Source organism: Streptomyces sp. NPDC053474 (genome assembly GCF_044544845.1).
GTDB lineage: Bacteria > Actinomycetota > Actinomycetes > Streptomycetales > Streptomycetaceae > Streptomyces.
In genome coordinates this window covers 396,446-451,443 of the sequence record NZ_JBITXV010000009.1, presented here as the reverse complement: position 1 = coordinate 451,443, position 54,998 = coordinate 396,446, and the positions used below count along the sequence as shown (strand labels likewise).

The 54,998-nt window shown below is 69.5% G+C and carries 57 protein-coding genes and 6 pseudogenes (1 of these 63 cut by a window edge); 34 read left to right on the top strand and 29 right to left on the bottom strand.

The window, feature by feature from the left end; all coding sequences use genetic code 11:
- The 3 genes in view from ACIG3E_RS23775 to ACIG3E_RS23765 are tightly spaced (each overlapping or abutting the next) and all read left to right on the top strand, a layout consistent with a single transcriptional unit that may run on beyond the window.
- A protein-coding gene (locus ACIG3E_RS23775; protein ID WP_399619765.1) for a M13-type metalloendopeptidase crosses the window boundary here: on the top strand, positions 1–844 show its final stretch. Its footprint begins 1,349 nt before the window's first position; the window shows 844 of its 2,193 coding nt (coding positions 1,350–2,193); its start codon lies beyond the left edge, outside the window; it ends in the stop codon at positions 842–844.
- Positions 841–2,133, top strand: coding sequence for a Zn-dependent hydrolase (locus ACIG3E_RS23770; protein ID WP_399619762.1), 1,293 nt, complete (start codon positions 841–843; stop codon positions 2,131–2,133). The genes ACIG3E_RS23775 and ACIG3E_RS23770 overlap by 4 nt, the downstream gene beginning before the upstream one ends.
- Positions 2,130–2,729, top strand: a complete 600-nt coding sequence (locus ACIG3E_RS23765) for a TIGR00730 family Rossman fold protein (RefSeq protein WP_399619759.1) — start codon at positions 2,130–2,132, stop codon at positions 2,727–2,729. Before ACIG3E_RS23770 ends, ACIG3E_RS23765 begins: the two co-directional genes overlap by 4 nt.
- Positions 2,730–2,774: 45 nt before the next feature.
- Here ACIG3E_RS23765 and ACIG3E_RS23760 read toward each other — a convergent pair whose 3' ends face one another.
- Positions 2,775–3,773: a helix-turn-helix domain-containing protein gene (locus ACIG3E_RS23760; RefSeq protein WP_399619756.1), complete on the bottom strand. Its 999-nt coding sequence runs from the start codon at positions 3,771–3,773 to the stop codon at positions 2,775–2,777.
- Positions 3,774–3,933: 160 nt separating this feature from the next.
- Between ACIG3E_RS23760 and ACIG3E_RS23755 the strand changes: the two genes are divergently transcribed.
- From ACIG3E_RS23755 to ACIG3E_RS23700, 12 genes and pseudogenes are all read left to right on the top strand, one after another.
- On the top strand, positions 3,934–4,308 hold the full coding sequence (locus ACIG3E_RS23755) for a hypothetical protein (RefSeq protein ID WP_399619753.1): 375 nt from the start codon (positions 3,934–3,936) through the stop codon (positions 4,306–4,308).
- Between the two features lie 191 nt (positions 4,309–4,499).
- Positions 4,500–4,631 (top strand): hypothetical protein, encoded by a 132-nt coding sequence (locus ACIG3E_RS23750; RefSeq protein ID WP_399619750.1) that lies wholly within the window; start codon positions 4,500–4,502, stop codon positions 4,629–4,631.
- Between the two features lie 91 nt (positions 4,632–4,722).
- Positions 4,723–5,922, top strand: coding sequence for a ParB N-terminal domain-containing protein (locus ACIG3E_RS23745; protein ID WP_399619747.1), 1,200 nt, complete (start codon positions 4,723–4,725; stop codon positions 5,920–5,922).
- Between the two features lie 33 nt (positions 5,923–5,955).
- Complete coding sequence (locus ACIG3E_RS23740) at positions 5,956–7,425, top strand: PLP-dependent aminotransferase family protein (RefSeq protein WP_399619745.1); 1,470 nt, start codon at positions 5,956–5,958, stop codon at positions 7,423–7,425.
- Positions 7,426–7,544: 119 nt separating this feature from the next.
- Positions 7,545–10,109, top strand: a complete 2,565-nt coding sequence (locus ACIG3E_RS23735; protein ID WP_399619743.1) for a type I polyketide synthase — start codon at positions 7,545–7,547, stop codon at positions 10,107–10,109.
- Positions 10,110–10,156: 47 nt separating this feature from the next.
- Positions 10,157–10,852, top strand: coding sequence for a thioesterase II family protein (locus ACIG3E_RS23730; protein ID WP_399619871.1), 696 nt, complete (start codon positions 10,157–10,159; stop codon positions 10,850–10,852).
- A 73-nt stretch (positions 10,853–10,925) separates the two neighbouring features.
- The gene (locus ACIG3E_RS23725) at positions 10,926–11,348 is read left to right on the top strand and encodes a 3-hydroxyacyl-CoA dehydrogenase family protein (protein ID WP_399619740.1); all 423 of its coding nucleotides are present in this window, start codon (positions 10,926–10,928) and stop codon (positions 11,346–11,348) included.
- A 26-nt stretch (positions 11,349–11,374) separates the two neighbouring features.
- The gene (locus ACIG3E_RS23720) at positions 11,375–11,704 is read left to right on the top strand and encodes a 3-hydroxyacyl-CoA dehydrogenase family protein (RefSeq protein WP_399619738.1); all 330 of its coding nucleotides are present in this window, start codon (positions 11,375–11,377) and stop codon (positions 11,702–11,704) included.
- Positions 11,701–11,982: an acyl carrier protein gene (locus ACIG3E_RS23715; RefSeq protein WP_399619735.1), complete on the top strand. Its 282-nt coding sequence runs from the start codon at positions 11,701–11,703 to the stop codon at positions 11,980–11,982. The genes ACIG3E_RS23720 and ACIG3E_RS23715 overlap by 4 nt, the downstream gene beginning before the upstream one ends.
- A pseudogene (locus ACIG3E_RS23710) lies at positions 11,967–12,149 on the top strand (acyl-CoA dehydrogenase family protein); the annotation flags it as partial. The gene ACIG3E_RS23715 and the pseudogene ACIG3E_RS23710, both read left to right, overlap by 16 nt.
- A 7-nt stretch (positions 12,150–12,156) precedes the next feature.
- The gene (locus tag ACIG3E_RS23705; protein WP_399619869.1) at positions 12,157–13,149 is read left to right on the top strand and encodes an acyl-CoA dehydrogenase family protein; all 993 of its coding nucleotides are present in this window, start codon (positions 12,157–12,159) and stop codon (positions 13,147–13,149) included.
- A complete protein-coding gene (locus tag ACIG3E_RS23700; protein WP_399619732.1) occupies positions 13,146–14,069 on the top strand; it encodes a hypothetical protein in 924 nt (307 codons plus the stop codon). Before ACIG3E_RS23705 ends, ACIG3E_RS23700 begins: the two co-directional genes overlap by 4 nt.
- Positions 14,070–14,184: 115 nt before the next feature.
- Here the strand turns inward: ACIG3E_RS23700 and ACIG3E_RS23695 are convergent, their stop codons facing one another.
- The 6 genes and pseudogenes from ACIG3E_RS23695 to ACIG3E_RS23670 all read right to left on the bottom strand — a co-directional run bounded on the left by ACIG3E_RS23695 (position 14,185) and on the right by ACIG3E_RS23670 (position 18,707).
- A complete protein-coding gene (locus ACIG3E_RS23695) occupies positions 14,185–14,760 on the bottom strand; it encodes a helix-turn-helix domain-containing protein (RefSeq protein WP_399619730.1) in 576 nt (191 codons plus the stop codon).
- A 375-nt stretch (positions 14,761–15,135) separates the two neighbouring features.
- Positions 15,136–15,985 (bottom strand): annotated as a pseudogene (locus ACIG3E_RS23690) (helix-turn-helix domain-containing protein).
- A gap of 24 nt (positions 15,986–16,009) precedes the next feature.
- Complete coding sequence (locus ACIG3E_RS23685) at positions 16,010–16,540, bottom strand: DUF6879 family protein (protein WP_399619727.1); 531 nt, start codon at positions 16,538–16,540, stop codon at positions 16,010–16,012.
- Positions 16,509–16,772 (bottom strand): annotated as a pseudogene (locus ACIG3E_RS23680) (hypothetical protein). Before ACIG3E_RS23680 ends, ACIG3E_RS23685 begins: the two are co-directional and overlap by 32 nt.
- Before the next feature lie 729 nt (positions 16,773–17,501).
- A pseudogene (locus ACIG3E_RS23675) lies at positions 17,502–18,149 on the bottom strand (transposase family protein); the annotation flags it as partial.
- 6 nt (positions 18,150–18,155) lie between these two features.
- Entirely contained in the window at positions 18,156–18,707 is a 552-nt protein-coding gene (locus ACIG3E_RS23670) for a hypothetical protein (RefSeq protein WP_399619724.1), read from the bottom strand.
- Positions 18,708–19,555: 848 nt separating this feature from the next.
- Here ACIG3E_RS23670 and ACIG3E_RS23665 point away from each other — a divergent pair.
- On the top strand, positions 19,556–20,026 hold the full coding sequence (locus tag ACIG3E_RS23665; RefSeq protein WP_399619721.1) for a hypothetical protein: 471 nt from the start codon (positions 19,556–19,558) through the stop codon (positions 20,024–20,026).
- Between the two features lie 108 nt (positions 20,027–20,134).
- Here ACIG3E_RS23665 and ACIG3E_RS23660 read toward each other — a convergent pair whose 3' ends face one another.
- From ACIG3E_RS23660 to ACIG3E_RS23640, 5 genes are all read right to left on the bottom strand, one after another.
- Positions 20,135–21,967 carry an ABC transporter ATP-binding protein gene (locus ACIG3E_RS23660; RefSeq protein WP_399619719.1) on the bottom strand — a complete coding sequence of 611 codons (1,833 nt, stop codon included), beginning with the start codon at positions 21,965–21,967 and terminating at the stop codon, positions 20,135–20,137.
- Positions 21,968–22,200: 233 nt separating this feature from the next.
- Positions 22,201–22,626: a lasso peptide biosynthesis B2 protein gene (locus tag ACIG3E_RS23655; protein ID WP_399619716.1), complete on the bottom strand. Its 426-nt coding sequence runs from the start codon at positions 22,624–22,626 to the stop codon at positions 22,201–22,203.
- Positions 22,614–22,910 (bottom strand): PqqD family protein, encoded by a 297-nt coding sequence (locus ACIG3E_RS23650; protein WP_399619714.1) that lies wholly within the window; start codon positions 22,908–22,910, stop codon positions 22,614–22,616. Before ACIG3E_RS23650 ends, ACIG3E_RS23655 begins: the two co-directional genes overlap by 13 nt.
- Positions 22,904–24,544: an asparagine synthase-related protein gene (locus tag ACIG3E_RS23645; protein WP_399619712.1), complete on the bottom strand. Its 1,641-nt coding sequence runs from the start codon at positions 24,542–24,544 to the stop codon at positions 22,904–22,906. The genes ACIG3E_RS23650 and ACIG3E_RS23645 overlap by 7 nt, the downstream gene beginning before the upstream one ends.
- A 183-nt stretch (positions 24,545–24,727) precedes the next feature.
- Positions 24,728–24,901, bottom strand: coding sequence for a hypothetical protein (locus ACIG3E_RS23640; RefSeq protein WP_399619709.1), 174 nt, complete (start codon positions 24,899–24,901; stop codon positions 24,728–24,730).
- 222 nt (positions 24,902–25,123) lie between these two features.
- Between ACIG3E_RS23640 and ACIG3E_RS23635 the strand changes: the two are divergent.
- A pseudogene (locus ACIG3E_RS23635) lies at positions 25,124–25,933 on the top strand (IS5 family transposase).
- Between the two features lie 135 nt (positions 25,934–26,068).
- Here the strand turns inward: ACIG3E_RS23635 and ACIG3E_RS23630 are convergent.
- The 4 genes from ACIG3E_RS23630 to ACIG3E_RS23615 all read right to left on the bottom strand — a co-directional run bounded on the left by ACIG3E_RS23630 (position 26,069) and on the right by ACIG3E_RS23615 (position 28,375).
- Entirely contained in the window at positions 26,069–26,374 is a 306-nt protein-coding gene (locus ACIG3E_RS23630; protein WP_399619706.1) for a hypothetical protein, read from the bottom strand.
- A 76-nt stretch (positions 26,375–26,450) separates the two neighbouring features.
- Positions 26,451–26,831 carry a DUF742 domain-containing protein gene (locus tag ACIG3E_RS23625; RefSeq protein WP_399619703.1) on the bottom strand — a complete coding sequence of 127 codons (381 nt, stop codon included), beginning with the start codon at positions 26,829–26,831 and terminating at the stop codon, positions 26,451–26,453.
- 61 nt (positions 26,832–26,892) lie between these two features.
- Positions 26,893–27,840, bottom strand: coding sequence for a helix-turn-helix domain-containing protein (locus tag ACIG3E_RS23620; protein ID WP_399619700.1), 948 nt, complete (start codon positions 27,838–27,840; stop codon positions 26,893–26,895).
- 328 nt (positions 27,841–28,168) lie between these two features.
- Positions 28,169–28,375 (bottom strand): hypothetical protein, encoded by a 207-nt coding sequence (locus ACIG3E_RS23615; RefSeq protein WP_399619697.1) that lies wholly within the window; start codon positions 28,373–28,375, stop codon positions 28,169–28,171.
- Between the two features lie 610 nt (positions 28,376–28,985).
- On the opposite strand from ACIG3E_RS23615, the gene ACIG3E_RS23610 reads away from it, so the two are divergent.
- The 4 genes from ACIG3E_RS23610 to ACIG3E_RS23595 all read left to right on the top strand — a co-directional run bounded on the left by ACIG3E_RS23610 (position 28,986) and on the right by ACIG3E_RS23595 (position 30,367).
- Positions 28,986–29,453, top strand: a complete 468-nt coding sequence (locus ACIG3E_RS23610) for a Pycsar system effector family protein (RefSeq protein WP_399619694.1) — start codon at positions 28,986–28,988, stop codon at positions 29,451–29,453.
- A gap of 193 nt (positions 29,454–29,646) precedes the next feature.
- Entirely contained in the window at positions 29,647–29,883 is a 237-nt protein-coding gene (locus ACIG3E_RS23605; protein WP_399619691.1) for a hypothetical protein, read from the top strand.
- A 25-nt stretch (positions 29,884–29,908) separates the two neighbouring features.
- Positions 29,909–30,073, top strand: a complete 165-nt coding sequence (locus ACIG3E_RS23600; protein ID WP_399619689.1) for a hypothetical protein — start codon at positions 29,909–29,911, stop codon at positions 30,071–30,073.
- Positions 30,074–30,124: 51 nt separating this feature from the next.
- Positions 30,125–30,367, top strand: a complete 243-nt coding sequence (locus ACIG3E_RS23595) for a DUF6207 family protein (protein WP_399619686.1) — start codon at positions 30,125–30,127, stop codon at positions 30,365–30,367.
- Between the two features lie 156 nt (positions 30,368–30,523).
- Here the strand turns inward: ACIG3E_RS23595 and ACIG3E_RS23590 are convergent, their stop codons facing one another.
- Entirely contained in the window at positions 30,524–31,489 is a 966-nt protein-coding gene (locus ACIG3E_RS23590; protein ID WP_399619683.1) for a quinone oxidoreductase family protein, read from the bottom strand.
- 91 nt (positions 31,490–31,580) lie between these two features.
- Between ACIG3E_RS23590 and ACIG3E_RS23585 the strand changes: the two genes are divergently transcribed.
- Both ACIG3E_RS23585 and ACIG3E_RS23580 read left to right on the top strand, forming a co-directional pair.
- On the top strand, positions 31,581–32,207 hold the full coding sequence (locus ACIG3E_RS23585) for a TetR/AcrR family transcriptional regulator (protein ID WP_399619681.1): 627 nt from the start codon (positions 31,581–31,583) through the stop codon (positions 32,205–32,207).
- A gap of 85 nt (positions 32,208–32,292) precedes the next feature.
- Positions 32,293–32,556, top strand: a complete 264-nt coding sequence (locus ACIG3E_RS23580) for a hypothetical protein (protein ID WP_399619678.1) — start codon at positions 32,293–32,295, stop codon at positions 32,554–32,556.
- Between the two features lie 547 nt (positions 32,557–33,103).
- Here ACIG3E_RS23580 and ACIG3E_RS23575 read toward each other — a convergent pair.
- The 4 genes from ACIG3E_RS23575 to ACIG3E_RS23560 form a co-directional block, all read right to left on the bottom strand.
- Entirely contained in the window at positions 33,104–33,616 is a 513-nt protein-coding gene (locus ACIG3E_RS23575) for a hypothetical protein (RefSeq protein ID WP_399619676.1), read from the bottom strand.
- Positions 33,617–34,107: 491 nt separating this feature from the next.
- A complete protein-coding gene (locus ACIG3E_RS23570; RefSeq protein WP_399619674.1) occupies positions 34,108–34,734 on the bottom strand; it encodes a hypothetical protein in 627 nt (208 codons plus the stop codon).
- A gap of 115 nt (positions 34,735–34,849) precedes the next feature.
- Positions 34,850–35,896, bottom strand: coding sequence for a NucA/NucB deoxyribonuclease domain-containing protein (locus ACIG3E_RS23565; RefSeq protein ID WP_399619671.1), 1,047 nt, complete (start codon positions 35,894–35,896; stop codon positions 34,850–34,852).
- A 276-nt stretch (positions 35,897–36,172) separates the two neighbouring features.
- The gene (locus ACIG3E_RS23560) at positions 36,173–36,862 is read right to left on the bottom strand and encodes a DUF1524 domain-containing protein (RefSeq protein ID WP_399619668.1); all 690 of its coding nucleotides are present in this window, start codon (positions 36,860–36,862) and stop codon (positions 36,173–36,175) included.
- 707 nt (positions 36,863–37,569) lie between these two features.
- Here ACIG3E_RS23560 and ACIG3E_RS23555 point away from each other — a divergent pair.
- Both ACIG3E_RS23555 and ACIG3E_RS23550 read left to right on the top strand, forming a co-directional pair.
- Entirely contained in the window at positions 37,570–38,658 is a 1,089-nt protein-coding gene (locus ACIG3E_RS23555) for a hypothetical protein (RefSeq protein WP_399619665.1), read from the top strand.
- Between the two features lie 22 nt (positions 38,659–38,680).
- Positions 38,681–38,890: a hypothetical protein gene (locus ACIG3E_RS23550; RefSeq protein ID WP_399619663.1), complete on the top strand. Its 210-nt coding sequence runs from the start codon at positions 38,681–38,683 to the stop codon at positions 38,888–38,890.
- 395 nt (positions 38,891–39,285) lie between these two features.
- Here ACIG3E_RS23550 and ACIG3E_RS23545 read toward each other — a convergent pair whose 3' ends face one another.
- The 6 genes from ACIG3E_RS23545 to ACIG3E_RS23520 all read right to left on the bottom strand — a co-directional run bounded on the left by ACIG3E_RS23545 (position 39,286) and on the right by ACIG3E_RS23520 (position 45,035).
- On the bottom strand, positions 39,286–39,594 hold the full coding sequence (locus tag ACIG3E_RS23545; protein WP_399619660.1) for a hypothetical protein: 309 nt from the start codon (positions 39,592–39,594) through the stop codon (positions 39,286–39,288).
- Between the two features lie 171 nt (positions 39,595–39,765).
- Positions 39,766–40,224 (bottom strand): hypothetical protein, encoded by a 459-nt coding sequence (locus ACIG3E_RS23540; RefSeq protein WP_399619659.1) that lies wholly within the window; start codon positions 40,222–40,224, stop codon positions 39,766–39,768.
- Positions 40,221–40,775 carry a hypothetical protein gene (locus ACIG3E_RS23535; RefSeq protein WP_399619656.1) on the bottom strand — a complete coding sequence of 185 codons (555 nt, stop codon included), beginning with the start codon at positions 40,773–40,775 and terminating at the stop codon, positions 40,221–40,223. The genes ACIG3E_RS23540 and ACIG3E_RS23535 overlap by 4 nt, the downstream gene beginning before the upstream one ends.
- A 706-nt stretch (positions 40,776–41,481) precedes the next feature.
- A complete protein-coding gene (locus ACIG3E_RS23530) occupies positions 41,482–43,368 on the bottom strand; it encodes a DNA/RNA helicase domain-containing protein (RefSeq protein ID WP_399619653.1) in 1,887 nt (628 codons plus the stop codon).
- 227 nt (positions 43,369–43,595) lie between these two features.
- On the bottom strand, positions 43,596–44,582 hold the full coding sequence (locus ACIG3E_RS23525; protein WP_399619650.1) for a protein NO VEIN domain-containing protein: 987 nt from the start codon (positions 44,580–44,582) through the stop codon (positions 43,596–43,598).
- Positions 44,583–44,627: 45 nt separating this feature from the next.
- Positions 44,628–45,035, bottom strand: a complete 408-nt coding sequence (locus ACIG3E_RS23520; RefSeq protein WP_399619647.1) for a hypothetical protein — start codon at positions 45,033–45,035, stop codon at positions 44,628–44,630.
- A 459-nt stretch (positions 45,036–45,494) separates the two neighbouring features.
- Between ACIG3E_RS23520 and ACIG3E_RS23515 the strand changes: the two genes are divergently transcribed.
- From ACIG3E_RS23515 to ACIG3E_RS23500, 4 genes are all read left to right on the top strand, one after another.
- Positions 45,495–45,662 (top strand): hypothetical protein, encoded by a 168-nt coding sequence (locus tag ACIG3E_RS23515; RefSeq protein ID WP_399619645.1) that lies wholly within the window; start codon positions 45,495–45,497, stop codon positions 45,660–45,662.
- A 975-nt stretch (positions 45,663–46,637) separates the two neighbouring features.
- A complete protein-coding gene (locus tag ACIG3E_RS23510) occupies positions 46,638–46,943 on the top strand; it encodes a hypothetical protein (RefSeq protein ID WP_399619642.1) in 306 nt (101 codons plus the stop codon).
- Positions 46,944–46,982: 39 nt separating this feature from the next.
- Entirely contained in the window at positions 46,983–47,486 is a 504-nt protein-coding gene (locus ACIG3E_RS23505; RefSeq protein WP_399619639.1) for a DUF6233 domain-containing protein, read from the top strand.
- 253 nt (positions 47,487–47,739) lie between these two features.
- The gene (locus ACIG3E_RS23500; RefSeq protein ID WP_399619636.1) at positions 47,740–48,570 is read left to right on the top strand and encodes a hypothetical protein; all 831 of its coding nucleotides are present in this window, start codon (positions 47,740–47,742) and stop codon (positions 48,568–48,570) included.
- A gap of 64 nt (positions 48,571–48,634) precedes the next feature.
- Here ACIG3E_RS23500 and ACIG3E_RS23495 read toward each other — a convergent pair.
- Positions 48,635–48,865: pseudogene (locus ACIG3E_RS23495) on the bottom strand (ATP-dependent DNA ligase); the annotation flags it as partial.
- Between the two features lie 158 nt (positions 48,866–49,023).
- On the opposite strand from ACIG3E_RS23495, the gene ACIG3E_RS23490 reads away from it, so the two are divergent.
- Complete coding sequence (locus ACIG3E_RS23490; protein ID WP_399619633.1) at positions 49,024–49,161, top strand: hypothetical protein; 138 nt, start codon at positions 49,024–49,026, stop codon at positions 49,159–49,161.
- 66 nt (positions 49,162–49,227) lie between these two features.
- Here the strand turns inward: ACIG3E_RS23490 and ACIG3E_RS23485 are convergent, their stop codons facing one another.
- Positions 49,228–50,436 (bottom strand): competence protein CoiA family protein, encoded by a 1,209-nt coding sequence (locus ACIG3E_RS23485; protein ID WP_399619630.1) that lies wholly within the window; start codon positions 50,434–50,436, stop codon positions 49,228–49,230.
- A gap of 108 nt (positions 50,437–50,544) precedes the next feature.
- Between ACIG3E_RS23485 and ACIG3E_RS23480 the strand changes: the two genes are divergently transcribed.
- From ACIG3E_RS23480 to ACIG3E_RS23465, 4 genes are all read left to right on the top strand, one after another.
- Complete coding sequence (locus tag ACIG3E_RS23480; RefSeq protein ID WP_399619627.1) at positions 50,545–51,174, top strand: hypothetical protein; 630 nt, start codon at positions 50,545–50,547, stop codon at positions 51,172–51,174.
- Between the two features lie 1,662 nt (positions 51,175–52,836).
- Entirely contained in the window at positions 52,837–53,109 is a 273-nt protein-coding gene (locus tag ACIG3E_RS23475; protein WP_399619624.1) for a hypothetical protein, read from the top strand.
- Entirely contained in the window at positions 53,106–54,212 is a 1,107-nt protein-coding gene (locus tag ACIG3E_RS23470) for an integrase (protein ID WP_399619622.1), read from the top strand. The genes ACIG3E_RS23475 and ACIG3E_RS23470 overlap by 4 nt, the downstream gene beginning before the upstream one ends.
- Positions 54,213–54,384: 172 nt before the next feature.
- Positions 54,385–54,963: an RNA polymerase sigma factor gene (locus tag ACIG3E_RS23465; protein ID WP_399619619.1), complete on the top strand. Its 579-nt coding sequence runs from the start codon at positions 54,385–54,387 to the stop codon at positions 54,961–54,963.
- The last annotated feature ends 35 nt before the right edge of the window (positions 54,964–54,998 follow it).

Below are 54,998 nucleotides of genomic sequence, written 5' to 3'. Positions count from 1 at the left end.
CACCATGCGCTTCGACATCGGCGCCCCGGCGGTCCCGGCCGACTGCGCGAGTCTGCGCACGGACCCCAAGGACCTCGTCGGCAACGTCAAACGCTCCCGGGCCTGGCACATCGCCCGCGAACTCGGCCGTCTGGGCGGCCCGGTCGACCGGTCGGACTGGAAGGTCCCGCCGCAGTCGGTCACCGCCTACTACCGGCACAGCCTGAACCAGGTGGTGATCCCCGCGGCCCTGCTGCGGTTGCCGGTGTTCGACGTGGCCGGTGACCCGGCACGCAACATGGCGCTGCTGGGCTCGATCGTCTGCCACGAGATGTCCCACGCATTCGACGACCGCGGATCCCGCTACGACGGACACGGCCGGATCCAGGTCTGGTGGGAGGCCGAGGACCGGGCCGAGTACGAGCGCCGCAGCGCCCTGCTGGTGCGGCAGTACGACGGGTGTTCCCCCTGCGGAGCCGACGGCGCCCGCGTCAGCGGGGCACGCACTCTCGGTGAGAACATCGCGGACATCACCGGCCTGACGGTCGCCCAGCAGGCCTTCGCCGCGCACTTCGACGCGCTGGGCGTCACCGGGGAGCCGTACCGGCGCCATATGCGGCGGTTCTTCATGGTATGGGCCACCATGTGGCGGGCCAAGCGCACCCGGGGCCGGATGCTGGAGCGGCTCGCCCACGACTCCCACGCACCGCCGGAGTTCCGCTGCAACGGCGTCCTCGGCCATGTCCCCGCGTTCTACGAGGCCTTCGGCGTCACCGAGACGGATCGTCTGTACATCCCGCCAGAAGCCCGGTTCTCACTGCTGGGCCCACCCGTTACCCAGTGGAAGGGAGAGGAAGACATATGAGCCACACAGTTGTCGAGCGGGCTGGTGCGCTTGCCCTCGACATCGACGCCGAGCGGCTGTTACGCCGCGTCGAGGAACTGGGGCGGATAGGGGCGGACCCCGCCACCGGCGGCATCACCCGTACGGGGTTCAGCGCGGCCGACCGCGAGGCGCGTGCCTATCTGATGGACGAGGCCCAGGCCGCCGACCTGTTCCCGGCCGTGGACGCGGCGGGGAACATCATCGTGCGGCAGCGGCACACCGGACAGCCCACGGCCGACCGGCAGGTGGTGCTGATGGGCTCGCACCTGGACACCGTGGTCGACGGCGGCAGGCTGGACGGCGCCTACGGCGTGATCGCGGCCCTGGAGGTCCTCCAGACGGCCGTCGAGTCCGGGATCGGCCTGCGGCGCGAACCGGTGGCGATCGCCTTCGCCAACGAGGAGGGTGCGCTCTTCCCGCAGCCGTTCTGGGGCTCCATGGCAGTCGCCGGACGGATAGCCGGCCTTCCCCGGGAGCCATGCGACGACCAGGGGCGGCCGCTGCGCGACGCGCTGCGCCTTGCCGGCGGCGACCTCGACGCCCTGGGCAGCGCCTCCTGGCCGAGGCAGTTGGTGGCGGCGTATCTCGAACTCCACGTGGAGCAGGGCCCGGTGCTGGAGCGCAGCGGCAGCCGTATCGGCGTCGTGGAGGCGATCACCGGACGGATCGTTCTCACGCTGGAGATCCGGGGCGCGGCCGGGCATTCGGGGACCACACCGATGGAGGCCCGCTCCGACGCGTTGGCCGCCGCGGCCCGCGTGGTGCTGGCGGCGGAGCACGTCGCCGGGCAGCGGAAGCTGTGCCGGGTGGCCACCGTAGGCCGGCTCGACCCCTATCCGAACACCCCGAACACCATCGCCGGCGCGGTGCGGATGACGGTGGACCTGCGGGACACCGACGTCTGGCGCGCGTCGGACGCCGAGCAGGCGCTGCGCACGATGCTGCGCGACATCGCCGAAGCGACCGGAACCGAGATCGAGGTGGTGACCGAGACTCGCTCCGACCCGGTCTCCACCGACCCCCGGCTGCGTGCGGCGATCGTGCACAGCGCCGACGAACTCGGCCTGCTCTACGAGGAGTTGCCAAGCGGGGCCGGGCACGACGCCCAGTTTGTGGCCGACATCGCGCCGATCGGCATGATCTTCGTACCGAGCATTGGTGGCGTCAGTCATGTACCGGAGGAGAACACCTCCCCCGAGGACCTGGTGGCCGGGGCGCGGGTACTGCTGCGCTCCGCGCTGCGCACGATCGGACTGGAGGAGCTGTGAACCCGATCAGGAAGAGCCGCAGCATCGCTGTCTTCTGCGGGGCCCGCCCGGGCACCCGGCAGGAACACCTCGACTTCGCCCGGGACTTCGGCGCCTCACTCGCCCGCCACGGCCTGGACCTCGTCTACGGCGCCGGTGGCGTCGGTGTGATGCGGGCCGTCGCCGACGGTGTGATGGAGCACGGCGGGAGCGTCACCGGAGTCATCCCGCGGACCCTGCACGACCGTGAGCGGGCCGACCGCGCGCCCGGCACCATCTTCCTGGTGCGCACCATGCACCACCGCAAGGCGCTCATGTACCGGCTGGCCTCCGGGTTCGCGGTACTGCCGGGCGGCCTGGGAACGCTGGACGAGCTCATGGAGGTCGCCACCTGGAACCAGCTGTCGCTGCTTACCAAGCCGGTGGTGGTCCTCAACCACCGCGGTTTCTACGACCCGATGCTCGCGATGCTCGACCATCTGGTCGCCGAGGGCTTCATCGCCGCGCACGAGCGCCATCTGATCCAGGTCGCCGAGACGCCCGAGGAAGCGCTCCGCCTGCTGGGGTCCGGGACAGGGATCCCACAACAGATGGCGGAGCCGGTGGCCGTGCAGTGACGCAGTCCGAGGTCCGACGGGGCACTGGGCGCTTGCCGGGACTCGTCAATCCACGGGTAAGGAAAGGAATCCTTTCTGCACAGCGAACACGCCTGCTTGGAAGCGGCTTCGGGCGTTCAGATACGTCATGAGGCCGGAGGCGATGCGACGAGCGGTGCGTGGTGACACGCCGAGCCGCTTGGCTATAGCCTCATCGGTGTGACCGAGCGCCAGGAGCCTGAGCGCCTCGGCCTGCTGGCGGGTCAGGCCTCCGAGATCCGGGTGCGCGGGTTCCTCCAGCGGCGCGGCGGACTGCCACACGCTCTCGAACAGAGCGTGCAGCGTCGTGATCATCCCCGGCGAGCTCAACTGCACCGCTCCGGCCGAGGTGTCGTCGGCGTTCGAGGCGATCACAGCGAACTCGCGGTCATAGATGATCATGCGGTTCGGCAGGGACGGCACGGTGCGCACCTGGCATCCCTGCTCGACGAGCCAGTGCGCGTGGCCCATGGTCGCGCGATCGCTTCGGATGCTATCCAGATAGATGGTGCGCATCCGGACACCACGCTCGAGCAGTTTCTGGTTGAGCGGTCGGGACGCCCTCATGTTCGCCGGCGTCTGCGGGCCGCCCGGGGCGAAGGTGAGGAGTTCCGTCGATACTTTGCTGTTGAGCATGGCCAGATGGTCACGGATGGAGTCCAGGCCGCTGAGGTATGTGACGCCGGCTTCGGCTGGTACGGACTCATTGTCTCCGTCGTAGTCCAGGATGAACCTGGCCGCCGCTGCCCGGCTCGCCTCCAGTCGCTGCTGCTGCTCGGCGAGTTCGGCCTGCTGCTGGGCGATCAGCAGCTCCATGCCCACATGAGGGCTCACCGCGTGCAATTGGTGGGGATTCTCGGTGGATGCGCGGATAAGAGCCAATGCGCTGAGCCGGTCCAGTGCGCCGCGTACCGCTTCCTCGGACAGATCCAACCACAGGCAGATATCGGCCACTCCCTGCGGTCTGTTCAGCATGACCCGGTAGACGGATTCGGCCAGTGGGTCAAGTCCGAGCGAGTTCAGCATTCCTAGACGCCCCCCTGTCAACCATGCAGCCTGAGTTCAGTACACCCGAGGACTCAAACCGCTGATCGACGCTAAGCGATGGCGATGCGGGTCAGCAAGAGGGCAGCCGATTTTGGCTGAATCGATTCGCACTTCCCTTGTTTGCCATATATTTCGCTACATGCGATGCATCACACAGGAAGTGGATTCGACCGAAGTCGTCCCTGGCCCGTCCCGACTCGAACCAGGTCTCCTCATGTATCTCGTCCACGTATCTGTCCGGCCCCGTCGGCGCGGCACGGCGCTGTCGCCCTCGGTCGCGGGGACCATCGCCCGTGCATGCGCGGACCGGGGCGGCTTCGAGCACGTCACTGTGCACGCCGACGCGCTGCCCCATCCGGTCCTGGGCCTCTATCTGCGGGCCGATTCGCTGGCCGAGGCCGAGGCTGCGGCCGACGCCCTGTGGCGCCATATGGCCCTCCTCGTACCGCAGTTGAGGGACTGGGAGCTGGTGCGCGCCGAAGTGCCGCTGCTGCGGCCGGAAGCCGAGTCGTGAGGCCGCGCCCGGCCGGCGCACCGGGGCGGCCCTGTGTCCTGAGTAGGCCACGGCCGGTTTGACCCCAGCGTTCCCCCTTTCCTCTCGCCTTCCGCACACGGCAACCTATTTCCCGTCAGCGAATTTCAGCAGAGGGAATGGGAAAAGCAATGAATCACACTGTTTCTCGCAATGCCGTACGTCGTGCAATCATGGCCACTGTTTTCTTCGCGGTGGCGAGCGGATTCGCCGCGAACGCCGACAGCCATCCGACGGAGAATCAGGTGAAGATCAGTGCGGCCATGACGTACTCGGTCGGCGAGGACGACCACGGCTGGCAGTGAGAACCGCTTCTCGTGGACCAGATCGGCTTCGTCCAGGGGGAAGTCCATGGGTCGAGAAGATGCGGAATACCTGATCCGATTGCGTGACTCCTTGTTCAGGGAGCAGTCCGTAGAAGAAATCCCCATCGACATGCTGTCGACCGGCTTCTCCCCGCGAGTCGACGGCGAGGACACTGAGCACATTCGCAACCTGGCGGAGACGTCCGCCGAACTCCCGCCCATTCTGGTCCACCGCGCGAGTATGACCGTCATAGACGGCGTCCACCGGCTGCGCGTGGCCGAGCTGCGGGGGCAGGACCGCATCGCGGTGCGGTTCTTCGACGGAGAGCAGACCGACGCCCGACTCCTCGCGGTGGCGACCAACATCGCACACGGACGCCCCTTGTCCGCGGCGGACCGTACGGCCGCGGCGATGAGCATCTTCGCCTCGCATCCGAGATGGTCCGACCGCGCCGTGGCGGCCGTCGCGGGCCTGTCCCCGAAGCGGGTCGCGCGGCTGCGCAAGGAGGATACAGCCCTCCCGCAGGCGGACCGCAGAATAGGGCGGGACGGCAGGGTCCGGCCCGTCGACTCCTCGCGCAGTCGGGAACGGGCAGGCGAACTGCTGCGCAACAACCCCAGCGCCTCCCTGCGGCAAATCGCGGCGCAGGTGGGCCTGGCCCCGGCGACCGTCGCCGACGTACGCGACCGCATCCGACGCGGCGAGAGCCCGGTGCCGAGCCGCGGCCGGCGGCCGACTGCCCCGGCACACGTGCCCACACCCGCGAGGCCCGTGCACACGGCCGAGGTGGCCGCGATCTCGGAGTCGGCGGCGCGGACGAGTGCGGTGCCGGAAGCTGTGGCCGGGGTGGGCCCAATTGCGGTGCCCGTGACCGGTGGCGCTCTGGTGGCGGCGCTGACGGGCGACGTGGCCCGGGACCAGGAGCCCGCCGCCGGGGTCGTACCCGGCAGGCGGCCCGGTTCCCTGCGGCGCGTGCCCACCGGGCCCAAGGCAGCGGTCGTGGCCGCCGACGAGGTCACGCGGATCACCAACGCCCTGCGCCGTGACCCTTCGCTCCGGTTGAGCGACTCGGGACGCTCCCTGCTGCGCTTGCTCGACGCCTGTGCGCTGGTGGCCCGGGAACGCCGGAGGATCGCCGCGACGGTGCCCGCGCACTGCAAGGAGCCCATGGCACGGCTCGCCGAGGGATACGCCGGGGTGTGGCGGCTGCTCGCCGACGACCTCGTGCAGTACGTCGAGGAGATGGACGACATGGACGAGGCCGAGGAGATCGGCTCGCTCGGCGCGTGAGCGTCCGGCGACACAGGGAAGGAGGTGTGAACCATGCAGCGACCGCAGGTGTCGCGAGCCGCGACGCGGATCGGCGCACAGCAACTGTGCGAGCTCCTCGGCGAGTGGCGCGCGGACGGCGGCAGCGCCTACCGGGCGCTCGCCGCATCCGTACGAGAGCTGGTCCGGGACGGGCGGTTGTCCAGGACAAGCCGGCTGCCCGCCGAGCGTGACCTGGCGGACGTGCTGGCGGTGAGCCGCACGACGGTGGCCTCGGCCTACGAACTGCTGCGCGCGGAGGGCGGACTGATCAGCCTGAGAGGCGTGGGCAGCTTCGTCGTCGCCGACCGGGTGGAGCCGCGCGGCGCCAAGGATCCGGGCCCGATCGACCTGAGCATCGCCGCGCTGCCGGCCCCTGAGCCATGGCTGTCCCGCACGATGGCCCGTGCCGTGGCGGAACTCCCCGGCTACACCGGCGGACACGGCGCATTCCCGGCCGGGCTGCCGGAACTGCGCGTCGCCATCGCCGCCCGCTACACGGCACGCGGTCTGCCCACCGACGCCGAGCAGATCCTGGTCACCAACGGTGCGACCGGTGCCTTCACGCTGCTGGTACGGCAGTTCGGCGCGCCGGGTGACCGGATGGTCGTGGAGACGCCGACCCATCCCGGGGTGCTGCGGTCGCTGACGCGGGCCGGGATCCGACCGGTTCCCGTGCGGCTGCTCGAGTACGGCTGGAACCTCGGGGCGTGGCGGGAGGCGCTGCACGCGGCGCAGCCCCGACTGGCCTGTGTCACTCCGGACTTCCACGCGCCGACCGGTCTGGTGATGCAGGACGAGCAGCGGCGTGACCTCGTGGCGCTCGCCCGGGCGGCCGGGGTGACGCTAGTGACCGACGAGACCATGGCCGAGCTGTCGCTGGAGCCGGCGATCCCACCGCCGCCTCCACTGGCCGCCCACGACCCCGCGGACGAATTCGGCGCGGTGATCACCGTCGGCTCGGCGAGCAAGGCGTACTGGGGCGGGCTGCGGATCGGCTGGATCCGGGCCGGCGCGCAGACCGTGCGCCTCCTGGCCGAACAGCGCCTGGGCCTGGACGTCTCCTCCCCGGTCATCGACCAGTTGGTGCTCGCCCGGCTGCTCGGCGACCCGGACGTGCTGGCCGAGGTACTCGACTTCCAGCGGGACCGGGCCCGCGCGCGGCGCGACGCGCTCGTGGCCCTGCTGCGCCGGGAGCTGCCCGCCTGGACCTTCCAAGTGCCCACCGGAGGGCTCGCGCTGTGGGCCAGAACCGAGGGTGCCTCCGCCCGGGCGGTGGCCGACGCCGCTGAACGGCACGGCGTACGGCTGGGCGCGGGGCCCCACTTCGGTGTCGCGGGCGGTTCGCCGGACGACCACGTCCGGCTGCCTTACACCCAACCGCCCGACGTCCTCGCCGAGTCGGTACGGCGCCTCGCCGAGGCGCTTCGGTCCGCGGAGTGCGCCACGGCGCTCGCAGGACGCGACCTACCCATGTCGTTCTGACGAACGGCCGGCCCCGAGAAATCAGCCAGCCCCCCGCGAGTTCCGTCGGTTCCCGAGAGTCCGGTGCGGTCCGGCCCGCCCGGCCAGTGTTCTTCATCCTTCGCAGGTGAGGTGGCAGCATGTCCGAGTTCAACGCGATGACGACCTCGACGGGTCGGGTGGCAGGGCGCCACGACGCCTCCTCCCACGTGGCCGTGATCGGCCTGGCCTGCCGCTTTCCCGGGGCGCGGGACGCAGACGAGTTCTGGCGGAACCTGATCGGTGGGGTGGACTCGATCACGCACCGTGTCACCCCGCGGGGCCGGGTGTCCCGGGGGCTGCTGGCCGACCCCGAGCGCTTCGACACGGGCTACTTCGGCCTGTCGCCCCGGGAGGCCCGGCTGATCAACCCTCAGCACCGGGTGTTCCTTGAGTGTGCCGTGGAGGCGCTGGAGAACGCGGGGTACGACCCGGCACGCCAAGGTGGCGCGATCGGCGTGTACGCGGGCGCGGGCGAGAACGGGTACGCCCAGCTCACCAGAGACCTGCGCGGTCCGAACGGAGTCGCCCAGGGACCGCTGTCGACCGTGTCCGCCTGGGAGATCCGGGTGGCCAACGGGTCCGACTTCCTGTGCAGCCGGGTCGCCCACCGGCTGGGGTTGCGCGGTCCCACCGTCGCGGTGCAGGCCGCCTGCGCCACCTCGCTGGTGGCCGTCCATCTCGCGGTGCGGGGGCTGGTGAACGGGGAGTGCGACCTCGCGCTGGCCGGCGGTGTCACCGTGCGGCTTCCGTCCCCGGCGGACCCTTCCGACGACGTGGGGATCAATGACCCGGACGGCGTCTGCCGGGCCTTCGACGCCAGCGCCCGGGGACTGGTGGGCGGTGACGGCGTCGGCATCGTGGTCCTCAAGCGGCTGGCAGATGCGGTGGCCGACGGCGACCGCGTGGACGCGGTCATCCGCGGCTCGGCGGTGAACAACGACGGAGCCGACCGCATCGGTTTCACCGCTCCGGGCGTCGACGGGCAGGCAGCCGTGATCGAGAGCGCGCAGCGTGCCGCCGGGGTGGACGCGGGGACCTGCACCTACGTGGAGGCCCACGGGACGGGCACGCCGCTCGGCGATCCGGTCGAGATCGCGGCGCTGACCCAAGCGTTCCGGCGGGACACCGATCGCCGCGGCTTCTGCTGGATCGGTTCGGTGAAGACCAACATCGGCCACACCGACGCAGCGGCGGGCGTGGCGGGGCTGATCAAGACGGTCCTCGCGCTGAAGCACGGTGTCCTGCCGCCCAGCCTGCACTTCGAGACGCCCAATCCGCAGATCGACTTCGCGGCGAGCCCGTTCCGGGTGGTCACCCGGCCACGGCGGTGGCAGCCGCCGGACAGCCTGCCGCGCCGCGCGGGCGTCAGCTCGTTCAGCGTGGGCGGCACCAACGCGCACGTCGTCCTGGAACAGGCCCCGGCGCCCCGGCGGGCCGCATCGCCGCCGGACTCCTGGAACCTGCTGCCGCTATCGGCGAAGACCCCCGAGGCGCTGGCCGCCGTCACCGGACGCCTGGCCGCACATCTGCGCGCCAACCCCGCGCTGCCTCTCGCGGATGTGGCCTGGACCCTGCAGACCGGACGCCGGGAGCACGGGCACCGGCGGTTCGCGCTCGTGCGGGGGCACGCAGACGCCGTACGCGTGCTCGACGGTGCGGAACCGGACCGGCTGGTCACCGCACCGGCCGAGGCCCGCCCCCGGCCGGTGACCCTCCGGTTCCCCGCGGTGAGCGACCAGCTCGCGGAACAGGGCACAGGACAGCGCTGGTTCGAGCGCCTGTACCACGCCGCGCGCCTGTGGCAGCAGTGCGGCATCGCACCGGACGCCGTCCAGGGCGAGGGTGCCGGGGCGTCGGCGGCGGCCGCCGTGGCCGGGGTGTTCGGGCCGGCCGATGCCGCCCGGCTGGTGACGGCGGCCGCCGACGGGGCGGGGCACGAACAGCTGGCGGACCTGGTCCTGCGAGTCGGCCCGCGCACCCCAGCGATGCCCCTGATGCTGGGCGGGGCACGGCGCATGTCGGCGGCTCAGGCGGCGGATCCCGGGTACTGGGCCGCATGCCTTCGGCAAGCGGTGGCCGACGACGACCAGATGCCCGGCTCGGCGCTGCGGGACGATCCCGGCCGCATCGTGCTGGACCTGGGGACGGTCGGCATCCCGGGTACGGACCAGGACATCCTCCGCACGCTCGGCGGCCTGTGGCTGGCGGGCGCCCGGATCGACTGGTCGGCGCTGGTCGAAGGGCGACGCCCCGGCCGGGTCGCCCTGCCGACGTACCCCTTCGAGGGGCAGCGGCACACCGTGGTCGCGGAGGAGCCAGCGTCGGGGCGGCAAGCCTCTGTCCCCGCGCCAGCGCCCGTGCCGGCACGACCCGAGGGCACATCGACCCTGGACGTGGTGACCGCTCTGTTCGCCGAGATCCTGCACCTGCCCGACGTGGAACCGGACGAGAGCTTCTTCGACCTCGGAGGCGACTCCCTGATCGCCGCCCGGTTCGTGGCCCGGGCACGTGAGGTGCTCCCGGTGGACCTCGTGCCGCGGACGCTCTTCGAGGCGCCCACCGCGTCCGGGCTCGCCGCCCTGATCGAGGACCGCATGGACCGGGCGGTCCGACAGAAGCCGGCGGACAGGGTGGCGCGCCTGGCCACAGGGGGTGCGCGATGACGCGGTGGGCCGTGCGCCGGCACCGGCGGCCGTAAGCGGTCGTCTCGCTGTACTGCTTCCCGCACGCCGGTGGCTCACCGGGTGAGTATGTGCGCTGGTCCGACGACCTGCCGGGCGTGCAGGTCTGGGGTATACACCTGCCGGGCCGCACCACCCGCCTGGCCGAGCCGCCCTTTACCCGGGTCGAACCGCTGGTGGACGCCCTGCTGGCGGAGGTGTCCTTCGACGGGCCGTTCGTGTTCCTCGGGCACAGCCTCGGCGCGCTGGTGGCGTTCGAGACGGCACGAGAGCTGCGTCGCCGAGGCCTGGCCCGACCGGACCGGCTAATCGTCTCCTCGTGCCCCGCTCCTCCACTGCGGCCGGTGCGCTCCCCCTTGAGCACCCTGCCGGACGACGAGCTGTGCGCGGAGGTCGAACGGAGCTGGGGCGAGTCCTTGGACCACGTCCGGGACGACCCCCTCCTGCGGGCACGCACCCTCGACTGCTACCGGGCCGACTTCGCGCTGCTGGAGAACCACAGCCACACCCCTGGCCGCCCCCTGGACATCCCGGTCACCGTCCTCGCGGGCGAACGGGAACCGTGGACGGACCGGGCCGGCGACTGGGCTGCGCACACCGCCGTACCGCTGCAGGAGCCCCGGCTCCTGCCCGGCGGCCACTTCTACTTCCGCGACGGGCGGCAGGAGGCCCTGCGCGCCGTATGGGAGATCACGACGAAAGGAGGCCGACCGTGGACCGCATAGGCGTCGTGGGCGCCGGCACCACGGCAGTGGTGTGGCACAGCTCTTCGCCGAGCACGGGCACGAGGTCGTGCTGGTGGACATCGCGGAGCACGCACTCGAGTCCGCGCGGGCCGGCATCGACACGAACGTGCGGCTCGCACCGCTCATCCGCCCGGGGACGAAGCCCGTCCCGCCGCAGGAGGTCACCGGACGCATCCGATTCACCACCGACCTCAAACAACTGCGCGGTGCGGACTACGTCTTCGAGATGGTCATCGAGGACTGGGCGGTCAAGCGTCCGCTCTACGGCGAACTCGACACGCTGTGCCGTTCCGAGGTGCCCTTTGGCGTCAACACCTCCGCGATCCCCATCACCCGGGTCGCCTCGGTCACCGGCCGGCCGGACCGCGTGATCGGAACGCACTTCATGAACCCGGCCCCGCTCAAGCCCACAGTCGAAGTGATCCGCGGACACCACACCTCGGACGTGACCTGGCGCGCACGCGGGCGCTGCTGAACGGGGTGGGCCAGCGGCATGTCGTCGTGGCCGACTCCCCGGGCTTCGTGACGAACCGGGTGGCGATGCTCACGGTCAACGAGGCCATGTTCCTGATCCATGAGGGAGTCTCCACAGCCGGGGACGTCGACCGGCTGTTCAAGGAGTGCTTCGGGCACGCCATGGGCCCGCTGGAGACCGCCAACCTCATCGGCCTGGACACCGTCCTGCTCTCCCTCGAGGTCCTCCACGAGGAGTTCAACGACCCCAAATACCGGCCCTGCCCGCTGCTGCGGCAGCTGGTCGACGCCGGGCTGCTCGGCAGGAAGACGGGACAGGGCTTCCATTCCTACGAATCCGACGGAGGCACACCATGACCGAGGACAGGACCGAGGACGACAAGCGTCTGGTACGCGACTTCATCTCGGAGCACGTGCACGGCGTGCCCGTGGACGACAACGAGGACCTGTTCGCCGACAGGTATGTGAGCTCCCTCTTCGCCGTGCAGTTGGTGATGTGGGTGGAGCGGGCCTTCGGCCTGCGGGTGGACGGCAAGGACCTCGACTTCGCGAACTTCTCGTCGGTGAACGCGATCGCGGCGTTCGTGGCGGACCGGCGGATCCCGGCAGGAGGGACCGTATGGACTTCGAACTGACCGAGGCACAGCAGCGGCTCCGCAAGGAGATCGTGGAGTTCGCCCGCGAGGAGCTCGGCCGCGACGCGGCCGCCCACGACAGCTCCGCCGGCTTCCCCTGGGAGGACTGGCGGCGGTGCGCCGACTTCGGGGTGCTGAGCTGGCCGGTGCCCGAGGAGTACGGGGGGGCGCGGTCTGGACCCGCTGACCACAATCGTCGCCCTGGAGGCGCTCGGATACGGATGCCGCGACAACGGGCTGGTGTTCGCCGTCAACAACCACCTCTGGGCGTGCGTGATCCATCTGCTGCTGCACGGCACCGAGGAGCAGAAGCGCCGCTTCCTGCCACAGCTCAGCGCGGGCACGCTCATCGGCGCCCACGCGCTGTCCGAGCCCGAGTCCGGCTCGGACATCCTCAGCATGACCACAGTCGCCCGGCGCGAGGGGGACGGCTACCGGCTGTACGGCGGCAAGTGCTTCGTCAGCAACGGCCCGGTCGCCGACGTCTTCGTCACCCTCGCGCGGACCGGGGACGGCGGCGGCCGCGGGCAGGACCAGCTGTCGGCGTTCCTGGTCACCAGCGACATGCCCGGAGTCGTCAAGGCAGGCGAGTGGTCGAAGATGGGGCTGCGCAGCACGCCCATGGGCGTCGTCGAGTTCGACGGCACCCCTGTGCCGGCCTCGCATCTGCTGGGCCGTGAGGGTGCCGGATACCAGGTCTTCACCTCGGCCATCGAGTGGGAGCGGTCCTTCATGTTCGCCGCCCAAGTGGGGGCCATGGAGAGGCTGCTGGAGACCTCGGTGCGGCAGGCCAACTCCAGGCTCCAGTTCGGCCGCAGCATCGGGACCTTCCAGGCGGTCTCCCATCAGATCGCGGACATGAAGATCCGGCTGGAGCTGGCGCGCATGCTGCTGTACCGGGTGGGGTGGCTGAAGCAGGAGGGCCGACTGGCGTTGCCGGAGGCCACGATGGCGAAGGTCTTCTTCAGCGAGAGCCTGGTGCAGACGGCCATGGGGGCCGTCGACATACACGGAGCGCGCGGCTATCTGGCCGACGACGGGATCGAACGGGAGCTGCGCGACGCCCTCGCCGGCCCCATCTACACGGGAATCAACTCCGTACAGCGCGGCATCCTCGCCGAACTCGTGGGCGTGCGCGGTGCGTTGTCGGGAGGTGAGGTGCGATGACCCGGATCGCGTTGGCCAAGCCGGTGCCCTCGGGCCTCGCCGATGAGCTCGCCCGGCGGATCTACTTCGCCTCGGAAGCGATCACCGGCTTCTCCCTGGTCAACTCGGGGGACGAGATCACCGCCGTGGACGTGACCCTGGCGGCGTGCACCACCGACCCGGCGGAGCTCGGACGCAAGCTGGACCTGGTCGTGGCGAGTGACGTGCTCGGTCAGCGCAGGACCGAGCCGACGGTGGTCTGGCGCGCGGAGGCCTCCGGGCCGGTACGGGACGTATTCGACGAGTTGCTGGCTCAAGGCGCCGCCACGGAGGCCAGGGCGGGGCAGATCGCCCTGGGTGGGCCCGTCCTGACGCTGATGGATCATCTCGACGCACGTCTCAAGGACGTGGTGGCCGCGGAGTTCGGGGCGCGGGAGTTCCGCTATCCGACGCTGCTCCCGGTGAGAGCGCTGCTGCGCTCCGGTTACGTCGAGTCCTTTCCTCAGCTGCTGATGTTCGTCTCCCGGCTGCACGGCGACGCGGACAGCTATCGCGGCTTCCTGGAGACCATGAGGCGGGCCGGCGGAGGTGTGGGCGCCCTGTCGGAGGGCCTGCACGCGCACGGCGGCGGGTTCGACCACTGTCTGCCGCCGACGATGCGCTTCCACACGTACCACCAGTACGCTGACCGGACGCTGCCGGCGTCGTCGCTGGTGGTGACCTCGCGGGGGAAGTCGTTCCGGCACGAGTCCCGCTATCGCCGCTCGCTGGAGCGGCTGTGGGACTTCACGATCCGCGAGGTCGTGTTTCTGGGCCCGTCGGACTTCGTCCTCGACGCAGCGAGTTGCCTCCGGCGTCGAAGAAGCCCAAACTCCGTTACCTGGCAACCGAATCGCTCCGCGATTCGGTTCAGGAATTCCTGTGGCTGGCTACAGGGTTGACGGGCCGTCATTTTCGGCCTCCCCTTATCGACCTGATTGAGTGTCAGAAAATATTTCTGACGCCCCAAAAATCCCTCCCCCACTGAATTCAGCACCCACCCAACATTCCGTGACGCTAGGCCGCAAACCCAATATTCGAAACATACTCGAACTGCCCCCACTGCGATCCAAGATCCACAACAGCGTCATCGCCCCATGCCTCATCAAGGGCCGCACCATCCCCCCTGACCCACGCCTCAACAATACGGCCCCAGTGACGGACATTCAGCGTGCGGAACTCCACCACCCGCTGACGGGGCCGCTCCACCTGCGACTGGTTCAACGGACGAAACTCCACCCTAGTCCCCCGGCCATCACGGTTCAGACGCGCCAGAAGATAACGGGCCACGTTACGGCGACGCACCGCCCGGTAAGCAGCCTCGATCTTCTCCAAGTTCCGCTTCGACGGACTCCGCTTACCCTCCAGCCACGCCTTCACCGTACGGTCAGTGACCGTCAACCCCGCCTCACGCGCAGCCTCACGAGAACGCTCACTACGCGTCAGGTAGTGCAAACGCGCCACCAGGCCACGCCTCACAGTAACGGGTGTAGCAATGAAACCAGCAAGCCGGTCAAGCTGACGAGCAACAGCCTCATGACCCTTGATGCCACGAGCACCGTACTTACCGAACTCATCATTCCTCTCCGGCATCCCGCCTCATTCCCCTTCCCGACGTCCGTACACCGCAGCCTCCAGAATACCTCAAATATCCTCGCCCTGCCGTGAATTGCAGCATACCCAAAGTGCGAAACGCGTTAATTCTTGGGTCACCAGATATCAAGGCGCTGAGAGCAGTCACTAGCTATAACTGGACGCTGGCTACTGGTCATCTCGCCGCTCGCCCCGCACCGGAAATCACGGACAAGGCCCTAGATGACCACGAGCGACGGCTGAATGCCCTGGAGCACGGGCGCTGCCGACGTTCGCAGCTCTCGCCGGTGTAGTCAGCACCGGATCCGGTCTGTTAGTCCTCCCGCCCGCTGAGGCCCCTCGCCCCTGCGGGTGAGGGGCCTTCGTGGTGCCTGGTCAGTGCAATGCTTCGATCGCCCGGAGGATGAGGGCCCGGGCTTCTGCACCGTAGACGGCCATGCTTCGCAGACGTTCAAATGTCTTCAAGTACTGGTTGACCTCGGAAGGTTGGGCGACGCGTACCTCTGCTGACGCGAGTTCCATGGATACCAGCTTGTCGTCGTAGATGTGGAACGTCTCCTCCGGCCAGTGCGTCCGCGCGCTGCCTATGGGGATGATGCCGAGGGAGACAGCAGGCAGGGCACCCGCGGTGAGCAGGTAACCGAGTTGGGCGGCCATGGCTTCTGCTCCAGCAATCCGGTAGAGCAGGACTGACTCTTCGATCACCGCCACGAAGCGATGTCCCGGCTCGTGGATGAGGTGGGAGCGCTCGATGCGTGCGCGCGGCGTCCGCGCTGTCGTCCGCTGAGAGGTCGTTGGAGTCCGCAGCGATACGGAGCACGGCAGTCGCATATCCCTCGGTCTGGAGGAGCCCTGGTACGAGGCTGGAGGAGTACACGCGGAAGAGTTCGGTGCTCCGGAAGAACTGGACTCGGCTCTCTTGGATGTGGCGTAGCCCGGAGCGCACCTGGTGTCGCCACTGCTGGTACAGCGTCTCGGCGTTGATGGACTGGACGATCAAGTCCTGTGCCTGATCACTACGGCCAGTGGCGGCGCACCAGCGGCGGATGTCTTTCGCCGAGGGCCTCGTGAGGGCGTTCTCGATTCGGGACGTCTTGGAATGGTGCCAGTCACACGCGGCAGCCAGTTGTACGAGTGTCATCCCGGCCTCCTTGCGGAGGGTGCAGAGCTGCCGGGCCACAGCTTCGCGCGCGGCCTGGGCCGATGAGGAGGGTGAGACGGGCATGGACTGGCTGCCGGTGCTTCCTGGTCAGTTGATCCGGTACTTGTCGTGCGGTATGGCACGCTCCCACACTGCTGCGAAAGCGTCCTTGCACAGCTTCGCGGCTGAGGGGTCTTCTGAGATCTCGTGTCCGACCAGCGCGCCGTCGCCTGAGAAGTAGCCCCAGCGGACGGTACGGTCGTCGAACAGCCAGAAGTCGTTGCCGGGCAGGCAAAGGGGTGAGGTCTGGCGGCGGGGCAGCCAGCGCACTTCCTCACCTGCGTATGTGTTGACGGTGGTGGAAGCGTGCTCGTACCGGATGTAGTCGGATACGGGTTCGGACACGATGCGGGCTCGTCGGACAGCGACGCCGCGGGTGACGGCCTGGGCGACGAGGTTGACCCAGGGCGCCCAGTCCTTCGAAGTGGGGTCGGTGTCGAGCTTGCCGGTCTCCAACCAGGTACGGAAGTCGTCGGCTTCGGCAGTCACGCCGTACTGGTCTCGCATCTCCAGGTGCACTGCGGTCCGCGTGCAGTTGTCGATCAGCTCAGCGATCGTCGGTTCGCTCGTCGAGGACATCGCACGCCTTCCTGATCATGTGAGTCATCCTCGCAGGGATTCGGATCACCGCCTCGCCGTCCGGGATGCCGACGGCGTGGCCGGGCGTCTCGAACGCGGCGCATTCAGCTGCGAGTTCGGGGGTGGGCTACCACCCTTGGATGACAAGTTCCCGCTTCTTCTGGTCGACCCACACGGTGGGACTGTCGGCGGTCTTGGTGTCGGGGTCGATCCCGATGAACAGTAACGGCACGTCAGCCTCCGTCAGCAGCGTGTGCAGTTCTTTGCATCACGGTCGAGGGTGGAAAGGCTCCGGGTCAAGGGCGTGGTCAACACGTAGAAGGGGTGCGGGCGTAGGTCTGCACAGATCTGCACAATCCTGGAAGTCGGTTCCGGGGCGCTCCTAGCGTCGAAAGACAGACACAGCAAGCACCCCGGCGGCGTGTGACCGGCCCCGGGGCGTGGCCGACTGCCAAGGAGTCGATATGGGTGAGAGTGCGGCCCCCGTGCCAGCGTCGAGAAGCAGTGCCCGAGCGCAGGTTGCTGTGCGGGTGGAGAACCGGCTGATCGATGACTGGCTGGCTCAAGCTCACCTTCTGACGGGCAGGGCCGGGTGGGAGTGGACGGACGGCTACGTCGCGATGATCCCGCTCGGGCGGTGCTTCGACGCCGTACGCGTACCCGCCCCTCAGGTACACGCCGCGGCCGCCAGCGACGAACCCGCCACCGTGGCCGCGGCCCTCAAGGACTGGCTGCGCGGCCCGGTCATCCGGGACCTACGCAGCCCCCAAGGCCCGTACTACTTCCTCGTGGCCCCCGGCGCCCAGTGGGACGGCCCGCAGGATCGCCTGAGCACCGGCACCTACCTCGGCGTCCCCCGCGTACGACACATCGCCCACCTCATGACCTGGACCGTGCCACCCGAGCACCCCGGCAACCTGTGCGACACCACCGCCCTGCACACACTGAGCGTTCTCCAGTCTCACGCTGACAACGCGAAGGGAAGGACGAGGACAGCCTTCACGGCATTGGTGATGCGGTTGGTGCTGCAGCGGAGCTTACGCAGAAGGCGCCAGCCCTTCAGGGTGGCCATGGCCTGTTCGCCAACGCAGCGGATCTTGGCATGGGTGGTGTTGTGGCGGCGCTGCCATCTTTTGAGGTGGCGGCCTCGAAACGGTACCCGGACGGGTCCGTCGGCGCCTTGGTACGCCTTGTCCGCCCAGCATTTGAGGCCCGCTTCGGTGAGGGCTTCGATGATCCCGTGTACGCGGGCGGCGGTCAGGTCGTGAGTCGAGCCGGGCAGGGCGGGTGAGGCCCAGAGCAGCCGTCCGAATGGGTCGGTCAGGACCTGGACGTTCATACCGTGGCGTCTGTGTTTCCCGGAGTAGTACGGGGTGTCGGCGGCGATGCGATCGATCGGCAGCAGCGTGCCGTCGAGGATGACGAACGCCTTCTCCCGGATCGTCTCCATCGCCTCGGCCAGGGACGGGGCGAGCAAGGACAGCACGTCCACGGCCTCGCGTATGTAGCGGAAGGCGGTCGCAATCCCGATGCCGAACCCGGCGGCTAGCTGGGCGTAGGTGTCCCCGCACCGCAGGTGCGCCAGAGCAAGCAGGGTCTGGCGGCCCGCGGTGCGTCACTTTTGCTTACGCACCCAGTCGTGCAGCTTCTCGAACGGCGGCTCCCTGGGTGGCCGCGGCTCCTCGGGCAGCTGCTCCTTGGACGGAGGCCTGGAGTCCTCCAGCCTGACGATGCCGTGGTTCACTTCCCGTATCGTCGCACGCATCAGTGCTGCCGGAGGGATGCCGAAGAGCCCGAACACGACCAGGAACGCAATGATCGATCCCGGCTGGCCGCGAGCCACATCTCCGAACAGTGCATTCGTCATGACTCCCAGGACAGTCCACATGCCCCCTCCCCACACCAGCCACGACAACCAGTGATGGTCACTGCGGAACCGCCGCAGCGCTTCGGAGCGGATGACGTAACCGACGCGGAAGTCCTCGCCGCATTCTTCGCAGGTGAGCACAGCGGCGCGGCGAAACCCGCTGTCCTCGGGCGTCTCTCGGAGTGGCACCACCGGCGAAACCGGGTGATCGTACACGAAGTGCGTGTTGCGGTAGTAGTCCACTTCCACCCGGGTGTGCACCAGCTGGACATATTGGGTATTGGCGCATGTACTGGTCACCCGGACCAGTACACCTCAACTGCTGTTAGCTGGCACCGGCCGAATCACGCCATGACGGATCGGCCACCTATCTCCGTCCACTCTTCGAAGCGGCAATCCCTCCCGCAACGCGGACCGTTTCCTCGACGGCTTGTGTGGCTAGAGGGAGGGCTTTGGTGACAGGGATGTGCGCACCGTTACCGGCAACGTGCGCTCATCCCTCGCAGGTGTGATGGCGTGCCGCTCGACGACGGAAGGTCGTGCGTTCGACGTGGAATCCAGAAATGTCAACAAGGGGCTCGCTGGGAGGCTTCAGGGCGGCTTCCTCTGTCAGTTCTTCCCCGGGCAGTTGCACTTCACGGAACGTTTTCCAAACTCAGCTTGAGGCGTGGGGCCGACGGGCAGACGCCGCCACCGCGTCCCGATCTCCCGGTGCTGGACGGTGAGTTGCCTGCCCAGGTATCGCAGCGTACGGCCGGACGGATCCATCGACGATGGGTAGACAAGCACGCGAAGCTCCTGGCAGACACGGGTGATCTTGGTCGAGGACCGTCTGCCAGGAGCTTCATCGTTGCGCAGGAGCGTCCAACTCACGGTCGACATCACGAGGTTGGAAAGAGCTCACTGCTCACCACCGCCGAACCCCTACGCACCGTGGGCCCATGACGGCCGCCGACTGTGAGGACTACGCGTTCCCGATCTGTGCGGCGCCTACCGCAAGCACCTCGACAGCTGCCCACTGATCCACACCGGCCTGCTCACCAACTGCGTCGAGGGCGCGCCCCTGGCCGCCGCGTGGCTGGAGGAGGACTGGCCCGGCTACAGGGCCACCGGAACGAGCCCACGCTTGTACCGGGAGGTGCGAACTGGTGCCTGACGTGACCCGGGGCCTGCTCCTGGCCGTGGTGCCCGCCCTGAGCGCTCTCTGCCTGGAGCAGCGCTCAGGGGCCGTGTGCGTGTGGTGCCCGCGCGTGCTGCCGTCCGGCGAGGGTGTCGGCCTCAGCCCCGACGGGCGCCTGCGCGCCTGCACGCCCTGCCACACCATCCAGGCCCGGGCCCTGGCCACGTATCTCGACTGGTATGACCACACCGTCACCTGCCTGTACTGCCCCTTCGGCCCCTGTGAGCGCGGTCAGGCCCTGGCCGCGCAGCACGTGGCCGCGCGGGAGCATGCCGGGAAGCCGGAGCTGTCGTGCGTGGGCTGCCGATCCTCCATCGCCTGCGGCGAGGTGATCCGCCCGTACCTCGGGCAGGGGCTGAACAGACCGGTCTACGGCTACCTCCACGCCCGCGGATGCCCCACCCCCACAACAGGTCGCCCCGCGCCGTGGGGTCTGTGACGGTCACCCGTGCCCTCCCCATGGTCCGGTCGCAGATCACCGTAGTGCGCGGCTGCGACAGCGGGGAGCGAAGGGGAAACCAGGGGTACGGCGGGCGCCGTCGTCTGGTTAGCGGCGGTCCTCTTGCAGCTTGACCATCTCGAAGAACTCCCCGGCTTGGCTGATGAGTTCGTCGTACGTTCCCGCCTCGGCGATGCGGCCCTGGTTGAGGACGATGATGCGGTCGGCGAGGCGGGTGTTGGCCAGCCGATGGGTGACGAACACGGTCGCCCGTCCGGCGGCGAGTGCCCTGAGCCGGGTGTAGATGCGGTGCTCGGCGCGGGCGTCGAGGGCGGCGGTCGGCTCGTCCATCACGAGTACGGGGGCGTCGCGGTGGAAGGCGCGGGCGACGGCGATGCGCTGCCACTGCCCGCCGGACAGGTCGTGGCCGCCCCACCAGGAGCGGGCCAGGGAGGTGTCAAGGCCGTTGGGGAGTGCGGCGATGACGGTGTCGGCGCCGGCGGCCTCGGCGGCCGTGTGCACGGCGGTGTCGCCGTCGGGGCGGGGCTGGCCGAGGGTGATGTTCTCGCGGGCGGCCAGTGGCCAGCGGGTGTAGTCCTGCGGGACGAGCGCGACCTTGGACAGCACCGCGGCTGGGTCGGCGTCGGCCAGGTCCACCCCGTCCCAGGCCACCGTGCCCGTGGTGGGGAGGAACAGGCCGGTCAGGACGCGGGCGAGGGTGCTCTTGCCTGCGCCGTTCTCACCGACCAGCGCGATGACCTCGCCCCGCTTGAGGGTGAGGGTGACGCCGTCGAGCGCGGGCTGCTCGGCGCTGGGGTAGGTGAACGAGATGTCCTGGGCTGTGATGGTCTGCGGTCCGTCCGGGGCGATGGCGGCGGTGCCGGGGTGGGCTGTCCACGGCTGGGCGACCGCCAGGAAGCGGGCCCAGTCGTCCAGCGACAGTGAGGTGCGAAACAGCCGGGCTCCGGCCCGCACGGTGGTGGCCAGGGCGGCGCCGGAGGCCCGTACGGCCAGGGCGGCGGTTCCCGCCGCGGCGAGCTCCATGCGGCCACTGGCCACCAGGAGCACGAGCACGCCCCAGGTCGCGGCGGTGCCGACGGCGGTGAGCGCGTCTCCTATGGCCTGCACCACCAGTGCCTGCCGCGTCGCCCGGAGCTGCTCGGCCTCCAGGCGGGCGGAAACGGTGCGGTACTGGCGGATCAGGAAGGCGGCCATGGTGCCCGCGCGGACCTCGTCGGCGGTGTTGCGCTCGGTGGTGTAGGAGCGGAAGACGTTGCGCAGGCGGGAGTCGGCGAGATTGCGGTGGTGGGCGGCGTGCTCGATCCGCCCGCCCCGTACGACGCCCCAGGCGCACGGGATCACGGAGAGGACCAGCAGGGGCAGCATGACCGGGTGCAGGACGGTGATCACCGTCGCTGCGGCGGCCAGCTGGGCGGCGGCGGAGGTCAGCAGCTGGGCGTCGAGGATGAGGTCGCCGGTCTTGGCCGCGCCGTCCGAGGCGGCGGTGCGGGCGCTCTCGAAGTCGGGGTCTTCGTAGGCGACGAGGTCCGCGGCGGTGGCCGCGGTGATGACTTCGAGGTCGGCCTCGCGCACGGCCTTCGGCGCGAGTTGGGCGGCGGCCGCGCGGGCGGCGGCGTCCAGCAGGTAGCGGCCGGATGCGGCGAGCGCGAGCAGCGCCACGGCGGCCAGGTTGTCGCGCAGACCGGCGGCGATGTCGTGCCCGGCGAAGACGGCGGCCAGCACGCGGGTGGTGGCCGCGAGCGCGGTCGCGGTGAGCGCGGCGGCGCCGATCTGGCAGGCGAGCAGGGCCAGGACGGCGTGGGGGTCGGTGTGCCAGCCGAGCCGGGCGGCCTGGGCGAGAGTGCGCGGAAGACGGCGCGCTATCGCGCCGGTGGACAAGTGGATGCTCGCCTCGAAGTGCCGGTCTGCGGCCAGGCGCATGATCGGTGGCTGGCCCGCAGGGGTGGGCGGGGATGCGGGAGAACTCACGTCCCCCATGAGGACGGCGGCCGCAGCAAAGGGGCAACGGGATTGCCCGCACGTCCCGTATCGCTCCTGGTCGACCGGACACGGCGTCAGCTTCGCCATCCGATTTTCACCCATTCGCGTGAGTCCGTGATCCGAGGCGGGGAGGCTCGGGCCAGCCCCGGACCACGGCAATCCGGGGCGGCCCTCTACGGCACGGACAGGACCGATATCCAGGGTCGGTCGACGGCGTCGCCGACGTCGCGTCCGATGGCGCCTTCGGGGACTTCCGCCCACGCATGGGCCGCGTCCGGCAGGAAGCGGGCGTCGAGCACCCAGCGGGCCTGGCGGCCGGTCAGCGCGCTCGCGAGGACGGTGGCGAGGCTGATCTCCATGCACGCGATCCGGCCCGGCCACCAGGAGGGGATCACCGCCAGCACTGCCGCATAGAGGGCTTCCAGGCGGTTAAGGCGCGCGTACGGCAGACCGCGCAGCAGCCGGATGGCCGCGATCTGCCACCGCAGGGGCAGTCTGCTCACGGCCAGGGAGAAGGCGAGCGCGACGGCGGCCACCAGCCGGTCGCGCCGGGGGGCGGTGGGCCGGGCAGCGGGCACCATGGCCGTCACCGCCACCACCGCCTTCGGCGTACTCGCCGCGGCTGGTCGGTGTCGACGAGCACGCCGACGGCCAGGAGCTCTCCGACGAACGCGGAGATCTGCCCGTCGACCGTCTGCACATCCTGGCCGGTGGGGATGGCGATCTCCTCGGCGAGCCCGGTCGTGCCGCCGCGGACCACGAGGGCGTGCCAGATGCGGGAGGCGTCCTCATCGAGCATGTGCCACTGCCTGCGCCTGACATCGAGCACGACCGTGCCGTGCTCACCGGCGGCGTGGTGGACGTGCCGGGCGGGGGTCAGCATGCCGCCTCCAGTGCGGGGCGCTGGCCGGTCAGCCACCAGCAGGTGACCAGCAGCAGGTGCAGCTCGGGGATCGCCTTGGCGCTCTGCCCGCGTGCCGCCTGGGCAAGCGCGGCGGCCGCGGGCGCGGGGTCGATGAGGCCGGATGCCGTCAGCGGCCCGGCCTGTAGCAGGGCGTCGAGCCGGTCGCGGTGGCGAGCGAGTCCGGCGATGCGCTGGGCGGTGAACGAGCCTTTCGAGCGGCGCGCAAGGAGCCAGTCGGGCAGTTGCGGCAGTGCGGCCCGCAGCAGCGGCTTGTAGACCACCAGACCCCGCCGGGTCAGCGCCGGGACGGCGAACGCGGCGCGGACGACCTGGTTGTCCAGGTACGGGTACACCGGTCTCACGCCGAGTTGGTGGGCGTAGGGGGTCCAGCCGCGGGCCGAGGCGCCCATCGCGCGCAGGGTGGCCCACTGGTCGAAGACGTCGGCGTGTTCGGGCTGCGTGTCGCGGGCGGCCTGCCGCAGCAGCGTGGCCACCTGGTGGCGTCCCTGGTCGGTCAGCCAGGTGGTCGCGGCCCCCAGGCGGCACCATCCCCAGCCGCTGTCCGCTGCCTCGGGCGCGAGCGGGCCGCGCTCCAGCTGGTCGGCGGTGTACTCCAGGGCGCCGCGCCGTCCCAGGGCCGCGGCCTGCTTCAGCGCCTTCCAGTACGGGCCCGGCGCGCGGTTGCGCAGCCGGGCGAACGCCACGGCCTGACGGTGGGCCTGACGGCGGCGGCCGTCCTGGAGCAGGCGGACCCAGCAGGCTGCCGAGGCGTCCAGGACCACATCCCCGCCGTGCCCGGTCAGATGCAGCGCCAGCCCCTGCACCGGTGTCAGATACTTCGCGTCCATCGCCCAGTTGGCCAGCGCGAACACCGGTGCGCCCCCACCCGCCGCGTGCGGCGGGAAGGCGAACGGCAGCTCCCGCTCGCCGCCTCGGGCGAGGGTGTGCCTGATGCCGGCGTGCGCGGCGACGCGGGCGGCGAAGGAGGCGTCCTCGCCGCTGGTGTAGCCGTCGGTGTAGGTCACCGCGTGCACCGCGCCCGCCTCGGCGGCCAGCACCGCGACGGTGGAGGAGTCCAGGCCTCCGGACAGATCCGCCCCCACCGCCCCCTGGGCGGCGCGGACACGGTGCTGCACAGCGTCGGTGAGTACGTGCCCGAACCGGGCGGCACCTTCCCGCAGTTCACCGACGGGCATGAGGGCGGTGACGTCGACGAACTGCGGCGGCGCCCCCGACACGAGCAGCAGCCCCAACCCGCCGGGCACCAGATGGATGTGCTCGTACGGGGAGCGGTGCGGCCAGTGATGCTCACCGGCCACGATGCCCGCGGCCAGCAAGGCCAGGTCCGGCACGAGCGGGCGGCCAAGGAGCATGGGCTCGCTCGCCCACGCCACACCGTCGGCGCGCAGGGTGTAGTAGACGGCGCGCACCCCGGCCAGGTCGCCGCACACGAACCGGCGTCCGGCGCTCTCGGCGACCACCCAGTACGAGCCCGGCCACTCGGTCAGCTCTGCCCACCGGCCCGCCGCTACGGCGGCCAGGGCCTCATCGAGCTCGTGGTCTGCGGCTCCGCAGTCGCCCAGCACGGCCAGGCGGGCACGCGCGTCGGCCACCTGCCGTACTCTTCCGTCCCCGCCGTGCCGTACTCCGTCCAGGCCCTCGATGGGTGCTCCCCTCCTCGGCGTGCTTCTCGAACAGGTCATCCACTGCGTTGTCATCCCGCCTCCCGGTGCCGTGTCATGAGCGCGGGGCCCGGCATGCCGGGCCCCGCGGTGAAGACCGCCGTACGGGGCGGGTCACTCGAAGTACCACTCCTTGTCGGCGTCGTTCTCCTTCTGGCTGCCCAGGGTGAGCGCGGTGACCGGGTGGGTGCTGATCTGCGGGGCGAAGCTGCCGGTGGGCGGCGGCGCGAGGGCGGTGTGCGTGTCTGCGGGGGCGGTCTTCGCGGCGTTGGTGGTCTGCTCGGCCATGGCCGGGCCTCCCTTGTCGTCGGTGGATGGGGCGGTGGTGCTGCTTCCATGTCACCGCGCGGCAAGTCCGGTTCCCAGAGATGGAGTTGGGGACTTGCTGGGAGTGGATCTGGGAGGAATCTGGGACGCGTCTGGGACGTCAGCCCGTCTGGAGCAGGTTGAGGACGGCTCGCTGGTAGATCGCGTACACCGTGGGGAGCTCGGCGAGGGGTATCCCGCGACCTGTCCGACGACCGCTGGGAACTGATCGAACCCGTGCTCACCGCCTGGCAGACCGGCACCGTCAAAACGCCCTGAGCTTCGGCCGCCCGCCCGCGCACGACCTGCGGCGCCTCATGGACGCCATCCTCTACGTCGACCGCACCGGCGTCCCCTGGCGCTGCCTGCCCCACGACTTCCCGCCCCACCAGACCGTCCACGGCTACTTCGCCCAGTGGCAACGCGACGGCGTCTTCACCCAGCTCACCGGCCTGCTACGGCGCCTGGTCCGCGAGGCCGAGGGCCGAAGCGGCGAGCCCTCCGCCTGCATGTTGGATTCCCAGACCATCAAAACCTCCGCCAACGTCCCCCGCTCCGGCCAGGGCACCGACGCCGGGAAACGCATCATCGGCCGCAAACGCCACCTCGGCTGCGACACCCTGGGCCTGTTGCTGACCGTCCTGGTCACCGCCGCCGACGTCTCCGACACCGCGGCCGGTGTGACCCTCCTGTCGCGGATCGCCACGGCCCACCCGCGGGTGACCAAGGCCTGGGTGGACGCGGGCTACCGCACCACCGCCATCGACCACGGCGCCCGCCCGGGCATCGACGTCCAACCCGTCGCCCGCCCACCGGGGCGCCGCGGCTTCGTGATCATTCCCCGGCGCTGGACCATCGAACGCAGCATCGGCTGGCTCATGCACCACCGCCGCCTCGCCCGTGACTACGAAACCCACCCCCCACCGCAGCGAAGCCCTCATCCACCTCGCAATGATCGACCTCATGAACCGCCGCCTCACCGGCAAAACCACCCAAAACTGGCGCGGAACCTGACTCCCTAGAGCCAGACACCCACCACAGGACCAAACACTCAGTGAGGCCGATAGGCCCGAGGTCCTGGCCGCGGGACCTTCGCGCGGGCCGGGTCCTGCCGTCGCAGGGCTTGGGCCCGCCGCCGGCAGGCCCGGTTCAGCCGGTGCGGGCGATCACGTCGAGCTGGACATCGAGCGCGGCGAGGCAGGGGTAGTCCAGGAGTCGGGAAATGGTGGGTCGCCGCTTCTGGCCGAGGTAGGCCGCGGTCACCTCCTGAGGCGTCACGTCGAGGGAGCGGGCCAGCGCAATGGTCTGCTCGGGGTTGAGGCCCTCGTCGAGCGCGAGGGCCGCGAGGATGCTGACCGTGTCGTGGGTGTCGTGGGTGTCGCGGGCGTCGGCGTCGTAGCCGGCCAGCCGGGCCCGGTGCAGCAGCCAGTCGGCAAACGGGTTGGTGTCGTCCATGGGTGTCTCCTTCGCTCTGTGCCGCGGTGACGGCGGAAAGAGGCGGCGGCGGAGATGCGCGCGCCGTGGTCCGGGTTCAAGGGGCACTGCGGCGTCGTGGGCAGGAGGAAGCGGGCGGCGTTCTGCAGAGCCGGGGCGTGGTAGGCGGCTCGCCGCGCAGCGCGCGCAGGATCCGGCCCAGCAGTGCGGTGTCGGTGCTGGTGTGGGTGGCGGGCTGATGGATGGTGACAAGGCCGGCCTCGGCGAGGTCGGCGACGAGGATGCGGACGACGCCGAGGGGCATGTCGAGCAGGGCGGCCGTTTCGGCGAGGGACCTCACTTCTCGGCACAGCGCGCAGATCCGCTGGTGTTCGGGCAGTTGCTGAGCTGCTCGCGTGGGATCGGCGGTCGTCAGTACCAGAGCCTCGATGGCGAGCTGGTAGCGCGGCCGCAGGCGGTTGGGGGTGATCAGGGGCATGCGTTCCTCCCCCGGGGACGCAAATGCGTCGGCGGGCGTGGGTGCGAGGCAGGGTGTGGGGTCAGCCGAAGGCGTCGGCGGGCATGGAGGCCGTGCGCAGGGGCGGTCTGGGCAGGGTGCGGGCTGCGTGCCACAGGGGGCGGATGTCGACGAGCTGGCCCTGGAGGGCCATGACAAGGCGGGCGGTGGTGGGCCAGTCCGGCACGCTCTGGCCAGTGAGGGCCTGGGTGATGTCCGCCGGTGTGAGGGGGCGGTGGCTGCGGCGCGCGATGCACTCGGCATCGGGCAGTGCGGCCGCGATGTGCAGGCCGCGCAGGAAGCGGTGGAAGTCCTGGGCGGCCTGCTCGGCGGTGGTGACGCGGATGTCGAGGGGCTTGCCGTGGGCAGTGCGCCACAGCGGGTAGAGGGTGGACGCGTCCTCCGCGCACGCTTGGGTCAGGGCTTTGGTGACCGGCCAGGAAGGGCGGCGTTCTCCGGCCAGAACGCGGGAGACGTAGGACGGGGAGATACCGGCGTGGCCGGCGAGGTGGCGCAGGGTGCGGCCGCTGCGGGACTGCAGGAACGACAGTGCGGCGGCGAGCTGCTGCTGGGCGGAGCGCGGCGCGATGCCCTTTCCTCTGCCGGGTGGATCGGAGTCGGTGTCCGTGCCGTCGGCAGGCGGGGGGTCCAGGGGCACGGCCGGGCGTTGGCGGGGCACGGTCCCCGGTCCGTAGGCCGTGGCAGACGTTGCGCCCGGGGGGCGCGTGGTGTGCTCCAGGCGCCGGTTGAGGGCGTCGGAGGTCCACTTCTTGCGGAGCCGTTCGGCGCTGATGCTGAGGTGCGCGGCGAGGTCCTCCCAGGATTCCCCGCGGGCACGGCCGCGGCGGATGACGGCGGCCTCAAGGGCTTCCAGGTGACGCTCGAGGCTGACGCGGTAGGCCAGCAGCTCGGCGGAGCCCTGCTCCTCGAAGGCCGCGTTCACCATGGCGTTGCCCTCCCTCTGGAAGGTCTCCGCTACCTCGGTGATCACCGTATTGTGCCGGGCTGTCTGGGCGGCGTCGTCGGGGGTCTTGCGGCGGGCGTTGGGCCGGCAGTCGGTGCTGCAGTATTCCTTGGGGCGGCCCGGGCCGGGCTCGCACGTGAACGGGCGCCCGCAGTTCGTGCAGACCCGGCGCCGTGGAAGTGCCATCACAGGGGTGCCCCTTTCAGGGGGTGCTGCCGGACCCGATTTCGCGCGCATGGCGGTCGTTGATGGCCCGGACGGCAGCAAATTCACTGCTGACGTGGTTCGACGGGGCGGGCCGGGACCCGCTTCGGGTCCCGGCCGCGAGTGTGCGGCCCCGCAGGGCCGCACAAGGTCACATGCGACGAACTCGCCGGTAGGCCACGTACGTTGGCTGCGCCGCGGCGGCCGCCACGGTCACCAGCGTGAGCGTCACCGGGGTCAGCGTGCCGCTGATGGCAATGAGCGGCAGCACCAGGAGGGCAATGAAGAAGGCACCGCGTGCCGTGACTGAGAAGTCATCAAAGTCACTGACAGTTTTAAATGCCGTGGAAAACGGCATGATAGCTTCGCAGCCCGAAGACAGTGGCACATGCTGGCTCTGACTTCGGAACTTAAATTGGTCTGGCGACATGAAGGGGTCTCCCGTCATCGGTCGTCGGGCTGGATCGTGAAGATCGACAGGCCCTGGCGGGGCGTCCAAACCATTGCCAGGGTCTCTGTCTTCCCGGTCGTATACCGGTGCCCCGGACCCTACTTCGAGGACCGATCGTCGCGCTATCGCCACGTAGCGTTATGGGCATATGCGACCACGCGCCCACCCCAAACCCCGTTCTGTCCTCACGACGTCTTCTGAGCGCACACTTTTCGCCATCAAGCCCAAGAACAGCGCTACGAGCGCACGCAATTGAGCGAAGAATGACCAGTTCCGTTCAGACGCGCGCAACCGAGTTCTGGCCCACGCTTTCTGGGTCTACGGAACTTTCGGGCATACCGGATTTGCTCCAACCAGATCCCGGCCCGCAGGAATGCCCATTCTGTCAACACCAGTACGAACCCAGGCGAGCTCGCCCAGCGCACGCCCGGCGCCCGGACGAAGCCACCCTTGCCCCCGCAAGGGCCGCCGCCGGCGCCAAGCCCGCCCCGCACACGACGACGAACGGGAGCACCCGATGACCACCACCCCGCCGCGGTTACCCGCCGTCCCCCAAGAGCGCACCGACGCCGCCCTTGCGACGCTCCGCAGCGAGCTCGCCCGAAGCGACAGCAAGGCCGCCTTGCTCCTGGCGCTGACCGGCGCCGCCATACTCGGGACCATCTCCGCCGCAGCCACCACCGACTCCCTGCCCCTGGCGGCCCGGATCATCGGGACCCTTGCCCTGGCCGCCCTGCTCGCCGCCACCGTCCTGCTGCTACTGGCGGTCCGCCCGGTCTTCGGCGCCATCGACTGGACGAGCTGGCACCGACTCCCCCTGCCCGAGCTGCACACCCGCCTCGCCCAGGGCCAGCAGCCCGCCGAGGTCAAAGCGCTGGCCGCCGCCCCCCACACGAAGTTCACACGCCTCCAGCGTGCCATCGACTGCATCCTGGCCGCACTCACCCTGCTAGCCCTGGCCGCCCTCCTGACCGCCTCCCTCTAGCCCCACGCAGCGCCGGCCTCGCCCGACCGAGCCCCTGACCCATGCGTGATCAAACTCCGCCGGTATGACGCGCATCCGCCAAAGTGCGATGGCACGCGCTCAGGGCCCGGCGGCGGAGGGCAGTGGGCACCGATAAAGCGGATGCGGGGGCTGTCTTTGCGCCGAAATTCGAACATGCGATCTAATCACGTGCATGGACCGGCACACCTTCCCCGCAGATCTCCTGAAGGCCCAGGAAGCCTGGTACGTCACCTACCAGCACCTAGCCGACGTGCCGACGAGCGGCGCGGCCGCGCACCGGCGCCGCCTGCTACGGCTGTCCCGCCTGATCGCCGCCCACCCCTACTGGCAGACCCCGCACGGCACCCCCGCGGCCCGCGTCGCACTCAAGGAACAGGCCCGCGCGCAGGCCGCAGAGGCGCGGCCGTGACGCTCACCGACCGCCAGGTGCGCACATGCGAGAGCTCGCCCGGGCGGCGGGCCTGGCGTCGACCTCGTCGGTCTACTACCAGCTGCAGCGGCTGCGTGAGCAGGGCGTGGTCGTGGAGAACCGCGGGCGGCGCAGTGCGCGCTGCCCTACTGCAGACGCTGACCGGCGGCCGGGATCCACGTGCGGGTGAACACCCACGTGCCCGTGAACCGCGCGACCACCTCGGGGCGTCGGCGCGTGTATGAGCTCTCGCCCCGCCCACCTGTCCCTGCCCGGCATGGCCCGCATCACCGTGGAGGCCGCCGACGAGCAGACCGCGCTCGCCGTGGCCCGCCGCCTCATCGCCTGCCACAACCTCACTGGCCCGGCGGTCTTCCGGGTGCCCGGCGAGGAGGGGGCGCGGGTGCAGATGTACGGTGACGCGACACCGCTGACCGCGTGCCCGGCATCCGACGGCGGCTGGATGCCGCCGCAGGAGCCGTAGCGGGCGCCGGAGGCCTGCGGCAGGTGGCGCCGGGCGACTCCGAGTGGGCAGGGGGATCTCCCGCAGCTCCTCGTCCGACACCGCGACCAGGGTGTCCTTGGAGACCTCGTAGCCCTTGCCGGTCGGGGCATGACGCGCCTCGATGCAGTTCCTGGTTCAGGGAAGCAGCAGGAGTTTGCCGGTGGTTGCGCGGGACTCGATGTCGCGGTGGGCCTGAGCTGCGGCGTGGAGTGGGTAGCGGTGGCCGATCCCCGGGTCGAGGTTCTTGTTCCGTACCAGGTCGAAGAGGTCGGCGCTGTGGCGCAGGAGTGCTTCGCGGGTGGGGATGTGGTCCCGGAAGACCGGATAGGAGATCTTGATGCTGCGGGGCAGTTCCCGCATGTTGACCACCGGGGCCGCGCCCAGGACGGCCCCGTAGTAGAGCAGTAGTCCGTGCCTGTGCAGCACGCTCATGGACGCGCGGAAGGTGGTTTCGCCGCCGCCGTCGAAGACGACGTGGACGCCCTCGCCGCCAGTCAGGTCCAGCACCGGCTCCACGAGCGCGGCGCTGGTGGACAGCACGACGTGGTCGGCGCCGGCCTGGCGGGCGGTGTCGGCCTTCTGTGCGCCCGACACGATCCCGATGACGGTGCCGCCGCGGGCTTTGATGAGCTGGGTCAGTTTCTGCCCGAGGCCGCCGGCCGCGGCGTGCACCACGGCGATCTGGCCGGGCTGGATGTCGGCGGCCTCGGTGACGAAGTGGTGAGCGGTGATGCCCTGCATCATCAGGCTCGCGGCCACGTCGTCGGGGATGTCGTCGGGCACCGGCACGGCGTCGGCCGCGGGCAGCACGATCTGCTCGGCGTAGGACCCGTAGGCATACACCCAGGCGGCCCGGTCACCGACGGCGAACTCGGTCACGTCCGGGCCCAGCGCGCTGACGCGGCCAACGCCCTCCACTCCGGGCACGAAGGGGAGGTCGCCGGTGGCCGCGCCGAGTCGGCGGGCCCCGGTGTCCATGAAGTTGACCCCGGCCGCGGTGATGTCCACGCGGATCTCGCCCGGTCCTGGTTCGGGGATGGGGAGGTCGGAGACGTGCAACTGCTCGGGTCCGCCGAGTTCTTCCACAACGATGGCGCGCATGTCAGGCACCCTTCCTTCGTTCGGATGCCGTTCACTGCCCCTCGCATAAAATGGACCAGCAAGTCCAATCCTGGAGCCTCGGGAGGCATCCGTGACCATCGGCGCAGACGGAGCGGAGCGATTGACCCGCAAGGGCAGGGAAACCCGGCGGCGCATCGTCGAGGGCGCGGCCGAGGAGATCCGCGAGCGGGGTGCCGCCGGTGCGACCCTCGACGACATCCGTGCCCGCACCGCGACCAGCAAGAGCCAGATCTTCCACTACTTCCCCGGCGGGAAGGAGGAACTGCTCCTCGCGGTGGCCGCCCGCGAGGCCGACCGCGTCCTGGAGGACCAGGAGCCCCACCTCTCCGACTTGCGCACGTGGTCGGCCTGGCGGGACTGGCGCGATGCGGTGCTGCGGCGCTATGAGCAGCAGGGCGTCAACTGCCCGCTGGGGTTACTGCTCACCGAGCTGGGCCGCACCACTCCGGCCGCGCAACAGCTGACGGGCCAGTTGATCAGTACCTGGCAGGCGGCCCTGCGCGAGGGCGTCCTGGCCATGCAGGAGGCCGGCGAGATCGACCGTCGGCTGGACGCCGACCGGACGGCGGCCGCACTCGTCGCCGCGGTGCAGGGCGGGGTGACCATCCTGATGGCTACCGGCGGCATCGCCCACCTCGAAGCGGCTCTCGACACGACGCTGTCCCTGTTGCGGAACGGTGCTCAGGATCGGCAGTGACCCGACAGGTGAGAGGTCTCTCATCCCTATACACATTTTTTGTCAGTACTTCTGGCGACAAGTCATGCTGCCGTACGGTGCGGTCATGACGACCAACGCAACGCGGCAGAACGCCGGACACTCTCTTGAGCAGCACCTTCAGCACCTGGAGGACCGCATCGAGATCCAGGACCTGATGGTGCGCTACGGCCTCGGTCAGGACCTGCACGAAGACGGCGACAACGACGTCCTGGCAGTGGGACTCGGTGTTCGAGATGGCGGCGACGTGCCCGACGAGCTCGTGTGTTGGTCGCCCACTGCGGGCGCAGTGCCGCGCCGGCGGCCGGGAGTTCCCACGCGCGCTCGGTAACCCGCGTGCCGATCGCCACCCCAGGCCCATCAGCCTCTGCGTCGTCGCGCACCGTACGGTCGACCCACAGCGTCGCCTTCCAGCCGCCGCTGCTCTTGCGTGCCCGGCCCCATCGCGGCCCCCAACGCCAGGCAGGCCAGCTCGCCCTCGGATGTCTCGCCGCCGTTCACGACTGCCTCCAGGTGGAGCCGAGGTCCAGGTGTCCGAGCCTGGAGGAAGGCCCCGCAGCGCAAGAGCTGCGGGGCCTTCGCTCGTGCGTCTGCCTGCCAGGTGTTGCGAGAGCTGCCGCAGCACCTGTAACTCGCTCAGTCCCCCGTCGCTTTGTGTGGCGGAGCCGGTGGTGGCTGCCAGCCTGGCGGCGCTGCTTCAACGAGGTCGAGTTCCCGATCCAGGTAGACCTCACCGCCGGCGTCCGGGAAGTGGACCAGGAGCTCATCGGTAGCCATGCGTGCCATGACCGTGCCGATGGGGTCTTCGGGATGGTCGGTTGATTCCCGCGGCCTTACCTGGTCCCCCGGAGTGAAGCGCCGGGGCTCATCGGCATCGTTCAGTTGTCTTGTGCCAGACATGAGTCGCGTCCCCTGTGTTTGCGCGGACCCTTTTGCCCCTTGGCCACGTAGGCGGTGACGATGCCCTTCTGGCCCATGTTCCTTCCGTGGAACTTCCAGTCAGCGTAATCCACCCACACGCACATCGTGCGCTTCGCCAGACCCGCCCGGAAGGGGTAGCAGTAGAGCGTGTAGTAGTGACCGTTTGTCTTGCATATGCCCCTGTTGAAGGCGCCCTGCCACTTCTTCTTGGCTTTCCGGTTGTAGGGGTGGCTGGGCTTGTGGTGGTGGCGGCCGCCCTGCTTGATGTGGGCACGGCCGAACTTCGAGTTCCCGGCGCGCAGGATGGGGTTCTCGCCTCCCGGGGAGGCCAGCGTGTGGAAGCTACGGTCCACGATCTTCGCCGCGCCGTCGCCGTCGCGGATCGGGCCCGGGCTCGCCGTGGCGTCCGGGGCAGCGATGACGCAGGCTGCGACAGCCGCGGGGATGACTAAGTACTTCCGGTGCAACACAGTTGACTCCCGATGCTCGTACGCACGTTCGAGTGATCTTGCCTCATTCGCCTCACTCGTACCGCTAGAAACCTGCCGTTATTTGGACAACCTGCGCCCCTCGTGACGGGTCTGCCCTCGCGCCAGAATTCGAGAGCACGGACTCGCGTCAGGCCTCCGCACGCCCCACTGCGGGCCCACCCCCGTCTCCACGCGGTGGAGCGGACTGCTGACCGAGCTGCCCGCCGACGTCGGCGACAGGCCCGGCCGACGCACCTGGACGTCGGCCGCTTCCGCCGAGCTATCGGACCCGGCTCACGAAATCACGTCGCGAGCACCCATCACGCACTCGCCGAGCACGACAAGAGGGTGTCGCACCTCGAGCCCGTCGAAACAGCGCACGCCACTTCACCGGCTTCCAGGACGTCGGTGGAAGCCCGCCCCCTCGGGCAAATACGCGGTGTACTCATCTGCGAGCTGGCGCTACAGATCATCCGGTAAGAACTACCTGGTCACTCATCGCCCCTCGCCTCCTCGAGGTGAGCGGAGCACGGCATCACCGGCGTGCTGGCAGGGGCGGTGCCGTCGGGCAGGCCTGCGGCGTCCGCGGCTGCTTCAGCGGCTTTGGCCTGGGCGTAGTACTCCGGGTCGGGGTTGCGGCTGCGGTGGCCGGTCTGGTCGGTGAGCTTGTGCCGGACTTCTGGTGCGCGCGGGGCGGGCCAGACCTGGATGAGGTGCTCCTCGGGCGGGCCGGCCGGGTCGAAGGCGGTGTCACGGCCGCGGACGTGGAAGCGGAAGCGCCACCACCGGTACTCGTCCTCGCCGCCGCGCAGGGCAACGTCGATGAGGTCGTCTCCGACGGGCTCACCGACCATGGGCCCCTGCCCGGAGAAGTACAGGCTGATGTCGACGACCTCGTCCCAGCCGTCCGTGTTCAAGGCCGGCGGTTCGGTGCTCTGGACGTCGAAGGTGACCTCGAGGTCGCCGTGCGGGATACCCGTCTTCACGCTGGCATACGTGCCCTCCACGTTGACAGCGACCAGCCCATTGCCCGCCCGGCTGCTGTCGATGTCCTCATCGGGCGCCTCGGCGTCGGTGTCGAGCAGGACGTACTGGTGATACAGCACAGGAACCTTCACGGCCTCAGCCCTTCTCTCTGGCGTCGCCTGCCCGGCCTGACGGGGTACGGGGTGGCCGTGTCCGCTGCGTCGGGCGCGGCCACCCCGAGAATTACACCGTCTGCACGGCCGGGTGTCAGACCTTCACCCAGAACGCGTCACGGTGCACGATCCGCTCCTTCTTCTGGAAGGTCTGGATCCGGCCGCCCTGCTTGTCCTGTTCTTCCTTGGGCACCCAGGCGGTACCGCGGCTGTCGGCGGGCACATGATGGCCGCCTTCACGGCTACTGGCGAAGGGGTACTCGTCACAGGACAGGCCCGGCCGGGGCGGCCGCTGCCCGCGCGGGCATACCTTGTCCCTGTTGTCCTGGATGGCCCGCTCACTGGCCTCACGGTGCAGCGGCTTGCCCGAGCCGATCCGCCCGTAGTGGCCGCCCCCGGCCTGGACCCGCCGGATGTTCTTCGCGATGTCCGTCAGGGACCCCATGGTGGTGAGCACCGGGATGTAGGTGTGGTGCGCGCAGCCCGGATTCAGGGTGCGGCGAGTCAGTGCCCGGTTCCAGAACGTGTCGTCGCAGCGGAACGGCACCGAGCGGTAGTCGAAGCCGCCCGGGGTGTAGCCGGGCTTGGTGAAGGTGTAGATGTACTTGGCGGACGTGTTGTCCTTCTGCAGCTTGGCGACCTTGTCCTGGTAGTTGACCTTCCCGGAGATCTCCGAGCCGCCGAGCTTGCGGCCGCGCGGGAACTTGTTCGTGGGCTTGCACTTGCTGCTGCCGCAGGTGACCTTCAGGCCCACCGTGATCCCGCGGGCGTTGCCGACCAGGCGCGCCTTGCCGACCTTGACGGACTCCGACCACTTCAGCGACTTCTGCTTCAGCGTCATCCTGTGCGTGATGTCGAAGTGCGCCGAGCCGACCGGGCGGCCGTTCCTCAGCACGTTCACCGTCGCACCGACCATGATGCAGCTCTGGTAGCGGTTGTAGATGGCCTTGCCCCGCTGACAGGGCACCGCAGCCGCCCCGCCCTCCGCGGGCGCCGCCTGCGGCTGCACGGAGCCCACCGTCACCCGCAGCACCGGCTCCTCGGCTGCCGCGGGCGCGGCCTGCGCCACCGACACCAAGCCCCCGGTCAACGCCACCGCCGCGATCCCCGAAATGATGCCGTAGGTGCGTCTGAGTAACATAGGCGAATTCCCCTCCCTGCCACGCTCCCCCGAGACACCCCGTGCGCCTCAACGGCAGTGGCAGGGCCACGACGCTACGCCCTTCACCGCCTTCGCTTACGCACACATCGGCATGCGTGACCAACTTCCGCCCCCGGTATGGCAAGTTCCGGGCGCACTCCCCCACGCTGGATCTTCCCCTCGCGCCGGGGAAGCAGGCGCACGGCCCGCCGGGTGCTTGGCACGGGGCCCTCACCCGGCAGTGAGAGCCCCTCGTTCCTCGCGGTGGTTCGGCGGTCAGGTGGCGGACTCGTAGGTGACGGTGGTGGCCGGGCAGTCCTCGGCCAGGCCGAGCAGGGCCTGGCGCTCGGTGTCGTCCGCGGCCAGGCTCCAGCGCAGCTTGGTGGCCACCCACATCGCGGTGTAGGTGCAGTGGTACGAGCTGTCGGAGGGCATCCACTCGGCCGGGTCCTTGTCGGCCTTGGACCGGTTGGAGGCAGCCGAGACCGCGATCAGCGTGTCCGGGCCCTGGTCGTTGGCGTAGGGCTCACGCCGCTTGGCGTCCCAGGCGTAGCCGCCCGAGTCGTGGACCTCGGCCAGGGGGACGAAGTGGTCGACGTCCAGGCGGGCGGCGTCGGTGACCGTGAGGTCGTCGTACGCGCTGTGCCAGGATCCGCCGGCGAGCTTGCAGCCCGCCGCGACCGTCGGAGCGATCACGGCCTCGGCGAGGATGACCTCCTTGCGGGTGTCACAGCCGTCGGTCAGGTTCGCGCCCCGGGTCCAGTGTTTGTACAGGCTGCGCTGGTAGCCCTCACGCTGCTCGTCGGCGACCGGAAGCTGGTCGACCGCCTCGAACAGCGGCAGCACATCCGGCTCTGCGGACGAAGCTGTGGGTGCGGTGCGGGCATGTGCGGTGGGCGCGTTTGCGAGCAGGGGCAGGGTGGCGAGGGCGAGCGCGGGAAGCCCGCGCAGCAGGTTCTTGATCACAGGGAGGTTGTAGCGGCCTGCGGCCGGGGCGGGTTGGGATATCGCGATGAGCTCACCCGTGTGGGCTCCCGTGTCCCAGCGTCCGTGCTTGGCCAGAGCGGGGTGGTACGTGGTCCCCCCAGGATGGGGTGCTGGAGCCGGTTGCCGAACCTGTCCCCATGGCCGCGCGCGGTGGGCAAGCTCAGTCCGGCGGGTCTCGGAGGAGGTACTGCCAGGCTGTCTTCGGCAGCCTGCGCGATCGCGGCCTGGAACATCACCGTAGGGGCGGTCGTCGCCGCGCAAGCACAGTCCTGGCCGGCGCGCTCTGCTCGGGGCTATGGCTCAATTTCCGCTTCCCGGCCGGGGGCAGGCCTCCCTGCCACATGTTCTGGCGTTGCGGCGAAATCCCGGAGTGTCTCAAAATCCACTCCAGGTCAGCGGCAGATGAAGGGTGCCCACGGTGCGAGCGAGGGGCGTAAGGGAACCTCAGAGGAACCTCAAGCAAGGCTTTCCCGCTTGAGGAATCGCCCTCGTCGCCACGGCCTCTCGACCTGGAAGTGCGGTCGGCTTCACGCTAACCACCGGTGGAGCTGCAGAAGCATGTCAGCCATTCAGTTGCTGAATGAACGCAGTTGGATACGGAGTTGCTATGGTCGGCACGCGCCAAGTCGATCAATGACTTCGCGGAAGAAACACTGACCATGTTTCTCGCAAGAGGGGGAACCTCTATGTCCGCAACAAAGTCCGGCATATCTGCACCCAAGGTGGCGCTGGCCACGGCTGTCGCGCTGAGCATCCTGGGTGGGGCTGCCGCGCCGGTGGGAGCTGCGGCGGCGGGGCAGGAAGCGCCCACCGCATACGAGGCCATCGAGCGCACGGGAGTACTGGCGGAGACCGCCTCCGACAGCCCCGGCAAACTGAACGGGACGAGCCTCTCCCAAGGGGTGACGCTCGACCCTGTCGGGTCAGGCCTGGTGAAGAAGGCGGCAGACCCCGACCTCCCGGACGACCCTGAGACCAGCGTCATCTCCAACGAGGGCACAGCAGGGCCGGGCAGGCCCACGATGCGCATCTCGCTTCCAGCCGCCGACGGCCAGGCCCGCACCCCCGCCGCCGCCCCGGGAGCCGACACGAAGACAGGCAGGGACAGCGCGGGAGGCGGCCTGCTGACCTCGCCCACGAACCTGCCGCAGACCGAAGCAGCCGCCCAGTTCCTCAAGGACGGCGTGCGCATGATGACGGTCATCAACGGCCCTCAGGCACCGACCCGCACCCAGTACAAGCTGTCCCTCCCGGCCGGTGCCCACCTGGAGGAAGCCACTGCGAGCTACTCCGCCGACCAGCCCATGCCCGAAGGAGACGCCCCGATGACGGGCTACGTCATCGTCTCCGCCGACGACACCGTCCTCGGCGGCATCGAAGCGCCCTGGGCAACCGACGCCAACGGCAAGCACGTCCCGACCCGCTACGAACTGGACGGCGACAACCTCATCCAGATCGTGGACCACGCCGGCGCCGCCTATCCCGTCGTCGCCGACCCCAAGGTGTCGTTCGGCTGGTGGGTCTACGTCCGCTTCAGCCGCAAGGAAGTCAAGAAGGTCTCCACCCGTATCGGCGCGGGAGTAGCCGTCGCCTCGGCCGTGTGCAACCTCATCCCCAGTGACAAAGCCAAGGCCTTCTGTCTCGCCGTGTCCGGGTATAGCCTCGTCCACCTGGGCAACGTCTTCGTCAAGGCGGCAGGCAAGAAGTGCAAGGTCGAAGTCAAGTGGGCCTACTCGCCGGTGTACCGCACCAAGCAGTATTCATGCAAGAAATAGCGTCCCGCAGGAAGGACCGGCCATGCGTGGAACAGCCACAGCCAGGAAAGCGATCCTCGCCGGCCTCAAATGGGGAGCGGTAGCGGCCGGAGCATCCGTTCTCGTACGCACCATCATCTTCGACGAGCCCGCCCTTTCCACGGCCAACGTGATGACGTTCACCATCGTGGCACTGGCCGCTGCAGCAGCCACGCTCTACAGCAACCGCCAGCACATGGACGAACCCTCCTGAACACCTGACACAGGGCCCGGCCCAGCTTCCACCGGACCGGGCCCTCACCCTCCAGCGCGCCGCCACCAGAAGCCACGTGCACCCGCCCCGACAGACCTCTCGGGCGCTTCGAGGACGACGGCCTCGACCTGACCGGCTCGCCGCGTTCACCGCCCTGGCCCCCGCGCAGGCCACCCAGCACGCCGCCCACCTGGGCGCCACCGACTGGCACACCGATACCGAAGCCGACGTCGGCCAAGGGAAGTTGCGCGCGGCTCACCGAGCGCGCCCTGCCTCTGACCGGACTGCTGTAGCACCGCCCCCGCCGCGGGGCATCGCCGCGGCGCTCCACGGCTGAGCCTTCCCCAGCCGTGTGTACTCCCGGGCCCAGATGACTGAGTAGCTGACTCTGCTGCCTACCTCCAGGGCCGCAGCTTCTTATTCAGTTCCTCGTACCACGAGGCCCAACGCGGCTCCCGCGCTGCATCGGGCTTTAGGCCGAGTGCCACGACCGGATCGGTGACGAGGTAGGTGATGCGGTAGGCCAGCACCTGCGTGCCTGTGTCCATCCACTCCTGGGTCTGTGTGGCGGGAGGAATCGGGCCAAGGACGGCCACGAACCAGGCGGGGAGCAGCATCCGGTCGCGAATGGCCTCGGCGAGTCGTCCGCGCAGCTGCCCCTCCAGCATTTTGCGTGCCTTGTCGCCCGCTTCGATGACGGGCATCTTCTCGCGGCGCAGCCGCTCGTCGCGGCGCAGCGAGCTCCGTGCGTCGGCAGGCCGCCTCAGCGGACTTCGCGATCCGCTCCTCGAGAGTTCCAGCGGGGCCTGCGGCGAGGTGGAAGTCGTGGGCTGCCTGCTGGTGTTCGCGGGCGGTGCGCGGTGTGCTCGCCAGTGTCAGGGCTGTGGCCAGGACAGTGTCGCGGCGCTCGGCCTGTTCCTGGAGGGCTGCCTCGTGGTCGCGGATCCTGTCCTGGCAGAGCCGCCGCTGCCAGGCGTTGAGCAGCCCGGCCCGGACCTCCCACCCGGCGTCGGCAGCTTCGGCCACTCCGCGGCGACGGTGTCGAAGTCGACCTCGGGCACTCCGGCAGCAATCCTGGTGTGGGCTTCGAGGACCTGCAGGCGGGCGCTGAGCTTCTTCAGGGCTCTCTCGGTCTCCCCGATGTGGTCGTGTACTTCCTCGTCGAGGTCACGATGCTCCTGCTGCAGCGTGCTGATGTCGTCGCGGATGTCCCGCAGTTCGTAGTCGAGGTTGTCGACGCTGCCGAGCGTGGAGTTCAGCGACTCCAGATCGCGCTCCAGGTCGTCGGCGCGGCTGTCCAGGCCGCGGATCTCATAGCTGTAGTCGTCGCTCACCGCTGCCCCTTTGGTCCGGTGTTGCCGGGGTCTTCGCTACTGGTGACGGCCACGCCCAGCCAGCCCGGAATGATCACAGCCAGAAGCCACATGGGCAGGAGTCCGAAGAACAGCAGAACGACCAGTACAGCGACCGCGTGCAGAGCGATCGCCGCATTGCGGCGACTTCGGTGCCCGGTGACGCGGATGGTCTGGAAGGAGCCTGCCACGGTGCCCGCCAAGTACGGGAGAAGGAGGAGAAGCCACCACCAGGTGCAGTCCAGGACGAACACGCACGCGACCAGCGCGGCAGCAAGTACGGCCTGCCCGCGCCAGGACCACCGCACGATGCGCTCACTTACCGCCCGCTCCGGTTCGGCCAGCAGCTCGGGCATCTGCTGCTCGAAGGCGAGCAAATCGCGGGTGGCTTCCACCAGGCGCTCATATTCCCCCGCGTAGGCGTCGTCGTCCGGATCGCACGCGGCGACCGCGGCATGCAGGGCACGAATCTGCTGCTGCAGCTGCGCGTGCCGCTGCCCTATGGACGCCTTCGTCCCGCTGGTCCCGCTCACTGGCCACCACCTCCACCTGCCGAGGACTGCACGGCGCAGGGTGCCGAGGCCGGCTGCGCCGGAACTGACCGACCGTACTGGCCCTGATCAACAACACACCCCACGAACAACCAGCCCTGACCAGATTTGGCCCCCGCCAAGTCGCATCGGACGCCTCAAGCCAGTGCGTAGCCCTTCCCCAGTCGGTGTCACCGGCCGTGAGTGCCTGTGCGAGCACGATCGTGTTCCGTCAGTCGCAGGGGTGACTGCACATCAGCCCTCGTTGGGCCACGAATTCCAGGATCCGGTCGGCGCCCCAGAGGTAATCCCCTCGAGTTCGGGTCTCGTCTGCGATCGCGTCCCAGCTGTAGATCAGCCGCGCGATCTCCTCACGCACGGGCCGCCCAGTGTCGTCAGAAAAGTGCAGGTCGGGCGGCGATGGTTGCGCCAGAAGCCTTGCCTGATCGGTTCCTCGGGCGGCTGCGGTGGGCCGTTTCGGCGACAGCCTCGTGCTTGCAGTTCTCACACAGGTGCGGGTGGGATTCCCTCGCCTCGCCCCATGCGGTGGGCTCGATGGCCGTCCACCGCTCGTCGGTGAACCAGCTCGCGCACGTGGCGCACACCGGGCGCCGCGCTTCCCGCTCGGCCTGGCGCTGATGCTCCTCTCGCTAATGCGCCCGATCCCGACGATTCGGCGGAGGGCTGTGACTTCGGGTGGTGCTGTGGTTCAGATGGGCTGCTGGACCGGCACAGGCGGGGCGGACTCTGCCGCAGTCGGTGCAGGGACCAGTTGGCGCAGTCGTGCCTGAGTTTCGGGGTCGGTGGAGTACAGGAGGGTTCCGGACATGCCACGGGTGAGGAGGACCTTGTAGGTGTTGCGGACCAAGCGGAGGAAGGTGTCAGGGTCAGTTCTGCTGAGCGCGGGGTCCCTGCTGGCCTGAGGGTTGGGGAGCCAGCGGTCCTGGCGCCAGACGAGGTCGTCTCCGAGGATGACGCCGTTCCAGTCGTACTCGAAGCCCTGGGCGGTGTAGATGCAGCCGACCTGGCTGAAGCCGTCGGGGTCGGTGGCCCACAGCCAGGACGGGGGGACGCCGTCGAGGCGTGCCTCACCGCGCAGGTTCCACGGCTTGCGCCAGGAGCCGATCGTGATGTCGTCGACCAGGCGGCCGCGGCGCGGGTCGCTCCATCGCCAGCAGAAGCCGGCCGTGATGCGGGCGGTGAGGTGCTGTGCCTCCTTGGCCTGCAGGAGGTCTTCCATCTGCTGGGGAGAGTCGACCACTCTGACCTGAAAGGTCCGCTCGTCGGCCCACTCGGTGGCGGGCTCGTCGGTGAGCTGCAGCAGGCGCAGGACCCACTGTTCGTAGGCGCGGCTGCCGCCGTTGCGGAACTGGCCGTTGAGGTCGATGTGGCGTGGGCGCAGGCCTCGGGCGGCGGCGGCCTGGTCGATCGTTTGGCGGCTGCCCATCTCGCCGGGGCGTACAACTTGGTGGTCGTCCATGAGGAAGACGGGGACGCGGGCGGCGTCGAGGAGTTCGTCGATCTGGCGTACCCCGCGGTGGCGGACGGAGTGGGCGCGGATGCGGTGAGCCTCGTCGCAGATCAGCGCGTCCAGTCCATTCTTGGGGGCGTCGGCGAAGTTCATGAAGTAGCCGAAGAGCTTGCGGACGCGGGGGTTGTCGGTGCCGACGGCGTGGTGGAGGGTCCGGGTGAAGGACTTGGATCCGGTGGCGTGGACCACGGTGTGGCGGTCGCGGGCGAGGTGGCGCATCAGGTGCAGGGCGATGACACTTTTGCCGGAGCCGGGGCCGCCGGTGACGATGATGACTTCTTTGATGTCCGCTTCGCGGGCCTTCTTCACCGCGCGACGGACCAGGGAGACGGCGACCTGCTGTTGGTCGAGCAGGACGAACCGGTCGGTGTGCAGGATTTCTTCCGCGGTCGCGCGCAGCAGGGGGCGGCTGGGTGCCAGGGGGCTGTGGACGAGTTCGTCGGCGGCTGTGGTGCCGTGAGCGGGTGAGAGGCGCGACTGCAGATAGGTGATCAGCTGATCGCGGGTGCTGTGCGTGAATAGGCGCCCGTGGTGGTCGGGTTCGAGGGCGAGCAGGTCGGCCACGCCGGTGGCATCGGCGTTGTGGAGGTAGGCCACGCCGACTACTGCGTCGGGTTCCGCGTCCAGCACGGTGGTGAAGTCCTGCAGGTACTGGCAGTAGCGCCGTACCTGGGCGACCGGGTGCAGGAAGGCCCGGTTGTTGTTGCCGGCCCCTGGCAGGCAGAGGTCCTCGGTGTCGGGCAGGGCCCGGGCGTGGGTCCACTGCTTGAGCTCGACGATGACGTAGGACGGCTGGGACGTATTGGGGTGCCAGCCGGCCAGCACCACGTCGGCCCGCAGGCTGGACAGGGCCAGCCGGTACTCGATCAATACCTCGACATGCTGCAGTCCGGCTTCGTCCAGCACGCGGGCCAGGGCGGGCAGGCTGTGGCGCCAAGACCGTATCTCCGCGTCTTCCAGCCGGCCCAGTCGCGCCTTCCGGTGGCGCTCGGCCAGATCGTCGGCCACCGTGCCCTGTTGACAGCATTCGATGAACTCGCGCGCGGACATGCGCAGTAACGGCATCGTCGTCTCCTGGGTCGAATGCGTTTCCTCAAGCAGCGCGGGCGGCCCCGCAGGGTGAGTGCGGCCCGGCGTGGTCGAGCGGCGTGCCTGGGCACGCGGGGCCCGGTCCGCAGGGGGCTGTCCCCCGGCCCGGAGCCGGAGGGGCCCGTCCGGTGCCGCGTGAGCCGCGCGTGAATACAGCCGCGCCCCTGGGCGCAGGCGGCCAGATCGGGCGAGCCGGGCCGCGGTTACGGTTGGGGGACGGCAGAGGGCTGGGGGACGAGATACTGGTAGTGGGTGGGCCTCAGGTCTTCCTCGGCCGGCTGCCAGTCCTCGAGCAGCAGGACGTCGCCGCCGCTGCAGTGGTACGCGCCGTCCGTCTTGGTGACCTTGATGTCGCTGACGATAAAAAGGTCGACGGTGTGGCTGGTGTCGCGGGCGTGGAAGACCTCGTTCACGGTCAGCTCCACGCTGGTGGGGGCGCCGGTGGTGCCCTTGACCTCCACTCGCCGCTCCAGTCCTTCCCGCTCCAGGCGCAGGTCGTAGGGCTTGCCGACCTTGTGCGCCGTCCAGCCCCGCTCGGGATCCTGGTAGTGGGTGACGGCCTTGTCCTCGGCGTACAGCTCGACCGCCTTGCGCTTTTCCGGGTCCATCTGCCGGCCCGCGCCCCGCCGCCCGCGCCGGGGGCTGTTGGGGCCCTCCAACTGCTCAAGCGTGACCCCCGGGGTCGCGCCGAGCGCGAGGTCATGGTCCGCGGCCCAGTCGGCCTTGATGCCGGCCGCGTCGAACAGCGGCTGCGGGTCCATCGCCACCAGGTACCCCACCCCCTGCTGGGTCCCCGACCGGCGCGCCGCCTGCGACGCCTCCGCGCTGAGCGGACCGTCCGGGCCCAGCGGCACATCGTCGAGCACGGCCAGCGGCTCCAGGCCCAGCCGGTAGGGGTAGATGACCCGCTCCTCAGCGACCTCGTCCGGCCAGTGCGGCGCCGTCCCCTGGTACACACCGACCTGCACCTTGCACAGCACCATCCGCGCAGACTTCGCTTCCCACTCCCCCGGCTGCACCCGCGGCGCCGCCCCGGTCACCAGCACCGCGAAATCCGGCTCCCGCCGTCCATACCAGTCCGGCTTCCTCGGAAAACCCCAGGAACGCGTCACCATCCCGTGCTCCAGGTTCCGCTGGTGCCCGACCTTCTGCCCCACATGAATCATCACGAACAACACCTCAGAAGCCACCAGGGCACCCTAGGGTTCCCACTAACGACAGGTCAACAAGGTTTTTCACCTGTCAACACATGCTCGCCCTCGCCTAACGCTGCCTCCGCCCCAACCGTCACGCACGTTCTCGCCCGCGACCGCGAACGGCGAGGAGAAGCATCTGAGCAGTGGACTTCTGCGGGCTACGGGGCATCGGCGCTGCTGTTCCTCGCGGGCGATCTGCCGGGCGAGGGCATCGCGGTCGACGTGCGGGGCGACGGCAGCGAGCACCAGGCGCTGGAGTTCGGCCGGCTCAAGCGCCTCCGCCTCCCACTGCACGGGGCGGCGGGGATCGAAGCCGTAGCGACGGGCGAAGGTCGGCCGCCGAGGATCGCCGTACTTGTCCTCGATCGCGGGCAGCTCGTAGGCGCACACCCGCTCGTAGGTCAGCAGCACCCGCTGGGTGTGGCTCCAACAGCCCGTGCGCGCCACGATGCTGGGCGTCTACGTAGGTCGAACTCCAGCAGCACGGACGGGTACGGCGGGTCATCACGCCTTCTGTGAGTGATCTGAACCGTGCGAATGCTGTGCCCTCAACCGTCCACGCACACCCGACGGGCACAACAGCGGCGCGCTCCCTCACTAGTGCACACTGTGATGCACGGTGAGCCACTCTGCGCACCGCGCACCCGGTTCTACGCACAGTGCGGGTAGGAGAAACATCTCCCCTCTAGTCACGTCTAGTCACGCGCGTCGTGTGACCGTCACAGTGGCCGTTTTAGCGGTCGACTTGAGGGCCTATCAGCCGTTGTCGGCCTTACGGCGGTTGAGATCGTGGGCGTTGGGTGTCTACTCCCCACCTCTATGCTTGGGGATGTTCCTCTGCGGTGTCTGCCCCGTACTTCACCACTCGGTGAAGGCCCGGCAGCCTGGCCGGGCTATCTCGGCGCCGTGGAGGCACATGTGGATGGCAGGACAGCAGCCGACAACGGAGATGGACAGGACGATCAGGAAGCCGTCGAGCGGCGCCGGGAACGGCGCAAGTTCATCGTGCAGCTTCTGGTCGACTGGCTACCGGTGATCGCGGCGGTTGCCAACCACGCACTACAGCGCTTCTGATGAAGGAGCGGTGAGTGTGGTCGTAGCGTCGGGACGCAGCAGCGAGCCCGGCCGAATGCAAGACGACCGGGCTCGCTGGCTGTAGCGCGGAAGGGAGGGCCCTTGACCTGGGGTGGAGCCCAGAGAAGGGGCCCTCTGCGTCATGTCTCACGCTTCCATCCACGCAGATCGATCGTACGGGAAGTGAGGCCTGGTGGTATAACCCCGCTCCAGACAGCCGTGTACAGACAGCGAACGCCGGTCGCTCGACGCGGTCAACGCCGCGCTCTACCTGCGCCGACCACTGCTGGTAACCGGGGCTTTCCAGTTAGCCCTCCATGAGCTCTGACCGCCGAAGTCGGATCCGGAAGCGTGCTGGGGTGGAACGCCACTCCCCCGCAGCACCTCGTTGATGCCTGTCGGCCCCGGCCGCTTCAGCGCCCGGCCCTGGCCGGCCTGGCCAACCGGCTATGAGTAGCCCCGATTACCAGGATGGCGACAGGGCGTACCACCGTGGCTATGCAAGGGCCGAGCAGCGCGCCAAGCTCGAGTGGCAGGGACACGGTAGCGACGATGCCTCTTACATGTGTGCTCGGAAGCCGGTGAGTTCGGGCATGCCATGCACCACCGTCATCGCTCATCGCAGGCGACAGGGAGAACGATCCGAGCCTTCCTGCCCGCGGTCCCTCAGAGAAAGACGCCCTCTTCCTTGCTCGAAGGAAGAGGTGTCGACTCCCGAGGCCGCTCACCCAACCCGGTCTGACCTGCGCCGACGCGGTACTGCACGCGATGGTGGCGCTACCGAGTACGGCACTGGCTGCGGGACCGGACGAGGCACCTCGTTCGCGCCCCTGTGCGGCACCAGTTGCGGGACCAGCCAATGGGCTCTGGATGGGCTTCCGCCCGAACGTCCCGCCCGGCCCCCTGAACCCCAACCCCGCTCCCCCAGGCCGACCTCGGCGATCGGGTATCTGCCGGGACTGGGACGCTGGCCTGGTGAACACCACCTCTCCTCGCGACCGTGCGCTGGGACGCGGGGTCTCCGCGCTCATCCCGCAGGAAGCCCCGGCCACCGCCGCCGACCGGGCCACGGCGGCCCTCGCTGCGATCCGGTCGGTGCCGGTGCACGTCGGCGTGCTCCAGGCCGCCGTGGTGCTGCTGGAGGAAGCAGTCAGCGAGGACTCGGCCCGCGCGGCGGTGACGGCCGACACCGTGGCGCTGCTGAAGGCCGCCATCCACCAGGCGGACCCCGGAGCCGCTCGGCTCGCCGGGGTCCTGCCGGACCAGCGCGCCATCGAGTAGCCCGCGGCCTTGTCCCTGGGCAGCCGTACGGTGGGCACAGTGAGCACCGCTCCGCCCGCCGAGCCGCCGCCGATCATCCTGGTGACCCCCACCGGCCAGAAGATCACCGGACGTCTGCCCGGGCGCCGCCAGACCGCCCGGGCATGGCTGTATGACGTCGGCCTTGTGCTGTGGAAGTCCACCGGGCCGGAGGGCACCGAGCCTGCCGAGTACCGCCAGTGGGTCCCGGCCGCGCACGTGAAGCCTGTCGACGGAACCGACTACAGCGTCGTCCCCACCCAGCACCTGCGCCCGCCCGCGCCGCCGCCACAGTGGGCGTGGAAGGTCGAACGCCAGCAGCACCGCGGCCGGGCGCCCGGCCTGCTGGTGCACGTCTACGACTGCCCGACGGCGCCGCCCGGCGGCGAAGAGCTGAACCTTGACGAGGCGCTCACCGCGCTCGACCGATCCGGCGCCCGCGCCTGCACCGAGTGCGACGCGGCCGTGGCCCTGTCCTATTGGATCAACAGTCGCGAGACCCCGGATACCGATTTCGGCGCCTGATCCACGGCGAGGCCGTCAGCCAACTGGCCAGGCTGCGGTCTGCTGTGGCGAGCGCAGGTCGCGGAGGACCGGGCCGTGGGCTCCGGGCCGCGGCGTGCATCCTCCGGAGTCGTGGGTCAGCGTTCACACGCCTGGATCAGCGTGGGTCAGTAGTTGGGCAACCTTTTGACCTGCGCATTTGGGTGTTCGGGTCAGCAGATGGGTCGGAGGGCCTGAGGAGAGTTCACGGCACGCAAACCGAAAGGAACGTGCCGTGGCCAGTGGAATCGAGGGCGTCTTCAGAGCGCTGAACACCGAGTGGACGCTCGTGTGCAGCGAGAGCACCAATGGCATGCGGGTGGCCGGCTGGCTGGAGGACGCCGCGGTGTTCGCCTCCGGCGAGGCGCCGGTCGACCTGCCCGCCCTGCTGTCAGAGCTGGAGTCCCGCGACCGGGCCCAAGGACGTGCGCACAGCGACCGATGGCTGTGGGCACTGCTGGAGCGGGCGGCCGACCGCGGGGCGGACGCCCAGCTCTCGGCGCGAGTTGTGGTCCAGGCGATGACGCCCGGCGCCGTGCGCCTGACCCAGCGTCTGCGCGCGGGACAGGACTTCGACGAGGTCGCCCAGGTCGTGCTGGCCTCCCTCTACCAAGTGGTGCGCGCCTATCCGCTGCACCGCAGGCAGAAGGTCGCGGCGAACCTGCAGATGGAGACGCTCCACCTGGCCAGCCGCGAGATCGCCGCAGACCTCGGGGCCGGTGGCACCGCGCGCGTGGAAGACCTGGCTCATCTGGCTGCCGACCAGGACGTGACGGAGGACGTGTGGCAGGCAGTGGTAGCGGCGCAAGCAGTGGCCGGCGAACTGGTAGAGCGAGCAGAGGACGCGGTTGGCGCGCGCGGAGAGCTGATCGAACTGCTCGTGTGGGGTGTGGAGGCAGGCGTGCTGGATGGATCACGGGCGCAGGTGATCGCCCGCGATGCGCATGCTGATGGCCGGGGCGCGGCTGCGCGGGCAGGGGTGTCCGCCGTGACCTGGCGCAAGCGGCGGCAGCGTACGACTCATCAGCTGCGGGCGCTGGCTGATCAGTGGGTGTGCGCGGCGTGAACGCAAAGGCGAGCCTGGAGGCCAGCTCCCGGGCCCGGATGGGTGTAGAGGCGCCGCGGGCCTGGACCGCGCCGAAGTCGAGCGCGCCGCCGTTCCAGATGCAGATCTCACCGTCGAGCACGCTGCCCGGCGGCAGAGCCATCGCCGGAACGGCCAGATCCATCCAGGTCGCGGTGATGTCCCGGTGGGACCGGGACTGCAGGCGCACGGTGTCCGGCGTGCGGAAGAGCAGCGCGCGGTGGCCATCGAACTTCGGCTCATACCACCAAGAAGACCCACGGGGCAGGACCCGCACGGTACGGGCGAGGGCGACATCGACGGGAGGCTCCAACCTGCCAGCGTGTGCCGAACAAGATCAACATGCACGTCGGGGTCAGTGCGCCATGCGTCACACGGAGGGCCGGCCGCAGCTCCGGGCCCTCCGTTCCAGCAAGGGGCACGTCGGATCGCCCCGTGGACGGGTACCACGAGGCACGCTGGACACTCCTCTTCTACGACGCCGCGGACGAGGAGAAGCATGCGGCGTACCAGCGCAAGCGTGACGAGGAAGAGGCCGCCTACCAGCGGGCGCGCCTTCTGCAGAGCCGGTGAGGCGCACGGCTCGGGCACTTCGACGCCCCCGCGGAACTGACGCAATCCCTGAGCGGTATGACGAGGTCAGGGGAGGCCGGCGGCGTATCTGACTCGTAGCCGCTCACTGAGGTCTCGGTACTGCTCGAAGCGCTCGCGCCGTTCCTCCGTCGGGAAGAGCAGCGGCACTCCGACGTCCAGGAGGAACGCAGGGCAGGGCCCAGACCGGGGCAGCGGATCGAAGACGGCCAGCAGGATGCCGCGGTCGTTGACGAGCGGGACGCCGCTGGAGTACCGGCTGTCTCCCACGCTCCAGCCGACACTCACGCGTGTGCGGTACAGGTCGGTGAGCTGCGCGATGGCGGCCTCCAGCCCGGGCAGCCGGACTGAGTGCCGGCTCAGGGCCGCCCGGTTGGGGTCCTTGCGGGCCATCAGCTCGGCGGTCTGTGCCTGCTGCCGCGCGTACCCCCGCTGTTCAGCGCGTGCCTTCTCTTCCCTCCTCTTGCGCTGCGCTTCGTCCTCCGCGCGCAGTTTCCTCGCCTCCGCCAGGACGCACCGGGGCGACGCCCATAACGTCCTCACGGGCCGCACGGTGTGCCGCTGCGGGCTTCGTGGGACATGCGCGACGAAGCGTGAGGTGAGGAGTCTGCCGATGAACTCGGCGAACGGTATGGAGGACTCAGGTTCCCAGTAGGAGCCGCTGAACCGGGACAGAGGCTCGACGGCGAGCAGATCATTGCCCTGCCGGGTCAGCCGCACCGAGGGGACGACGCCCAGCCAGGGGATGCGACCGCGGTCGCTGAACCAGCAGGACCGGACTCCGTAGGCGCTCATCCGCTCAGTGCGGGCGCGGATTTCAGCGGCGGTGATACTGGCCAGTTGCGCCTCCAGCGCCATCCGGCGGCCTCCGGCGGAGGCGAGGACGTCCGCCCGCCAACTGCCGTCCGGCCCGCTCACCTCCAGCTCGGCCATCCATCCACTCGCGCGGGCCGCCTGGGCAAGCTCCAGCTTGAGCAGGTGGTGGGCCATGGACTCCTCTGCCAGCGTGCACATCGGAGCCCCGGGCGTATGAGCGAAGAACCGCAGACCCAGGCTCGACACCTTGGCGTGCATTCCGTGGCCGCACTCCGGACACGCCAGCGGGACCGGCGGCCTCACCCGGTGGATCGCGGCCCACTCCCAGCCGCAGCCGAGATCCGGCAGGGAAGCGTCCAGACGGCCACGCCCCGCATGTACAGCAGTGAAACTCACAGCGCCCCCTGCCCGTTGCCCCCGGATGTCCGGTACCCGTTTCATCCAGCCCTGCCCGCGCCTGCCGGTAAACGCGGGCCCGCAGCTGGCGCCGTTGTCAGTGGCGCCCGCTACGCTGCCGCGGCCAGAGGGCGCCGGGGAGAGGGACACCTTGTGGGCACCACACATGAACAGGCTGCACATGCCCTGCTCGATCGGCTGCTGCGTGACGAAGGCTCAGCTGAGGCGCTCACACGCATCCGCCGCCGCCTGGGCACGCCTGGCTTCTACACTCCGCAGTTCGTCAACGCGGTCGGGCAGGTCTTCCGCCGCGATTCGGCCCGTTGGCCTCCGCACCAAGCCGCCTGCTTCCTGATGATCCACCACCGTGTGCTGACCGGGAAGGTCGCCGAGGTCACCGTCGAAGTCGGACAGGAGCCAGGCCCTGACGCCGACCGCACGGGTAACGCCGCCGCTCTTGCCGACCTTCCCGAGCCGTTCGAGGCCAGCCTCGACCTCGAGCAGTACGGAGCCGACGAGGACGGCCTGCTGCTCTGGGAGCGCCCCATCACGGTGACCCGGTGCACCGGCACCTTCTTCTATACTGACTGCGGCTCAGTGCCGGTGACCCGGCCGAACCGTCTGCCCGATGCACAGGTGCCGCTGGAAGTGGGCTACACCCTGCCGAGCCGCGCCTGGTCCCACCTGCTCTTGGACGGCGGGGTGGCCCGCTGGCCCTATGGCAGCCGCCACCTGCATCTGCTGCTGAACACCGCTCATCCTGCACTGCGCGGCGCCGACTGACGGCTGCTCGCCCCCGCCCGCTACAGACAGCAGCAGTAGCGCCGCAGAGTAAACAACGTGACGAGTAGTCACATAGCGCTATGAGAGCGTGCCGACTCGGCCGCGTGCCTGTCCGTGATTTCGTCTACCCCTGCCCTGGAGGTCGGCAGCCAGCTGACCACCTGGAATTCGTGTCGACGCGTGGCTTCCGGCACACGCTAGGGCGCTACTGCACGCCCGGACGGCTACAGAGGGACACAGACAATGGTCCGGGGAAGCAGCAGTTTGAGCCTGCACGACACCGGCCAGAGCGATCCGTTCGTGCAACCCCTGCAACCTCAAGATTGATCGAGCCCGTAGCCTTCCCCTCGCTGCTGACGCCTCACGGTCTGTGGCCGCAACTGAGTTCGGCCCGGTCACGGGCGTGGGACAGAAACGAGCCTGCGCTCCCCGCCGACTGCTAATTCATGACAGTTTTCGGTTCGCGTGCAACCACAAGCATGATTTAGGTTGTGCATCCAAGCGTTCCTTTATTTTCTGCGAGTGCTTTCGATTCCGTAAAGGTTCGACCAATTGAGGAATGAAGCTTACTTCGCCACTCGAACTCCGGAGATGCCTAATTCGACTCAACTCTTACCTAGCGGGAATTGGCATGTCTCGATAGCGTACTGGCTGAATTGATTGAGCGTATCGAATTGTGTATCTTAAATGTAGCAACCTACTTCGCTGTGCGGATTATTGGTGGTACTCTGCCTGAGGTTGATGAGTCGTCACTCTCATCCTGCAAAGTCCACATGGCAGAGCCCCACGCCCGCCCGCGAAGCAGTACGTGGGGCTCTCGGTCAGGACTGCTGATGGGCCCGCCCCTGCTGGGGTGGGCCCATCAGCGCTTCTGTAGCCGTCAGCCCCAGAACTTCACGGCGTAGTACGCCGCCTGGAGCGTCCGGGCTACCAGCTGTGCCGCGTCTGCGACCCGCTGAAGCTTCGTCCTCACCGGCTCCTTGGTCCGGTCTTCAGACCCGTTGCCGGATACCACCATGTCACCTCCCTCGCTGGATGAGTCCAGCTGGGCACCATCCAGTGAACCTGGGAGGCGACAGAATTCAAGGTACACCACCGAGAGGTCATGATAACCGGAGATCGCACCGGAACGAGGGAATCTGGCTGCGTCGTTGGGCCTCGGTGGCCACCCGTGGAGTCGAGTGGCGCCGAGTGGGGGGCTTCTATCGATTTTGGAAGACCTGGAAGGTATGGAAGACCTGGAAGGTATGGAAGGTCTGGAGCTTATGGAAGACCACTCTTCGAAAAGGCCCGGGGGGGCTGTTCTCTCTTTCCGTGCCACGCTGACGCGTGGCTAAATCCGCCTAAAGTGCAGGTCAGGACTGTGTCGGCAGCTGCGAAGGTCTGGGTCCCTGGCGCTCCGCGCCTAGGGCGGAGGCGTCGCCGAGGCCTGCCGGGTCCCCGGAGGCGCCCTCTGGCCTAGGTGCCAGGTCCCCAAGGTTGGATGCAGAAGCCCCCTGGGAGACAGTTTGTCTTCCGCTCCTGGGGTCCGGACGAGCGGGATGCCAGAGCTCCTGGCTGCCCAGACCATGCAGGGCGCCGGGCCCGGCCAACCGGTCCGGGAGGCGTCCGCGAAGCCCGGACAGGGGGGACGCGCTCGCGGTCCTCGCCCTGCGCGAGGCCATGTCCCGCCAGATCAACGACCACCGCCCGAGCCGGATCCGTGAGGCGATCGAGCTGGGCGCCACCTGGTCCGAGACGGCCGCCGCCCTGGAGATCGCCCCCGATGCCGCCCGCTTCCTGCTGCGCGAGTGGGCCGACCGTCAGCACCGCCTCCACCGGTACGGCACCGAGCGAGGCGACGCCCACCCGGAGGGTCTGGCCGAAGCCGAGTACACCGCGGTGCTCGCCCTCGCCGACCTGGGCGACGACGAGACCACCACGACGGCCCGATGACGGTCACGGTCGAGACGGCGGCCGCCGACGACGTCGCCGGGTCGCAGGCCACACCGGTGCTGGACCCGGCGGCCGCAGAGCGCCAGGAGCTCATCGAGCGGTGGGCCGAGCGGCACGGTGTCGACGCCACCCGGCGCCTGGCGGAGGCCGAGGACCTGGCCGACGCGGTCGCCGCCGAGATCACCCCGGACAACACCACCGACACCTACGACAAGAGCTGGCGGGTGTGGACGCGGTTCTGCGCCGCCGCCCGGCTACCGGAGATGGAGGGCTCCCGGGGCGCCCTGGTGGCGTTCGTGACGTGGATGCTGCGCGAGGGCCAGCAGAACGGCAAGGGGTTCGCTCCCAGTTCGGCCTCCACCCACCTGGCGGCCGCCGTCGTCGGGCTGCGCCAGCGCGGCGTGAGCGTCTCCGGCGACGACCAGGCCGAGGCCCGCGCCGCCCTGGAGGGCCTGGCGGTGAAACTGCTGAAGGCCGGGGAGCGGCGCGGCCGCGGACAGGCCATCGGCGCCGACATCGACGGCCTGCGGGCCATCGCCCGCGCCTGCCCCGACACCCTCACCGGAGCCCGCGACAAGGCCCTGGTCCTGACCGGCTTCCACTACGCCAGCCGCTCCCAGGACCCGGCCGGACTGCTCACCGGCGACGTCACCGTGCACCCGCGCGGCCTGGTCGTCGCCGTGCTGACCGGCAAGACCAAGCAGTCGGTGCGCAACGCCAAGATCCGCTACGCCGATGATCCCGAGATCTGTCCGGTGCGCGCGTACACCGCCTACCGCACCCGCCTGGTCGCCGAGCACGGCCCGCGGTGGGCCGACCCATCCACGCCCGCGTTCGTCGGCATCGACCGCTGGGGCCACGTCACCGGCGGGATGGTCCCCGACTCCGTCACCCGCGCCATCAAGCGGATCTCGACGAGGGCCGGGGTGCCGATCGCCTGGACCGGGCACTCCCTGCGCATCGGGCTGGCCTCCGTCGGCCGCCGCAGGGGCAAGGACGCCATCGCAGACCAGGGCGGCTGGGCCCGCCACTCCCGCTCGGTGCTCGGCTACATGCAGCGTGACGACGGCTGGGACGACAACGCCTCCGCCGGCCTCGCCTGACACCGCGACCATCTCCGTCACACACCAGCGAAAGCGTCCTCGCGGGCGAGGCTCCGTAGGAGAGATCACCCCGTGGTCGGCTTCTCGCGTAACAAGCGATGCCCCTGTAACGGTGGACGCACCCCGTTCGTCATCTGTACGTCCGGAACTTCCGCAGAGCCAGGAGGCATCTGTGCGTACCGAGGGGCGGGAGCCTCCGCCACGTCCGACGCTGGAGGCGTACGCCCGGGACACGGGGCTCAAGTGGGCGGCGTTCGTCGCTGCGCAGTACCCGATACTGCGCAGCGAGGCCGACGACGTGGTGAGCACCGTGCTGCTTGAGGCGTACCAAGCCGGTTGGGACACCATCGTCATGCCGGACCAATGGGTGCGGTGTCGCCTCAAACAGCGTGCCCTCGACCGGATCCGGCAGCTGCGGCGGGTGGACCTGGTCCCTCTGCCTGAACCTCATGAGGAGACGCTGGCCTGGGCAGACGCGGCGGCTGAGGGGGACCCCGCGCAGCAGGTTGCGGGTGCGGAGGACGAGCGGCTCCTGCGCGAGCTGCTGAGACATCTGCCGTTGGAGCAGCGCGAGAACGTATATCTGGAGCTGGCCGGGTTCTCCGCCAAGGAGCGGGGCCAGGCCCTGGGGTGGTCGGAGACGAACGCGAGAGTGGCGCTGCACCGGTCCCGGAACGCACTGCAGAAGCTGCTCAACGAGCGGGCGGACTACCGGGTGCAGGTTCCGGGAGTGAAGGAGTCCACGGCATGAACAGGCACCTTCCTGACAACGTCCGCTCCGTCGGC

Excerpts from the sequence above, each read along its gene's own strand:
- ACIG3E_RS23770 (WP_399619762.1), top strand. The coding sequence starts at position 841 with ATGAGCCACACAGTTGTCGAGCGGGCTGGTGCGCTTGCCCTCGACATC.
- ACIG3E_RS23760 (WP_399619756.1), bottom strand. The coding sequence starts at position 3,773 with ATGCTGAACTCGCTCGGACTTGACCCACTGGCCGAATCCGTCTACCGG.
- ACIG3E_RS23755 (WP_399619753.1), top strand. The coding sequence starts at position 3,934 with ATGCGATGCATCACACAGGAAGTGGATTCGACCGAAGTCGTCCCTGGC.
- ACIG3E_RS23750 (WP_399619750.1), top strand. The coding sequence starts at position 4,500 with ATGGCCACTGTTTTCTTCGCGGTGGCGAGCGGATTCGCCGCGAACGCC.
- ACIG3E_RS23740 (WP_399619745.1), top strand. The coding sequence starts at position 5,956 with ATGCAGCGACCGCAGGTGTCGCGAGCCGCGACGCGGATCGGCGCACAG.
- ACIG3E_RS23735 (WP_399619743.1), top strand. The coding sequence starts at position 7,545 with ATGTCCGAGTTCAACGCGATGACGACCTCGACGGGTCGGGTGGCAGGG.
- ACIG3E_RS23715 (WP_399619735.1), top strand. The coding sequence starts at position 11,701 with ATGACCGAGGACAGGACCGAGGACGACAAGCGTCTGGTACGCGACTTC.
- ACIG3E_RS23700 (WP_399619732.1), top strand. The coding sequence starts at position 13,146 with ATGACCCGGATCGCGTTGGCCAAGCCGGTGCCCTCGGGCCTCGCCGAT.
- ACIG3E_RS23695 (WP_399619730.1), bottom strand. The coding sequence starts at position 14,760 with ATGCCGGAGAGGAATGATGAGTTCGGTAAGTACGGTGCTCGTGGCATC.
- ACIG3E_RS23685 (WP_399619727.1), bottom strand. The coding sequence starts at position 16,540 with ATGTCCTCGACGAGCGAACCGACGATCGCTGAGCTGATCGACAACTGC.
- ACIG3E_RS23660 (WP_399619719.1), bottom strand. The coding sequence starts at position 21,967 with ATGCGCCTGGCCGCAGACCGGCACTTCGAGGCGAGCATCCACTTGTCC.
- ACIG3E_RS23650 (WP_399619714.1), bottom strand. The coding sequence starts at position 22,910 with ATGCTGACCCCCGCCCGGCACGTCCACCACGCCGCCGGTGAGCACGGC.
- ACIG3E_RS23640 (WP_399619709.1), bottom strand. The coding sequence starts at position 24,901 with ATGGCCGAGCAGACCACCAACGCCGCGAAGACCGCCCCCGCAGACACG.
- ACIG3E_RS23630 (WP_399619706.1), bottom strand. The coding sequence starts at position 26,374 with ATGGACGACACCAACCCGTTTGCCGACTGGCTGCTGCACCGGGCCCGG.
- ACIG3E_RS23625 (WP_399619703.1), bottom strand. The coding sequence starts at position 26,831 with ATGCCCCTGATCACCCCCAACCGCCTGCGGCCGCGCTACCAGCTCGCC.
- ACIG3E_RS23615 (WP_399619697.1), bottom strand. The coding sequence starts at position 28,375 with ATGCCGTTTTCCACGGCATTTAAAACTGTCAGTGACTTTGATGACTTC.
- ACIG3E_RS23610 (WP_399619694.1), top strand. The coding sequence starts at position 28,986 with ATGACCACCACCCCGCCGCGGTTACCCGCCGTCCCCCAAGAGCGCACC.
- ACIG3E_RS23605 (WP_399619691.1), top strand. The coding sequence starts at position 29,647 with ATGGACCGGCACACCTTCCCCGCAGATCTCCTGAAGGCCCAGGAAGCC.
- ACIG3E_RS23600 (WP_399619689.1), top strand. The coding sequence starts at position 29,909 with ATGCGAGAGCTCGCCCGGGCGGCGGGCCTGGCGTCGACCTCGTCGGTC.
- ACIG3E_RS23595 (WP_399619686.1), top strand. The coding sequence starts at position 30,125 with ATGAGCTCTCGCCCCGCCCACCTGTCCCTGCCCGGCATGGCCCGCATC.
- ACIG3E_RS23590 (WP_399619683.1), bottom strand. The coding sequence starts at position 31,489 with ATGCGCGCCATCGTTGTGGAAGAACTCGGCGGACCCGAGCAGTTGCAC.
- ACIG3E_RS23580 (WP_399619678.1), top strand. The coding sequence starts at position 32,293 with ATGACGACCAACGCAACGCGGCAGAACGCCGGACACTCTCTTGAGCAG.
- ACIG3E_RS23565 (WP_399619671.1), bottom strand. The coding sequence starts at position 35,896 with ATGTTACTCAGACGCACCTACGGCATCATTTCGGGGATCGCGGCGGTG.
- ACIG3E_RS23555 (WP_399619665.1), top strand. The coding sequence starts at position 37,570 with ATGTCCGCAACAAAGTCCGGCATATCTGCACCCAAGGTGGCGCTGGCC.
- ACIG3E_RS23550 (WP_399619663.1), top strand. The coding sequence starts at position 38,681 with ATGCGTGGAACAGCCACAGCCAGGAAAGCGATCCTCGCCGGCCTCAAA.
- ACIG3E_RS23545 (WP_399619660.1), bottom strand. The coding sequence starts at position 39,594 with ATGCCCGTCATCGAAGCGGGCGACAAGGCACGCAAAATGCTGGAGGGG.
- ACIG3E_RS23530 (WP_399619653.1), bottom strand. The coding sequence starts at position 43,368 with ATGCCGTTACTGCGCATGTCCGCGCGCGAGTTCATCGAATGCTGTCAA.
- ACIG3E_RS23485 (WP_399619630.1), bottom strand. The coding sequence starts at position 50,436 with ATGAAACGGGTACCGGACATCCGGGGGCAACGGGCAGGGGGCGCTGTG.
- ACIG3E_RS23475 (WP_399619624.1), top strand. The coding sequence starts at position 52,837 with ATGTCCCGCCAGATCAACGACCACCGCCCGAGCCGGATCCGTGAGGCG.
- ACIG3E_RS23470 (WP_399619622.1), top strand. The coding sequence starts at position 53,106 with ATGACGGTCACGGTCGAGACGGCGGCCGCCGACGACGTCGCCGGGTCG.